The organism is Candidatus Eisenbacteria bacterium (assembly GCA_026388185.1).
GTDB lineage: Bacteria > Eisenbacteria > RBG-16-71-46 > JAFGJU01 > JAFGJU01 > JAPLKG01.
The window spans coordinates 1-57,671 of sequence record JAPLKG010000006.1; the positions used below are offsets into that span (position 1 = coordinate 1).

Below are 57,671 nucleotides of genomic sequence, written 5' to 3' on the forward strand. Positions count from 1 at the left end.
GGCGCGAGGAGTATAACATGTTTCGACCTCATAGCTCGCTCGGTGATTTGACGCCACGGCAGTTCGCCGAGCAGTTCGCTGTGAGCTCGCAAGGTCAGAAAACTCTACTTTTGGCTGGATCAGTTTCTGGGTAGGGCTCAAACCCAACGTCACAATGCTCGCGGAAGATCGCGCCGAGCAGCTGAAGCGCGATCCGGACAAGATCGTACAGGAATTGGACCATCGATTGCGAGCTGATCTTCGGAAGATCGGCGACTTCAGCCGAATTCATCCGCTGCCGGTCTCCGGCCAAGATGTGCCCGACGATTTGGACGCCCGGCTCGTCGTGCTCGGGATCGACCATCCCTACGGAAAGGAACCTGGATGTCCGGCCGAAACCGCGGCGAAGGCTATCCTCGAGTCGCGCGGCAACACACCGCGGCTCTATCGCAACACGCTCATCTTTCTTGCTGCTGACAAGACGCGACTGCAAGATCTAGATGAGGCGGTGAGACGTCACCTTGCGTGGGAGTCCATCTTGGCAGAGAGGGAGACGCTCGATCTCTCACCGCACCAGGTCAGGCAGGCTGAGGCCCAAAAGGGCACCGCCGACGCCGCAGTTGTGGCGCGTCTGCCGGAGACGTACCAGTGGCTCTTAGTGCCGGTGCAGACCTCACCGCAGAGTGCCGTCGAATGGCAGGCGCTTCGTCTTAAAGGGCAGGACGCGCTAGCCCCGCGCGCAAGCAGGAAACTGAAGAGCGACGACCTCTTAGTCACGGGTTTCGCAGCGACGCGTTTGCGGATGGAGCTTGATCGCGTGCCGCTTTGGAGAGGCGATGGCGTGGCGATCAGGCAACTAGTCGAAGATTTTGCTCGCTATATATATCTACCGCGTCTCCGTGATCCGTCAGTGCTCCTAGTCGCGATCCGTGATGGAGTCTCCCTGCTCACCTGGGAGAGCGACTCGTTTGCCTTTGCCGACAGCTTCGACGAAGCCGGGAGCCGCTACCGTGGGCTGCGCTGTGGACAGACCATCTCCCTGCCCGATGCCGATGCCCCTGGAATGCTCGTGAAGCCAGACGTAGCGAAACGTCAGCTCGACGCCGAGGGCAAGAAAGAACCCACTTCTGTGACGCCGACTGGCCCTGACGGCAGGGGCGTAGGACCGACACCTGCGGGGTCGGACGTCGGCCCAGACGGGAGGCCTGTGCGGCCTGCGGTGCAACCGAAGCGATTCCATGGTACGGTGATCCTTGACCCGACCCGTGTGGGCCGCGATGCAAGTCGCGTTGCAGACGAAGTCATCGCCCATCTATCGGGCCTCGTAGGCGCGAAGGTGACGGTCACTCTCGAGGTCGCCGCCGAGATTCCTTCGGGCGCGCCGGATCACGTAGTGCGGACGGTTACAGAGAACTGTCGGACGCTCAAGTTCTCAAGCCAGGGGTTCGAGAAGGAATAATCGATGCTTGGGGGGAACTCCTTATCTTGAACTGAGCCCACGGTAGGCCGTTGCAAAGGTTCTTTTGGCAAGAAAGTGGTAAGATGTGACGTCAGCGCGGAGCACGGTTCGCACCAACCCGGTCTTGCAGGTTGGGCGCTCGTTAGGTTGACTCTCACAAGCTTCCCTACGCCCGCCGGGCTTTAACTTCGCAGGTGTGAATGCGGTGCGCAGTGGTGGGAACGGAGTTCACACTCGTGTTGCTGTAGGGAAGCCGAAGTCTCGCGCTCGCTATGTTTATCTGATTACCTGGGCGGAGCGTCACGGCGCATCTTGATATACACCAGGCGAAGACTGCTCTAATCCCCAGCAAATGATGCAACTAAGACGAAGCGTTTTTGGAATGAGACTGTGATATACTGCAGGGTGCTGTCAGTGTAATATGTTACACAGTTCTGTAAAGTACATGTTAGCTGCCGAGGAGGGTAACTCGAACATATGGTTTACATTGCACCAGCATTCAAATTGGCTGCCTACAATTGCCCCTACTGTGGCGCGTATTCTCACATCTTCTGGCTTCAGCTTCACACCGGTGGCTATGGTTCCAGGCAAACGCCGGTATACAGTGCCAAATGTACCCATTGCGATAGGTTCACGTACTGGATCGCAGACGAGGTGGCCCCAGACACGGCGCCTACCTCTGGACGCATGATAGAGCCCAGAGCGGTCCAGGCACCAATGCCACATCCCGAGATGCCTGAAGATGTGCTCGCCGATTATCAGGAAGCGAGGAGCATCAGTGGGGACTCACCCCGCGGAGCCGCCGCCCTCGTCCGGCTCTCGATTCAAAAGCTATGCGTTCATCTCGGCGAGAAGGGTGAGAACATAGACCAGGATATCGCGCATATGGTCGCCAAGGATCTACCAACCGAGATTCAGCAAGCCCTAGATATCGTCCGCGTCGTCGGCAACAATGCAGTTCATCCTGGAGAGATTAGCCAGGATGACGTGGCAGAAGTGGCGTCAACGCTGTTCCAACTGGTGAACCAGATCGTTGAGGAGCGCATCTCTCGCCCCAAGAGGATAAGAGGTCTATTCGAAAGTCTCCCTGAGCGTGCCAGAGATCACATAGAGAAACGGGATGGGAAGCATAAGTAGTCACTTGCACAACCGGTATATCGGCAGCTAACCACTGGCTTGAGATGGACGGATGCTTCGGCGTCACGGCTCTTGCAGTAGCAAGCGCCACACCGTTAGGTTTCCCCGATTGTTAGGAGGATCATGAGGATGGACCAGACGACACGAGACCGCATCAAGGCGAACCTGTTCCCGATGGCGCACCCCTCGGTGGAACCTTGGGATGGATTCCGATGGCACATAGGTCAGAATGGCGTGTGCGATACGGACAGAGAGCACTCGTCACAGGCTCTCGCCATTGACGTCTTCGGAACACTGGCGTTGCTTGACAGTCGAGACCGTATCTTCAATGCCCTTCTGCGGAGCTTCGATCTCGAGTCCTCCGGTCATTGGACTGTGGAGCTCGAGTGGCCGGTCCCGAATACTCTGCTGGGGGAGCCCAGGGAGACTCAGGTGGACGCCGTTGCTCGGAGCGAGCGCTTCCTGGTCTTCATGGAATGCAAGTTCTCGGAGAGCGAGCCCGGGCGCTGCTCTCAGCCCGAGCCGCTCTCGGATGGCGCACACAAGGGACTACGGCAGTGCAGTGGGAACTACGAGCTTCAGGTCAATCCAGTGAACGACAAGTCTGCCTGGTGTCCTTTGACCGCGAAGGGTATCAAGTACTGGGAGCACATTCCCGGGTTATTCGGTATCAGCTCCACTGAAGTGCACGCGCCTTGTCCATTCGCGGATTCGCGCTACCAGTGGATGCGGAACATCGTCGCGTGCTGGGCGCAGTCCCGGATCGAGAAGACACAACCGGTCTTCCTTGTCGTATACGCTGATGTGCCAGAGGGACCGCAGCTCCCAGCTGCCAGACTAGTGCGGTCGGAGTCGTGGGCGCTCTTCAAGCGCTCGATAAAGCCCAATACCGTCGTCCGTGAGTTGTCATACCTCGACCTGATTGATTGTGCGCTCGCGCTTCACGGGCCAGATTCCTCGACCTTGCGCGAACTCCGGGGTTGGGTCGAGGCGAAGGTGCGGAAGATAGCAGGGTCAACCTAACTCCTATGAGGCCTCCCGCTGGCAAGAGGTAGAGTTTGGCCACGATCGGGCTCCTCAAGCCCTTACGTGTCCAGTTCCATTTGACGGGCAACAGCAAAACGGCCAAAACCTCGCCAATCTAAGACTCCAGCACAAAAATGTAAGTCCCCGAAACTTGTTAAGTCTCAGGGACTTACCCGTTGGTAGCGGAGGCTGGATTTGAACCAGCGACCTTTGGGTTGTGAAAACCCAAGAGCGGCACATAATCGATTGTATGATAACGAGTTATTTATGGCTGCTAACAGTCTGCTAACATTGCTTCTGGGAGCGATGCAAGACGTAAGGTGAGGCCTTGTGTTTGTTTCAAATAGAATGTTGACAAAATCATTTGTGTCTAATATAGTTCGCGTTGTTAGATACAAAAATTGTCGCCTCAACTAGAATCCGACGGGAGGTAACTATGGCTACTCCCTTTGTTCCGAAACGGCTACCTCTGAAAGACATCGACTGGGAATATCTTGTCTCAACAGTAGCTGAGGCAAACTCTGCTCTAGCTCGTTACGATGGACTTCTAGAGGGTATGCCCAACCCTCGATTGCTCCTGTCACCGATGATGACACAAGAGGCAGTGTTGTCGTCCAAGATTGAGGGAACGCAGGCAACCCTGGAGGAGGTGCTCCGGTTCGAAGCGAAACCGAATGCTACTGAACGACAAGAGGACATTCGTGAGATCCTGAACTATCGAAGAGCGATGTCGTTCGCCGAGGGGGAGCTCAAGACTCGGCCGTTGTGTTTGAATCTCATCAAAGGCATGCATGAAGTGCTACTCGACGGAGTCCGTGGTCGAGACAAGAGCAGAGGGGAGTTTAGGACGATCCAAAACTGGGTGGGGAAGCCAAGCACACCGATGAGCGAGGCATCATATGTGCCTCCGGAGCCGAACAAGGTCCTCGAGTACATGTCAAACTTGGAAAAGTATTGCCATTACCACGAAAAAGACAGGCTCGTTCAGGCATCTATCATTCATGCCCAGTTTGAACTGATTCATCCTTTCTTGGATGGTAATGGGAGAATTGGCCGGATTCTTATTCCAGTCTTTCTATGCGAGAAGGGAGTCCTGAAGAGTCCGACGTTTTACATCAGCGCTTTTCTCGAGTCCACGCGTGAAGAGTACTACACAAGACTACTAGCGATTTCTCATAAGGGCGACTGGAAGAGCTGGATTGAGTACTTCTTGCGTGCAGTAGCAGTTCAGGCAAAAGCTGACAGTCAGAAAGCCAGTGACATAATGTCACTGTACAACAACATGAAAACGACCATTGCCGAAGCGACACGTTCGCGTTTTGCTATTCAAGCGTTGGACTTCCTGTTCGACCGGCCGATATTCAACGGCAGCTTCTTTGCATCCAAGTCTCTGATTCCAAGAGGCAGCGCGGCCATAGTGCTGAACAAACTACTTCGAGCGAAGGTGATCGAACGGCTTGAGGAGTGGAAGGGGCGAACTCCCGCCGTGTACATTTTCCCGAGCCTACTCGACATCGTCAAGATCCGAGAGGGGTCCGCTGACAAGTAAGCAAGTAAAAGATGATCGGACAAGAAAAGTCTACTTTATTAACGTGTGCTGCAACTGCAGCAAAGAGTGCCGTGCCTGCGCTGGCGGTTTGCTTTCGTTACTTGCTAGTTTCTATTATCTCTCATACATTTGTTCGAGATATTCCAGTAGGTTACAAGTGCTGGCTTGGTATGAACTCGTGAATCTCGCATGAAGCCCTGATAGTTGTGAGCCCGCCCTATGAATTAAGCACTTGTAATTCAATGCGTTCTGATGCTTTGCTGACATTTTGCCAATTCATTCTTTGCCAATAGGGGCTCATCTCCTCGTACAAGGAGCACGCTGTATTGGCCGCATGGATGTTCTCGCGTGGATTCTAGCCAATGTTCGAAAAAGGAAGGGACAGTCGGCCCACTTGACACCTGTTTCGATATATGCTATAGTTTCATCGGAACGGTGAAACAGCAAATTGGTCGAAACAGTGCGTTGTTCCACTCCATTTGGAGGTTTATCGGAATGGTAAGACAGTCCAATTCGACGAAACCAGAGAGTGACCTGGTAGCAGAAATATCCCAACGCCTTCAGGAAGCGCTTGAGGCAGTGCCGGTTCTCGAGATCGTGCGAATCGATCCACAAATTCCTCTCGCCTACGGGCAGAGGCCTGATCTAGTCGTCGACATTCGCACCCCTAGAGGACCACAACGTCTCTTAGTGGAGATCAAGTCAGACGGGATTCCGAGAACGTTGAGGAGGGCGGCAGAGGCCCTTAAGGGGCGGCTCAGAAACGTGGAGGGCGCGTACGGGCTCTTGGCAGCACCGTATATCTCAGATCGTGGTCGTCGTGTATGCCGGGAGAATGGGATCGGGTGCTTTGATCTTGCTGGTAACATTTTCCTTTCTTTTGATCAGGTGTTCATCGAGAGAAGTGGTAAGCAAAATCCCACGCCTGCGCGGCGACTACAGAGATCTCTGTTCGCACCCCGCTCGTCGCGGGCGCTGCGAGTTCTTCTTAATAACCCTAATCAACGATGGTACGTGAGAGACCTGGCTGCCGAAGCTGGGATCAGTCTAGCACTAGCATCGAGAGTAAAGCAGCTTCTGCGCGACCAGGACCTTCTGGGCGAGGACCTTCGTTCCTTCTGGCTCTCGAAACCCGAAGACCTTCTTATGGACTGGTCAAAGGCTTACAGTTACGAGAAGAACGAGGTGTACTACTTCTACTCAATGCTACCCATTCCGGAGTTGGAAGAACGCCTGGCTACGGAGTGCGAGCGGACGACTATTCTGTATGGTCTGGCTCTGTTCTCCGGTGCGAACCGGGTTGCCCCCTTTGTGCGTTACAACCGTGCCTTTGCGTTCGTTGAGGGCAGACTCGGAGAGATTGTGGAGGCGCTGGACCTGAAGCAAGTTTCTTCGGGAGCCAACGTAGTGCTGCTGCGTCCGTATGACGAAGGGGTCTTCTATGGAGTACGGGAAGTCGGAGGCGCGAAGGTTGTGTCGGACTTCCAACTCTATCTTGACTTGAAGAGTTACAAAACCAGTGGTGCAGAGGCAGCGAACTTCCTCTTCGAAAGGTGGATAAAACCGCGATGGAACCTAGGACCAAGTCAGACTACGCGACCAGAGCTGTAGAGGCGGCCTTCTCGGTGCTCCTCGAACTGTTCGGAATCCTCGGTGAGTTTCGAGAGTACGTCGCAGTGGTTGGAGGTTGGGTAACGCCTCTGATCTTCAGAAATGCAGAGACGGCGCCGGTAGGTACTCTTGATATCGACATCGCGATAGACTTCGCACGCGTCTCTCAAGATACCTATAAGACATTTCTCGAGACCCTTGGGTCACGAGATTACAGACAGCATCCTGAGCAACCATTCCGTTTTTTCAAGACCGTCACGCTTGGAAACGATCCACCCGTTGAAGTAGAAGTGGATCTTCTGGCGGGAGAGTATGGGGGGACGGGTAGCGGACACCGCACGCAGCAGGTCCAGGACGCGAGAGCCCGCAAGGCTCGCGGTGCTGATCTCGTGTTCGACCACTACGTGGAGGTCTCCGTCGAGGGGCGTCTGCCTAATGGTGCAGTCGACAGAGTAAGTATCAGAGTTGCCGATGTGGTGGCCTTTCTCGTAATGAAGGGGATGACCCTCCATGGGCGACGCAAAGACAAAGATTGTTATGATATCTTCTATTGTGCAGCCAACTACCCCGGTGGCATCGAAGCACTCGCCAAAGTTTTTAGGCCTTTCATGGAAAACTCCCTGGTTGCAGAGGGACTGGCAAAGATACGCTCGAGATTTCTGTCACCGCTGCATGTAGGATCAGTTGCCGTTGCCGACTTCCTAGAGATCTCTGATCCTGAGGAGTGCGATATCGTCACGCGCGACGCGTACGAGCGTGTAAATGCCCTGCTTGATCGCCTCAACATAGAGCCGTGGCAAGGCTGATGCGAAGCAAGCTTTGTTTATAGCAGAATAGTAGCAAGATTAGTTGCGTCTAATAATTGGGCAAATCCTAGATACAAACTGCCTGGTTGGCGATCTGACTGACGTTGCTACTGTAGCGTTGTCCAAGCGCCAGTCCAGGGATGGAAGGAGGTGAGAAAAATGGCACAAGGCTCAATTGTGAAGCGAGGGGAAGTGTACTACATCGTCTATCGCGTCGGAGGAAAGGCAGAAGTGGAAGAGGATCAGATCGGGCAGGAGGGACGCGGAAGAGGTTCTTGTAGCACAAAAACGTAAGTCCCCGAAACTTGTTAAGCCTCAGGGACTTACTCGTTGGTAGCGGGGGCTGGATTTGAACCAGCGACCTTTGGGTTATGAGCCCAACGAGCTACCAGACTGCTCCACCCCGCGATATTCTTGTCAACCTCTTATTGCCGACCTAAAGATACATTCAATTTGTGGCGTTGTCAAGACGATTCGGTGCGTCTTCCTGCACGTCGTTGAATCTGTAGACGAGCTCGCCTTTTCTCACCATGCCGAGTTCGTCGCGCAGGGCTTTCTCCAGAAGAAATGGGTTATTCTGATACAGCTTTGCGGTTTCGCTCAGCTTGGCCTTTTCTTTGAGAAGCAAAGCGGTCTCGGTGTCGAGTCGTCTGAGTTCGCTTTTCGTTTGCCCCATTTTTATGAGGCCGTGTTCGCTCGCGACTACCTGGTATGCGAGCCAGACGCTTAGAGCCGCCAGGGCAATACGTATGAGCGCCTTTCTGCCTTTTGGCTCCGGCTTTCGGTATCTCTCGAGTCTGTGTCGCTTGAGTCTGCTTGCTACGTCATCCATATTGTGATTCGTCTACCGCTTCCGCGCGGTCTTTCCCTTTGCCACAAGTTGGGAGCGCACTGCCGCACCCCTGAGGGCCTTCGCTCCCGCATATTCCGCCGCTTCGCCAAGCTCTTCCTCGATTCGAAGGAGCTCGTTGTACTTGGCGATTCTCTCGCTTCGAGAGAGCGATCCGGTCTTGATCAAGCCCGCGTTTGTGGCGACCGCGAGATGAGCGATGAATGTGTCTTCGGTTTCGCCGGAGCGGTGGGAGATCACGGTGCCGAACGAGGCACGCTTGGCAGTCTCTATCGTGTCTAGTGTTTCCGTGACGGTGCCGATTTGGTTCACCTTGATGAGGATCGCGTTCGCGGTCTTCTCTTCAATCCCCCGGCACAGGCGCTTCACATTTGTGACAAAGACGTCGTCTCCGACGATGAGAATCTTCTGGCCGAGTTTGCTCGTGAGGAGTTTCCAGCCTTCCCAGTCGTCCTGGGAGAGTCCGTCCTCGATCGAGACTATCGGATACTTGGAAACGAGGCGGCCGTAGTATTCGACAAGCTCTTCCGCGCTCTTCTGAGGTTTCTTCTCGGCTTGAAGCACGTACTTTCCTCTTTTGTAGAATTCGCTCGCTGCGGCGTCTATCGCGAGGAAGACTTGTTCGCCGGGTCTGTATCCGGCCTTCTCTATCGCCTGCATCATGAGTGACAACGGTTCTTCGTTGGATTTGACGTTCGGAGCGAATCCGCCTTCGTCGCCGACCGTAGTCACAGAACCATTTGCGCTCAGAATCTTCTTCAGGTTGTGAAAGATCTCCGAACCTATCCTCAGGGCTTCGGCAAAGGTGGGAGCGCCTGCCGGTACAAGCATGTACTCCTGTATGTCGGCGTTGTTGTCGGCGTGGGCGCCTCCATTCACGACGTTCATCATGGGGACGGGCAACGTTCTTGCGTTGACGCCGCCCAAGTAGTTGTAGAGCGCGGCGCCGCTGGATTCGGCCGCGGCGTAGGCAACGGCCATGGAGACTGCGACGATGGCGTTCGCTCCGAGATTGGTTTTGTTATCGGTTCCGTCCAGCTCGATGAGGAGCCGGTCCACGGCCGGCTGGTTGAAAGCGTCTTCGCCCTCGAGCTCCGGCGCGATTTTCTCGTTCACGTTGGCGACGGCTTTTGTGACACCCTTGCCCAGGTATCGAGTCTTGTCGCCGTCTCTGAGTTCGAGCGCTTCGTATGTTCCCGTTGACGCCCCAGAGGGAGCGCGGCCGGTTCCCATGGAACCATCACACAAAACTACATCAACCTCGACAGTCGGATTGCCTCGCGAGTCGAGGATTTCTCTCGCCATCACATATTCAATGCAACTCATCAGTGCCTCCGGTAGGGTTTTCTTCAACCGTCACGTATCTGGCGCATCTAATCGGTGGTTCTGTCTGCACACCACAGTATGCGCGTGCGGCATTGGAGTCGGAAGAGCCGGCGCCTTTGCGCTACCCGCAAAGCTATGGGAGGAAGGCTCAAGTGTCAAGGTCAAAAACCTCTGCCAGCTTGACCTTGCGCTCTCTTGGCAGTATTGTGCTAAAGGGAAGCATCCAACACAGTGAAACCCAGAGGAGCCATGCGGCAGCCGCCGAAAGACCGACGTAATCTGAAAGATCGCTCCAGACCAATGGACCGGCTTGGGCAGAAGGATCGCCCCAGAGGGGCAAAGCGCTCCAAGCCCGAAGACGCGTTTCGCGAAGCACGATGTGGGTCTGGTCTCGATCCGAGGACTCGTTCCAACGGCGGGCGCATCGCCAACCTCGAGCCGACCGCGAACCTCAAGCGCACCCCCGAGTCCGAAAACAGTCTCAAAGAAGACGCGGAGCTTATCTGGAGTGCCCTGAGGGGCAAGGAAAGCGCGTTCGCCAAGCTCCTCAAGAAATACAGGCGACCGGTCTATTCGCTGGCGCTCAAGATGCTCGGCCAGGAAGAGGACGCGGAAGACACCGCCCAGGAGGCCTTCATAAGGGCCTTCCAATCGCTCGACACTTGCGATCCCGAGAGACCGTTCCAGCGGTGGATCTACAGGATTACGTACAACCTGTGCGTTGACAGGTACAGACGAAAAAAGCCGTTCGCGATCTCGCTCGATCAGACCGTGGGCGAAGACGAGCTGCAGATGGAACTTGTGGATTCCGCGCCCGCACCCGACGAGGTGCTCGGGATGCGGGACGAACACAGGAAGGTGGTCGAGCTTCTCTACTCTCTGCCGCCCCGTTACAGGGTGGTCGTGGTGCTGCGACACCAGGAAGAGCTTTCGTATGAAGCGATCGCCGAGATTCTCGGCCTCCCGCTCGGGACGGTCAAGGCGAGGATGCACAGGGCTCACAACATGCTGAGGAAGAAGCTGAAGCGGAGGGAGACATGAGAGCGGGGGGTAATGTCCCCAGGCATTTGCCGGGCCGAAGGACCTCACCGGCTTCCCTGAACTTGTTGAAACTTTTGGGGCTATGTACTACGTATTAGCAATTGGATGGTGTCCTGGAATCCCGGCGGTCCGGCATGGCCGTTCGGCTTGCTGCCAGGTTCCAGGCACCGGCAGAATTCGATGATATTGAAGGAGTTAGAGGCCGGGGCCTCTTCCAACTGGAGCCCGTTCCAATTTGAGGTGAGGGAGCGATGAAGAAGGACAGACATAACAAATCCTGTGAGGAGATGTCCCGCCTCTACGCTGCCCGCGAGATGAGTCCGGCGGAGGCGTTGGACTTCGAAGCGCATCTCACTGAATGCGAAAGCTGCAAGAACCTTCTCACAGAATGGAAGGGGCTCTTCTCACTTCTTTTCGAACCAATCCACGACGTCAGACATCTTGAACCGAGCCGCGCTTTTGACAGACCCATCATGGCGTTTGTGAAAGGGCTTGTCAGAGAGCGCGAGCAGACTCTACGCGAGCGCGCATCGGTGGACGATCGCGCCGCACTTGCCCACCAACACGCGGACGCCGTCGTGCGCCGCCGCGCAATTTGGGTTGGCGTGGCTGCGATGGCGGCAGTGCTCGCCATCTTCTCCGACATGTTGAGCACCTTCGCGCCGGTTGGTCCGCAACCGGCAAGGCCTTACGTTCTGGCAATTGCATGGCTCGTTGATGTATTCCACACGAGTTTTGATTGGCTTGTGTTTTCCTTCATGAGAGGTATCAAGATCGGTGAGATCTTCGTTCGAGTATTGGAGGCGCTACGGCCGATTTGGAATTGTCTGGGTGTTGCGGCAAGGCAAGTTGACCCGCAACTAGTTGTCGCGGAGATTCTGCTGTTCATGCTGAGCCTGGTGCTCTTGAAGGGGCTTCTGGGCACGGCGCCGAAAGGAAGATGTACAAATGTCGGGATCATTCTCTAACATCGTAGGATTCGTGAAGGCTGCGGGGGCCTCGCGCGCGACGAAGGTCACGCTGGCCGCCGTTACAGTGCTTGCCGCGTCCATTCTGCTTTTGTCCTCTCCGGTGCAGGCGCTGAATGGAGGGCAATCTCTTTCTTTCGATGCAAGGATTGCCATCGATGCCGGGGCCGCGCTTCGCGCAGTTCCCACGCTTCACGCAATGTGGTCGTTCGGCGCGAAGCTCGGTATCGACGACGGAGTCGCGCACGCTGGAGGCGTGTCCATCGACGTATCTGCTTCCACAGACGCGGGGGCCGCAGTCGAATTGAGGCTTTCGGCGGACACCGATTCCGGGGCAGAGGTCCTCAAGATTGCCGCGGGCGAAGACACCGTCAACCTCGGAGAGAAGGCGGTTCCCCTCGGTGAGCTCAAAGATAAGCCCGAGCTGACCAAGGACGCGTCCGAGGCAGACCGCGAGTCGAAGGACGAGGGTAGCCTGGGTCTCAAGATCGAGAAGCGCAAATCCCCCAACATCAATATCACTATCGGTGACGAGAATTACGGAGACGGCAAAGACATCGTCAAGTTCGGTGAGGATATCGAGGTAGCCGAGGGTGACACGATAGACGGCGACGTTGTTGCCATCGGAGGCGGCATCAACGTTGACGGCACCGTCACGGGTGACTGTGTATCCGTCGGCGGGTCCATCAATCTCGGGTCCAAAGGTGTGATCGAGGGAGACGGGGTGAGCGTTGGAGGAAGCATCAACCGAGAGCCAGGTTCGGTGCTCCAGGGTGACGAGGTCGTTACCGGCGGCCACATCCCGAAATGGTTGTTCAGAGGAGGATGGCCCAAGTACGGGAAGGCCGGGCTCAAGTTTGCCGAACTTGCGTTTGCAGTGGGCAAGGCCCTGCTCATACTTTTCATCGTCTGGCTTATCGCTCTCATCGCTCGCAACCGAGTCAAGGTGACTTCCGAACGGGCGAAGTCCAGCTTGTTGAAGTCGTTCGGGATCGGGTTACTCGTCGTCATACTCTTGCCGATTGCGATGGTCTTGCTTTGCATAACTATCATAGGGATTCCTGTGGCAATACTGTTGCCCTTTGTGATTGTCCTGGCGGGTTTCTTCGGCTATACGGCAGTCGGGCTGGCCCTCGGATACAGGATTTTTGGGGGGGAATCACGCGGGAGGTCTGTGGTTACCGCCGCTGTCTTGGGCGTGCTGCTCATGGAGGCGATTCCGCTCGCTGGAAAGCTGATTGGCCTGCCTGGAGGGATTCTCTGGGGTCTCTCGATTCCTGTCAGGATCATAGGATATGCGATCATGGTTTGTGCATTCCTGATAGGACTCGGGGCGACTCTGCTCTCGAAGTTCGGTCAGGTGCCGAAGGCCCCGACTCAGGCCGCAGTGGTGCCTCCGGGTCCTGGTGCATCGATCGTGGGCACGGCCGGCCCTGTGCCGCAGGCTCCGAGTGTGCCAGGCTACGGTGCGCCGCCCAGCGGTTCAGCGGGCTAGGAGTAGTGCGGCCCGCTCGGTTACAGTAGAGAAAACCCGCTCCATTGCGGGTTTTCTCTATTTTGGCGCGTCCATGTCTTTCTACGTGCTAACGGCTTGTCTTTGAAGCAGTTCACGCCAAGCCCGCCGGCGTAAACGGCCATCCACCGCTGGGGCAAATTTCCCGGAGCCCTCAACTTGCCCTTTGGCGTCGTCTTCGATCGACACTCTCTGTTAGCCTCAAATCCCTCGATTCGAGTCTGCACAGCTCTCTAATCTTCTGAGTTTCAGCGCGTTACGGTGGCGACCTTCGTGGGTGATTTTCCGCGGGTGATTTTTCCCACACGCTCCTTCCGGCCCGGAACGTGGCACGTGGCTTGCGACAGCTAGTGGGTGAGGAATCGCAGAACCCTTTGGTTGTCTCTTGGTTTTGTTTCAGTATTGTCGGGCAGGGTTGATTTGAGATGATAAGAGAAGACAGAAATAGATTCACAGGATTCGCAGCCAGTCCGATCAATTGGAGATCCCACCAGAGCACAGGCGGCAATTGGCCGAGCCGTTTGTCAGATCGACGAGGCCTTCAGGGCGCAAGCGCCGTGAGCGAGGACCAGCACTGTTTGGGAGTCCGACACGCAGGAAGCCTTTCACACTTCCTCAGCCGTGCACCAGTTGTGTGCCGGGCTCTCCCCGCAGTGCGATTGGGCTGCCGCCCGCGCGCAATGGCTTTCCTTTTGCCCTCGCTCCTCTCGTTGCCCTTCGCGTTTGTTCTTTGCCTCGCGTTGATGCTCGGCTCTTGTCCTTCGCTTGTCGCGTCCGCCGAGGCGTCGCCGGTTCTCCACGACGTCCAGGATGTTCTCGCACACTACACCGGGCAGCTCGACGGCAAGCTTTATTTCAGCTCGCCTCAGGGTCAGAGCTGGGAGTTCATCACTGACATCAGCGATTCTGAAATAACGAACAAGGGTGACGGTTCGTTTCACCCTTTCAGCAGCGATTTGGTCGAGAAGGCCCTCGCTCAAGTTTCGTACTCGCTGGACGAGATTCCGTTCGACGTTTTCATCCTGCCTTATCCGAGAAGGGGAGTCGTTGAGTCTTCGGCAAGCTCGGGTGCAATGTTTCTTTCTCCGGGCGTCCTCAATTGCTCTGCGGAGCTCGTCCATTTTACGGTCACCCACGAGATGGGTCACATAGTTCACAGACACTTCATGCCTGACGAAAGCGGTGAACTGTGGCAAGAATATCGCGATCTCCGCCGGATTAACGATGCGTCTGTCTACAATGCAGACGCGATTCACAAGAATCGTCCGCACGAGATCTTTGCAGAGGACTTCCGTTTCCTGTTTGGAAGCGCCCTCGCGAATTACAGTGGAACCATAGAGAACGGCAACCTTCCTCTTCCGACAGAGGTTGCCGGCTTGAGAGACTTCATGCTTTCGTTGGTTGGTGGAAACGTCGGGACTGGTGGGGGAGTCGCCTCCCTCGCTCTCAATAGTTTTCCGAATCCCTTCAATCCCGTCCTCAACGTGAGTTTCAGCGTCGGCCTTCCGTCTACTGAACTGCCGCAGAGTCTGGCGGGGGTGGCGACGTCTTCCGCGGGGTCGAGCGCGTCACCGCAGCGCCTGATCTTGAGGATATATGACGTGGGCGGCAGGCTCGTACGAACGCTTCTGGACGAGGGACTCTCGCCGGGAAGCTATTCCGCATTCTGGGCCGGCACCGATGAGCAAGGGAATTCAGTTTCGTCTGGAGTCTATTTCCTGAGGCTCGAGGCCGGTCAGCAGGCCGTCACGAAGAAAGTCATCCTCTCGCGCTAGTCAGCGAGCTTTTCAGCCGAAGTGAGATCGGCCAGCAGGAAAGGCTGGCTTCTTGCGGAGACCGCTTCGTCACCGAACCCCGAGAGTCCCACGATCACGTCGAAAAGATAGCCGGGCACCGCGGTGATTCCTCTTCTTCCCTCGGGCTTTCCGTCGCTCAACCACGACTCAACCTGATCAATGTCCTCGGCCGAGACCGGTCTCATGGTTGCCTTGATTACGACGTAGTGAGTGGCAGTCGGGTCGATCGCATCGACGCTTCCGGCCTTCGCCATGGCATGAACGCAGAGGGAGCGTTCCACGTGCCCGATGTCAAGAAGGGAGGCGCTGCTGCCGTTCTTGGTCTGTATGCGGTAGCCGTCCTCCCACGGATCGTATCTTATCTTGTAGGAGAGAGTGTTGACTTGCGTGAGTTTGTCCATCCACAGTCTTCTCTTTTTCCAGAGCTGAATTTCGTAGGTCAGTGTTGCCGGCAGGCCGCGCGTCAGGGTCTCCACCATCCGTGTCGAGAAAAAACCTTGGGCGTTGAAAGTCACCGTGAGAAATCCGGAGTCTTTCTGGAGTTTCTCTACGACCAGAGTCGGTCCGGGCGCAGAGAAACAGATCGAGCCGGCGAAGCTTAGCGCGAGGGCGAGAAAAATAGAGAGTCTCATAGAAGTCACGGCGCTGCCTTCTTGTTCGCGATCCGCTAGAACGTTCGCAGGTCTCCACGTCCCAGAGACCCTGGAACGCTCGTTGCCCACTCCTTCGGGCCGCGCTAGAACGTTCGTTCCAACCTGAGCGTCCAGACCACGTCGGAGCCTTCCTCTCGCGGGCTCTTGGCCGCAAACACCCTCACTCCCTCGCCCAGGCCGACCCCTATTCCGACGTCCAGGTCGAGGCTCTGGTCCTTCAGGGCGTCGCGGCCGAGCCAGGCCTTGCCGACGTCCGTAATCATAATGAACTGAAATCTCTTCACCACGTCTATCGCATATTCTGCGTTGAAGAGAATCATGTGATCGCCACGGAACTCTTTGTAGTCGTGAGCGGCCAGCGTGCCGATTCCACCCACGCAGAATTCTTTCTGGAAGGGAAGGGTGCCCGACGGCGTGGCGCCGAGCTTCAGTCTGCACGACAGGTATTGACCAGGGTTCAGGTTGAGATAAGTCCTCAGGTCGGCGGCGAGCCTCGTGTATTCCATGCACGGTTCGTCCTGGTGACGCCCGCTCTCGTACTCGAGTCTGTGCCAGTGTTCGGTCGGCCCCGCCTGTTCGTCTTGTCTCGAGTCAAGTTCGTATTGCGCGGCGACGGTCGCCCATTTACCTTCGTCTACGGCCGGATTCTCCCTGAACTGCCTCGAGTGTCTGTAGAAGAGGCCCTTTGATATCGCGTCAACCGAGCCGTAGGTGTCCTCGGCGTACTGAACCTTGACACTGTTCCAGCGTGAGAATCTCTGCTTGACGAAGACCGCGGCTCCCTCCCGCTCGAAGTAATCTCTGTAGTCCTTCTTCAAGAACAGGGACGAGAGGGAATTCTCGACGTCTCCCGTCAGCTCTTTGTCGAAGCTGTCGGTGACGAGATAAACTGACGCGCCGAAGGAGAAGCTCTTCGGCGAAAAGAGCGGTTGTTCGAAATCGAGTTTGTATCGCCACTTCTTGCTTGCAAATGCGTAGCCTTCGAGCAAGTGGATTCGCGGGTAGAGTCTTTCCGGATCGCTGAATTCCTCGTTCATGAAGAGCGACAGACCGTCCACCCTGTCGTAGGACAGCGATGGGCTCACGGAGAACTCTCCTTCAGTGTCTTTCTTGTCCAAGGATAATTCTTTGAGGTTCTTGCCGAAGCGAATCTCGATGTTGGGTCCTTCCTTGAGTTGAACTTCCTCTTCCGCTTTCTGTTCGGCCTCCGGCGCTACAAGGTCGGGAACGTATATTGTGTCGATCCCGGCGGCCTCCGAGGGAACTTCTGTGTCAGCCGCGACAGCGATGGCAGACAGCGCGTCGGCCCCGCCCCGTGATTGGAGGGCTGACTCAGAACGATCAGCCGCGACAGCGATGGTGCCGGCACTCATCGCAATTGCAAACGTGACGGCGGCCACAATTGCAGAAGCAGGGCAACGTAGCAATTGCTTCATGTGTTTCACCTCCGCGCGGCAAAGCTAAGGACGGTCGCTTCAGTCGTCTGCGATCCTCTTTTCTATGCCCAGTCTCTTCATCTTCTTGTGGAGCGTGACTCTGTCTATTCCGAGCGTTCTTGCAGCTTCGCTCACGTTCCACGAGGTTCGTTTGAGGGCGCTTCGTATTGCCTGTTCCTCGGCAGTCGCGAGAGACGCCCTCAAGTCCCGCTGTTCCCCAGCCGCGTGCAAATCCGCAAGCGACCCGCTCGCACGCGGCGCGGCCGGGCTCGCGGGGTGAGTTCGCGCGCTCGCATTCCGCCCCAGGTTCTCCGTCAAGTCGGGGCAACGTGCGAGGAATTCCTCCCGCGTGATGAGGGACTGGTCGCTCATGATGACTATTCTTTCCATGAGGTTCTTGAGCTGCCTCACGTTTCCCGGCCAGGGGTACTCCTTGAGAAGTTCAAGGGCGTCCGGCGCGAGCTTCTTCTCTTCCTTTGTGTTCTCGAGCGAGGACTTGCGGAGAAAGTGCTGCGCAAGAAGCAGTACGTCGTTTCCTCTTTCCCTGAGCGCAGGGACTTCGAGCATCAAGACGTTGAGTCTGTGGTAGAGATCTTCCCTGAAGCTGCCACGCCGGATTTCCTCTTTCAAGTCGCGATTCGTGGCCGCGATTATCCTCACGTCGAACTTGATCGTCTTTGTGCCGCCGACTCTCTCGAACTCGGCGAATTCGGCCGCCCTCAAGAACTTGGCTTGAGCCTCCAGCGACATGTCGGCCACTTCGTCCATGAAGAGCGTGCCGCCGTCCGCGAGTTCGAGCTTTCCCTTCTTCGACTGCATCGCGCCGGTGAAGGCCCCCTTCTCGAAACCGAAAAGCTCGCTCTCGACCAGGTCCTTCGGAATGGCGGCGCAGTTGATCTTGACGAAAGGAAAATCCCTCCTCGCACTCAACTCGTGTATGGCTCTCGCCACGAGTTCCTTGCCGGAGCCGTTTTCGCCCGTGACGAGCACCTTGCTCTCCGAAGCGGCGACCTTGCGGAGTTCTTGCCCGAGTCTCTGCATCGGCTCGCTCTCGCCGATCATCGTGAAGTCTTCGCGCTCCGCCCTCAGCAGTTCGTCGCGATGCGCTCTTATTCTGGCGGCTTCCAGGGCGTTCCTGATGGAGACGATGAGTCTCTCCGGCGCGAGAGGTTTCTCGAAGAAGTCGTAGGCGCCGAGCTTGAGCGCGGTGAAGGCGGTTTCGTAGCTTCCCTGGCCGGTCATTACGATTGCGGGTAGTTCAGGAAATTCTGGCCCCACGGTTTTCAAGAATTCGAGTCCGCTCATGCCGGGTAGGAAGACGTCGACGATCGCGAGGTTCACGTTGTTTTGCCGGAGCGAACGGAGGCCGGCCTCGGCGCTCGATTCCGTGAGGACGGCGAAACCTTCGTCCTCGAGCATCCCTCGAAGCGAGCGTAGAATTTCCGCCTCGTCATCCACTATGAGAATCACGTCTTTTCTTTTGTCTTGGTGCTTGTCCACCTTCAGAGCCTCAGTTCTCTGCCGGGCAGGTGAAGTTGAGTTTCCTGCCCGCGCCGGACCACGCGTAGTGCTTCAAACGGGCATCGACTGCCGCCCGTTCTGCCAACGACCAGTGACGGAGAAAACCACAAAGTGCCGCGTCTTGGCTATTGTACCGAAAGTAGAGCAGCCGTCAAGGGGTGGAGTCTGATACCACGGCTGGCGAGGCGGAGGTCGCGCCGGGCCTGTCAATGATCTTGTCGGAGAGAGACTCGTCGCAGACCCTGCGGACGTAGACCGTCCGGACTTCGGGGTAAGCAAAGAACACCTGGTCGGCAAGAAACAGATTCTCTCTTTCCATGAGGCTCGTCACGCGCGGTTCTTTGCACCTCGAAGCAAGCGCCACTCCATCGATTTGTTTCCCGGTGGCAGTGGCGTACTCCAGATAGACGAGAGGACCGTCTTTCTCCATTCCGACTACTCTCGAGAGGAGTCCTGGTGACGAGTTCTCGGTCGCCGCGAGCCGAGGGACGAGCATCATTTTCATGGAAGAATCCAGTATTTGCTTCAGCGAGCCCGTTATCGACAAGGCCGTGAGGTCGAGAGTTTTTCTCAGCACTTCCGGGCCTTCAGGCCAAGTGTTGGCGCCGAGCGCGAGGTAGAAGACTTTCATCCTGTGGTTAATTCCCAGTAGAAGAGAAGGTCCCTCGTCACCCAGGATGCTCACGTCCTCCATGCTTCCTTGCCAGGCGGAAGGGCAAAGCCAGAGCTTGTAGAACGGATGGTAGTCAAAGCCGTTGGGATGATGGACGACCACCGAGCCGTCTTCGATTCTTATCAGGACTGCCTCCGACGGACCCGTCCATTTTCGGGGGACCTGTCTGCGCTTTATGCTTGCCACGCTCCATGTCTGCGGAAGAACCTTCTCGAGCGAAGCCACTATCTCCTCGAGTCCGAAGTCGATTGCAGATAGTTGGGACACTCGAGGCGATTGGCCTGAGGCTAGAGGAGGGGCAGAGGCAGAGGTAACGAGGAGAGGGGCGTCGGAGTCTTCAACAATGGAACTAGGGTCGGGAGCCGCGGTCGGGCTCGAGACGGAACTAGGGTCGGGAGAAGGCGCGACCTCAGCCGGAAGCTCATTCGCGAGAGCCCAGGCGACAAGCGAAAGCACCAGGATTGACGAACCTGTCAGAAGGAGGCAGAGTTTCTTGAGGCCCATTCTACGATGCAACTCCATTGGTCCGAATTGTCTCGGGCCGTCCGCCGCCCGATGTCGTCTGGAAGAGTCCGACGTCATGCCGAGCTCAGTCGCGGAATCTTGCGCTGCGCCGGCAAGACGATTCTCACAAGCGTGCCCCTTGTTTCCTGGCTTTGAATGAAGACCTTTCCGCCGTGCTGCGAGACGATCTTGCTCACCACTGCAAGGCCCAGGCCCGTTCCTCCCTTCTTAGTCGTGAAGTGAGGCGTCATGACCTTGCCGATGATGGTTTCTGGAATCCCGGGACCCGTGTCTCTGAATGCAATCTCTATATATTCTTTGGCTCCCGCGTTTGATGACGCTCCACCATTTGGCGACGCGCAGGAGTTCGAATTTACCTCAGACTCGTTTGCCCGTTTGGACGAGATCCAGAGGGTGCCGCCTTCAGGCATTGCCTCCGCCGCGTTCTTGACCACGTTGAGGACAGCCATTCTTATCTGCTGAGCGTCGGCAGGAACGGCCGGCAGGGAAGCGTCGAGCGACAAGTCTATCCTGAGAAAAGATGTTCCCTCCTGCGTCGATCGGTAGAGTTCCGCGACTTCACTGATGATCCCGTTGACGTCTATCGGAGCGAATACAGGGTCGGGCAGCTTCGCAAAGTCCGAGAACGCCGTCGCGAGTCTCTCCAAAGAACTCACCTCTCCGAGTATCGAATCCAGACTGTCTGAAAATCTTCGCCTGTTTTCTTCGTTCAACTGCTCCAGACACGTGTGCAGGCGATGGAGAGAGAGTTTGATGGGCGTCAGAGGATTTCTTATTTCGTGCGCTGCGTAGCGGGCGACGTCCTGCCACGCCGCTATTCTCTCCGCGCGGGCAAGTTGTTCCTTGTACGCCCTCAGATCCCGAGTCATCTGGTTGAAGGAATCCACGAGATACCCTATTTCTCCCCCGGCCTTCACGACCACTTTCTCGTCGAGATCCCCGGCTGCGACCCGTTTCATTCCTTCGGTGAGCCCGAGGATGGGCTTACTGAGCTGTCGAGCCAGGAACGCGGCGGTAATGAGAGACACGATTGCGGCCACGGCGAAGAGGATCGCCGCGGTCACCCACACGTACTCCTTCTCCACGCGTCTGTAAATCTCGAGCTGCCCGTAGTGCACCAGTCCGTCCGTCACTTCGCTGACGTTTGCGAAGAAATCTTCGCCGAGCCAGTAGCCGATGACGAGGACGACGCCGTCGCTTTTCTCTCCCGCCGTCGCGGTCTGCGCGCTCCCCGCGTCTACGCTGGTCCTGCGCGCTCCCGCCGCACCAGCCGCGTCCGGGATCCTGACCGGGAGGGCCACGTAGCCGGCTTCGCTGCGCATGGCGTCGTTGCTTTCGACAGCCCGCCTCACGAGCTCATCCGAGAAAGCTCCCGGCGAGGGCACGGCAGTGTCGGCCACCTGTGCTCTCAGGCGCCACGAGTTGTCCTCTTCTTCGTACACTTGCAGAAAATCAACCGCAAGGGGCTCGAGCTCGCCGGCCAGAAGGCGCTCCGCTTCGTTCCATCGTCGAGCCCTGAGAAGCAGCACAAGGCGCGTGTCGCCGGTCAACCGAGGCGAGAGCGAGCGCAAGTCCGCCTCGTACTTGCTCAAGGATTTCCTCGCAAGCACAAGAGAACTCTCTAGAGCTCTCTTCATACCCGGGCTCTGCCGAGCGTCTATGCTCTGACTGAGCCTTCTCGAGGCAACGATAGTAAGCCCGAGAAAGGGTAACAGCGAAGTGAGAATGAAGAGCAACGTGAGTCTTTCACGAAAACTTGGGGGACGTCCGAAGATAGTAGTCTACCTCTCTGAAATCAGAGCCCGGCCTAGGGCAGGCACAAGGCTCTTGGCCCCCGGAATGGTAACCCCTACCCCGGCGCACTATAATTATACCGCAAGATCGGGGGGTAGTTCAAGAAAAAGATGAAACGGCAGCCTAACTCGTGCCCCAAGGCCGATGTGCGCGGCGGCCGCGCGTGTGAGGCGCTACTTACCGGCCTGCGCGCCTAACTGCCCACAGGCGGCCATGATGTCGCTTCCCTTGCTCTTCCTCAAGGTGACCGCAGGCGCACGCGGGTAGAGTATCTGCATGAAATTCCGAACGGCTTCCTCTGAGGGCTTGACGAATCTGGCGCCCGGCGAGTCGTTGAATTCAATGAGATTGATCTTCGATGGTAGCGAGGATGCGATGGCGGCGAGACGCTTGGCGTCGGCGGGTTTGTCGTTCACACCTCCGATGAGAACGTATTCGAGTGTGACGCGCCTGCCTGACTTTTGAGCAAAGTACTCCACGGCGGCGAGTACGTCTTTCATTCGATAGGCCGTTGCCGCCGGTACAAGCTTGGCCCTGAGTTCGTCGGTCGTGGCGTTGAGAGACAGGGCCAGCCCCACTCCCAGCTCTTCTTTCGCGAGCCTCCTTATTCGGTCCGGAATTCCGCAAGTGGAAACGGTGATCCGCCTGCCGCCGACGGCCAGCCCGTCCGGGTGTTCCATTATTCGAATTGCCTTCACCGTGCCGTCGTAGTTGTCGAGCGGCTCTCCCATTCCCATGAAGACGACGTTGAAGGCGTGCGGGGCCGACTCGGCCACGGAGCGGAGGAAGAGGATCTGTCCGAGGATTTCGGAGGCGCTCAGGTCTCTCTTCAGTCCCATTCTGCCCGTCACGCAGAAAGCGCAGTGAAAACGGCACCCCACTTGAGAGGAGATGCAGAAAGTGTCTTTGTTTCGCATGCCGATGAGCACGCACTCGATTTTCATGCGGTCGGCAAGTGAGAGGAGGTACTTAAACACCTTGGCCTTCTCCGAGGAGATGCACTTGACAAGCCGAGGCATTTCTATGACAAACTCGGCGGCTAGGGCCTTGCGAAGGTCTCTTGAGAGATTGTGCATGGAATCGAACTCGAAGGCGCCCTTTGCGTAGACCCACCCGAAAATCTGCCTCGCCCTATACCTCTGTTCTCCCACGACGGGTTCGACGAGCTTCGTCAATTCATCGAGTTGGAGCCCGAGAACGTTCGGGCGACGGTCGGCTTTGCTCACTGGCATGATCGAAATCCTCCAAGATTGCACTGCATGATAACTTGTTGAAGCTCGGGCGTCAAGAGGAGCTTCATATTCCACATATGCGGATATATGCATATTCTTGTTGACAAGTTGCGTCGCCGGTGACATACAGGATCTGTGGGGTGAAACAGTAGTGCGGCAGCTTCGCTGCGCGCGACGGGGGTCGGCTCCGGGGCCGACAAATTCCCACAACGGCGGAAAGGGAGGAGCAGTTGAAGGTTTCCTCGCGAGACGCGGTCAGGGTTTTCAGGGCCCTTTCGGACGTCACCAGGGTGGAAATAGTCCAACTCCTTGGAAAGGCGCCGAAGAATGTGACCGAGTTGACGTCCCTTGTCGGAGTCTCTCAACCCAAGGTCTCGAGGCATCTGAAAATCTTGAGAGACGCAGGGCTTCTGAAAGATCTGCGACGGGGAAAGTGGGTCTGGTATGAGCTTGCCGCGCCTGGAAGCGGCGACGCGGCGAATGCCGCCTTTTCCATCATCGACTCGCTTCTCTCCGGCAAGGAGCCCGCAAGCTCACGGCCGGGAGCCCGAGCGCCGGAAGCCCGAAGACCGGGACTACAAGCAGCAGGACCGCAAGTCCGGCCTCGAGCGCGGGAGACAGCTCGTGCGGCGACGGCAAGAGTATCCGGAGGTCGCGTAACTGGTGAGCCTGGTTCGAGAACGCCGGCGCGTCGTGAGCCCAAACCTTCTCGAAAGGCTGGGCCGCATGTCGAGAAGGGGAGCCCGCAACAGAAAGAGATGGAGGATTTTCTCCTATGAGCGACGGCTGAGATGCCGGGGGGGATGCAGGCCGCGAGAGTCGGGCCTCGCTGACCGCCTGAGTTTGGCCTAGACAACACGATTGGAGTCCGATGGAGGAAACGGTGGGTTCAATCCAGCGAGTGGGAGGTTTCGACATAGGCACCAACTCAGTGCGCATTCTTGTTGCCGACATTGACAGTTTCAGCCGAGTAGTGGCCAGTTTCAGGCTGGGTTTCGCGGTGCGGCTTGGAGAGGGGCTCTCTTCAACGGGCAGAGTGTCCGAGGTCGCGCTCGAAAGAACCTGCAGAGTGCTTGGCAAGTCTACACTTCTTGCACGAAGGCTCGGCACTTCGAGAATCCTGACCGGAGCCACGCACGCCCTGCGCGTTGCCGCGAACTCCGCCGACGTTGTCGGCGCCCTCGAAGAAGCCGGCGGCCTGCCCATAAACGTCCTCACGCCTGAAGAAGAAGCGTACTACGTCTACACGGGCGCTCTTTCCGACAGTTTCTCCTACAAGTCTCCAAGCGCGATGGCGGGCAGAGCGTCTGAAGTCGGTGGCGCCGCGGGCGGCTCGTTCTCCCTTCGTCGTGAAGATCGCGCCGAAGAGGTGAGTGGGTGTGGTTTCGTGATTGACGTCGGCGGGGGGAGCACTGCTCTCATCAAGGGGACCGACACCGGTACGATTCGCTCCTCCACGCTGCCTCTCGGCTGCGTGACACTGACCGAGGAATTCCTCAAGCATGACCCACCTACGCCGGATGAGCTCCAGGCTCTCGAAGACCACGTGGTGACCGAGCTATCGAAGGCCCGGCCGTCCGTGCTTCCCGAGGCAGAAGACTGCGTCACCGGAGTCGGCGGAGCAGCGACGTCGATCGCCGCGATCTCACTCGGGCTCCCGTACTACGACTCAAGGCGGGTCGAGGGGCACATCCTCGCCGGAGAAGAGATCGAGCGCTGCGCTCAAAGACTCTCCAAGTTGACACTCGAGGAGAGGGAAGAGATCGAAGCGCTCGGAAGCGGAAGAGCGGAAATCGCCGTGGCCGGGGCCTTCGTTCTTTCCCTCGTCGCTCGTCATCTCAACGTGAAACGCCTCACGATTTCCACTAGGGGACTTCGCTACGGCCTGGCGTTGGAGGCCGCAGCCCATCCTGCAGGCTGAGCCGCATCACGAAAGCCTGCCAGCCTCTACGAGAGATCTGGACGCAATTTAGTTTGCAGACATTCGCCCTCTTGTTATAGAATCTTATGGCCTTTTCCGTGAGACGACGTTCCGAGAATCACACGACTGAGTCGAATTTCCTGTCGGTCAGGAGGGAGGAGTAACCATGTACACTGCTCTTAAGGAATCGCTTCGTACCGAGCTCCAAAAGATTCGTGACGCGGGTCTTTACAAAGAAGAGCGCATCATCATGACCCCGCAAGGGGCCGACATCAGAGTGAAAGACGGCGAAGTGACTAACTTCTGCGCTAATAATTACCTCGGTCTCGCAAACCATCCGCGCCTTATCAAGGCCGCGAAGGAAGCGCTTGATAAGCGAGGATACGGAATGTCCTCCGTGCGCTTCATATGCGGGACGCAAGACATCCACAAGGAGCTCGAGAGTCAAATTTCCTCGTTCCTTCATACGGACGACACGATACTTTACTCCTCCTGCTTTGACGCCAACGGCGGGCTCTTCGAGACTCTGCTGGGCGAGGATTGCGCGGTGATAAGCGACGCGCTCAACCACGCGAGCATCATCGACGGCATCAGGCTGTGCAAGGCGGAGAGATTGCGCTTCGTGCACAACGACATGAGCGACCTGGAGAAGTATCTGAAGGACACGCAGAAGAACAGGCTGAGACTGGTCGCGACAGACGGCGTCTTCAGCATGGACGGCGACATCGCGAAGCTGGACGAGATATGCGTTCTGGCAGACAAGTACGACGCCCTCGTGATGGTTGACGACTCCCACGCCACGGGCTTCGTCGGCAAGACCGGCAGGGGAAGCCCGGAGCACCGCGGCGTCATGGACAAAGTCGACATCGTCACAAGCACGATGGGCAAGGCGCTCGGCGGTGCCTCTGGCGGCTTCACGAGCGGCCGGAAGGAAATAGTCGAAATCCTGAGACAGCGTTCTCGGCCCTATCTGTTCTCCAACACGCTGCCTCCAGTCATTGCCTACACGGCCATCGAAGCGTTCAAGATGCTGAAGGAAACCACGGAGCTGAGGGACAGGCTCGAGAAGAACACGATGTATTTCCGCAAGGAGATGACGGGCAGAGGCTTCCAGATAAGGCCCGGCGTGCATCCCATTATCCCGATCATGCTCGGCGACGAAAAACTCGCCCACGACTACGCGCGCGACCTTCTGAAGGAGGGGATATACGTGATCGGGTTCAGCTATCCCGTGGTGCCGCGCGGAGAGGCCAGAATAAGGGTTCAGATTTCTGCCGCCCACACGGAGCAGCATTTGGACAAGGCCATCGCCGCCTTTACGAAGATTGGCAAGAAGTACGGCGTGGTGAAGTAGTGCCGTGGAGGTAGACAATGAGAAAAACGCTTTTCAAGAATGAGCCTCTTACCGATTTCTCGGTTCCTGCGAACAAGAAAAAGATGCAAGAGGCCGTTGAGAGCGTTAAGGCTCATCTGGGCAAAGAGTATCCTTCGATTGTCGGCAACCAGAAGCTCTTTCTGACCGGAAAGTTCACTTCGTTCAACCCCTCTCAGAAAGACCAGGTAGTCGGCGTATTTCAGAAGGCAGACGAAACGCACGCCGACATGGCAGTGAAGGTGGCCGCGGAGACGTTCGGGGGGTGGAGTCTGGTGCAGCCTGCCAAGAGGGCAGACTACCTGTTCAAGGCCGCTTCGATAATGCGAAAGAGGCGACTCGAGCTGGCCGCATGGATGGTGTTTGAGGTGGGTAAGTCGTGGGTCGAGGCGGACGGGGACGTTGCCGAGGCAATCGACTTCCTGGAGTTCTATGGGAGAGAGATGCTTCGCTACGCAGGGCGCCAGCCTCTCACGAAGTACCCCGGCGAGAAGAACGACCTGAAGTACATACCGCTCGGAGTGGGCATCGTGATCCCGCCCTGGAATTTCCCGCTCGCAATCCTTGTGGGTATGACGTCGGCCGCCATCGTGTGCGGAAACACGGTCGTCCTGAAACCCTCCAGCGATTCGCCGACCATTGCGGCTAAGTTTGTCGAGATAATGGAGGAAGTGAAGCTTCCCCACGGAGTCCTCAATTTTCTTCCCGGCAGCGGCGGCATAATCGGCAATGCGCTCGTGGGACATCGAAAGACCAGGTTCATCGCGTTTACCGGATCCAAGGAAGTCGGGCTTGGCATAGTGGAACTCGCGGCTCACCATCAGCGAGGTCAGATATGGATAAAAAGGGTCATCGCCGAGATGGGCGGCAAGGATTCCATAGTCGTTGACTCGGGCTGCGACCTGGAAGCTGCGGCTGCGGGCGTGGCGGCTGCGGCGTTCGGTTTCCAGGGCCAGAAGTGCTCTGCCTGCTCGAGAGCAATCGTGGTGAAGAGCGTCTACCAGAAGTTCATCGACAAGCTCGTGCCCAAGGTGAAGGCCTTCAAAGTGGGCCCTGTCGCCAACCATGAGAACACGATGGGACCGGTCATAAACCAGGCCGCCATGGATTCCATCATGAAGTACATCGAGATAGGAAGCAGCGAAGGGCGGCTTGTCACCGGCGGTTCTTCTCTGGGTGGCAATGGGTTCTTCATCGAGCCGACGGTCATCAAGGACGTGCACCCGAAGGCCAGGATTTCGCAGGAAGAAATTTTCGGGCCGGTGCTCGCCATAATCAAGGCCGACGACTATGATGACGCCATCGCCATAGCGAATGACACCGAATATGGTCTCACCGGCGCAGTGTACACGAAGAGCAAAGGCAGAATAGAGAAGGCAAAGGACTTTTTCCACGTAGGGAATCTTTACATCAACAGGAAGTGCACCGGAGCGTTAGTGGGTGTCCACCCCTTCGGAGGTTTCAACATGAGTGGGACCGATTCGAAGGCAGGTGGAAGGGATTACTTGATGCTCTTCACGCAGGCGAAGGCGATCAGCGAGAAGATAATAAAGTAGCCCCCGGGCTGTAAGGCAGAACAGGCACCTACTTGGCAGGACGTTGGGCACGGCGCGAAAATGAAGTCACGCCGTGCCCAACTATTTTGCAGACGTCACGTGTCCAGGAATCGCCCGCGCTGCGGCGCAGGTCACAACGTCAAGGCTCCACCTCAGTTACTTCGGGCAGATCGTCCATTATCAGCATCGGCCCGTCGCAAGACCTGAGGAGCGAGAGGCCCTGTGTTTCTTCGCCCGCCGAGAGCCCCAACAGGGTCTGGAAAATCGACTTCCTCGGTCTGTTGACGTACACGACTTCCACGTCGCCCTTGAGGCCGGCGAGCTTCTTCGCTTCCTGGATCGCTTCCTCGACGCCGCCCAGCTTGTCCACCAGGCCGATTGAGAGAGCCCTCCTTCCGGTGTAGACGTGGCCTCCTCCGATCTTGCGCACGTCCTCTGGCTTGAGCCCTCTGCCGGAGGCCACTTTCTCGACGAAGTAATCGTAGAATCGATCCACCATGTTTAACATCATGCTCATTTCTTCATCGCTCATGTGCCTTGACGTAGAGTACATGTCGATGTGCTCGCCGCGCTTGAAGGTCTCCAGGTTTATGCCGAGTTTCTCGTACGTGCCGCTCAGTATGGGCTTGAGGCCGGTAGCGCCTATGCTCCCCGTCAGTGTGAGCGGGTCGGCGATTATCTTGTTGGAGTTCATCGCAATCCAATATCCACCCGAACCGGCCACGTAACCCATCGAGGAAACGACGGGTTTCTTCTTCTTGGTCTTCTCTATCGCGTTCCAGATCGCGTCCGAGGCATAACCGTCACCGCCGGGGCTATCTATACGCCAGACTACGGCTTTGATGCTCTTGTCCTTCTCGACTCTCGAGAGCATCTTGGTCATTGTCTCGTGACCCATGAAGTTGCCCTCCATGAAGTCGCTTCCGTTCTTGCCTGGCAGAATGGCTCCCATCGCGAACACGACGGCCACCTTCTTCGGCTGGCCCCAATCGTATCTCCGATGCGTGAGCTTGGAGAGCTTCAAGTGTTGGTCCACCTTCGCGTCCGCCATCTTGGACACGAGGCTGTCGGCGGCATCATAGAAGCCGATTTCGTCGACGAGCCCCTCCGCCTTCGCGTCCACCGGCATGATGATACTCCCGTCAGCAAGCGCCCTCAGCTTCTCCTTGTCCATGCCTCGGTCTTCGGAGACGGCGGAGAGCCACTCGTTGTAGACGTCGTCCATTATCTCGTCGATCTGCTGTTTGTATCCCTCGGGCAGCTTGTCCTCGGTAAAGTTGGCGTAGGCGCTCTTGTACGCGCACTCTCTGCAGGGGAATCGTTCAAACTCTATGCCGAGCTTCGCCAGGAAGTTCTTGTAGAGAAGCATGGTCCTGCCGAAGCCGAACGGCCCTATCGTTCCGGCAAAGGGGGTGACGATCTTGTCGGCGGAGGCCGCGAGGTAGTAATCGCTGAAGTCTCCGTTTCCGTCAAGGAATGCGACGACCGTCTTGCCTTCGTCCCTGCAACGCTTGACCTCGTCCCTCATCTCCTCGATCACCGCAAAATTGCTGATTCCTCTTATGTTGAGAAGAATCCCCTTGACCCACTTCTCTTTTCTGGCTCGTCTGAGCTCCTCGAGTACGGGGAACGCGTTGCTGTACTTCGCGCCCAGCGTGAATAGCCCCTCGCTCGATTGATCCCTCAGGTTTCCCTGGACGTTCAGCTTGATGACCTTGGAAGCGGGCTTGACCACCGAGCGCTGTAGCTCGGTCGAGCTGGAGACGTAGTAACTTGACCTGTCCGGACCGTCCTCCTCACTCTGCCCCGAGTAACCCAGGGAGTTACGGAGGAAGTTGAATCCGACGCCGAATCTCACGTCTCCGCGGCCGTCTACGTCCCTATAGCCGGCGTTCAGGATCAGGCCGTCGATGGGTTCCAGTTCCACGCCGTAGCGAAGGGCGAGATCTGCAACGTCCGTGTGTTCGTCGAATTCCGTATCCAGCGTGAAGGTGAGCCTGTTTCCTAGAGATCCCATTCCGGGTAGGGGTCTTATCCCCGCGCCGACTTCATAGAATCGTGAGAGAACATCGTCTCCGTAGTGAGGCTGATTGATGTTGCTGAGCTTTGCCCCCAACGAGAAGTGCCCGCACGGCCTCACAAGTAGAGCCGTACCATAAGAAAACGCCTTCGAATTCCTCTCGTCCTCCATCCTCTGCCAGTTCCCGAAGAAACCCAGTCTCGCAAAGGACGATACTGAAAATCCCACGCCCGTCAAGAACGCTTCTTGCTTCGGCTTTGTGTCCCAGTCGCCGGAGTGTACGTATCCGAAGGAGAGAGCCTTGAGCTGAATTGAGAAGCTACTCAGCCTTTGCCGGCTGTTCTCCAACGTGCCGCCGTAAAATGTCCCGACGCCGCTGCGTAGCCCAATGGCAGCCGGGTTGGTAAAGACGGACTGAGGCCCGTCGCTTGTGGCCATACTTGCGCCGTCGGGAGTCCAGGCGAGGACACTCCAGACCGGCGACAGGTCCGACGGTGTCGGAGACGCTGCCGACGAGCTGCCGGGGCCGAAGAGCAGGGCGGCCAGCAGAACAGCCCCCGGTAGCAGTTTCAGAGAAGACCGTAACGACTTCATCGAACCCTCCTTCTGGGATACGTTTGTGACCAGTCCCATAACGTGGCCGGTCCTACGATCTGTTCCGTTGATCTATTCCGTCGTGCGTCCAATCGTCTGTCTTGGCGTACGTTCTATGATACGCTACTGGAGTGCGACGGGGTGCAAATTCTTGAGCAACCGGGCGGTTTTGCGTTGACTTTGGCCTGTTTGTGCCTTATAATGTCTGTGGACGAGCAACGGGGTTGGCACTTTGTCTTCAGGTCGGCCTCCTTGCTTTCAAATCATGTTCGTGCCTTGGAACATTCTGGGGTAGGGGTTGGATCCTATCCAAAGGTTTTCTGTGTCCTGCAGATCACCTAGAGGCGGTTCTCTCTTTCCTTAGAGCGTCCGTGGAAAAAGGAGCTGGTCACTGATGATTCATCGCAGAACGGGTGTGGCGGTGTTGGCTTTCCTGGCTCTCATCTTCATGATCACTTCTTGTGCCGATTCCGTGGCGGCGTCTTCGTTCGTAAGGCATGAGTCTTGGGCCAAGCACGAGCTGACTTCACCTCACCGTTTCAGCGGGTTAGTATTCTCTCCCACCGGCGACCCGGACGAGATCGCCACTGCCATCTGTCCCGGCGGGAAAGGGCTGACCGGAGAGACCGGCGATCTGATTGATGCGCAGCCCGCCGAGAATGGCTGGCTGAGCGGCCGTGTCGCGGTGCGCAGTGCGATATTGCGCTACCTTGTGCGCTGCTTTCAGGTCGTGAGGTAAAGGATCACTGATACGTCCTTTTGAATTGGAGAGCGTTCTTCATTCGGAGGCCCATTTAGATGGAAAACGACTCTCGCAGTGATAAGGGCTTATGTCCTGACGAACTGCACCCGATCTCGATTGTAGAGAAGGATGAAGAGATCGGAAATATACATTTCGACGCGTCTAACTTCTCGGGCGCTCTTGACTACTTTGCCAAGGCGAGGGGGTCCGCGCTCGAGCTTTCTCTCAATACAAAAGCAGCCTACCTAGACCTCAAGATTGCTTCCTGCTACAAGGCGAAAGGTGATCACGGCCGCGCGATCGAGTACGCGGTGCTCGCCAAGGAGACTTTCCGCAAGGAGAATGACCTGCTTGGTTTGGGCAGAGCATACTGCTTGGACGGGATGCTTCACGCCGAGATTGGCCGCTACGGGAAGGGGCGGAGGCTTTGTGAGACCGGTCAGAGATTGTTGAAAGGGACCGGTGAGTTCCTCGAGCTGGGCAAGGTCCAGAACTGGCTCGGCTTCATTCATACCCGGCTCGGAAACATTCCCAAAGCAAGAGAGTATTTTGAAGGGGCGCTCGTTGCCTTCCGTAGCGTTCAGAACGACGACGGGATTTCCCAGGCCTTGAACAATCTCGGCATCCTGCACAAGAATCTGTCCGAATGGCGCGAGGCAGCAGGATTTTTTGAAAAAGCTCTGGCAATAAGCGTAAAAAGCGGCAATTTCGCGCGCATGGCCACCTATTCTCTGAACCTGGGCATTGTGCATTTCAGGCTCGGCGAGTGGGGACTTGCGCTGCGGGAGTTCTCCAGAAGCCTTGAGATCTGCACGCAGATCGGAAACAGGGCAGGAGCCGCGCGAACCAGACTGGCCGCGGCGAACGTCAGCCTGCGCAAGAGAGAATGGGCCGGCGCCGAGGCCTCGTACCGTGACGTACTTGCGACAAGCCGAGAGCTTGGGTGCAAACGCGAAGAGGTCCTCGCGCTGGAATTCCTGGGAGAACTGGAACTCACCAAGGGCAATTCGGATAACGCTCTCGAACTCTTGAAGGAAGCCGAGGCCCTGGCACTCGAGATTGCACCGAGGGGAGACCTCGTCATGGAGGTGGCCAGGCGTGCCGCGGAAGCCCACCTTTCCCGCGGTGAGATTGATGACGCACTCGCTGCTGCTGAGAGGGCCGCTGACATCGCTCGCTCCGTGGGTGATCGTTGCGAGGAAGCTCTAGCAAGGCGAGTGACCGGAGTCGCACTGTGGCATAAGGGCGAGTGGGAAAAGGGACGGCAGATCATAGAAGACGTTCTCTCGACGCTCACGAGCGTTGGTGAGAGGTTTGAAGTCGCAAGAACTCTTCTCATTTCAGGAAAGGCGATTGTCTCTGAACTCCCCGGTGGCGGTGTGAGCGGAGAGCTGTCCGACAAGGCGGTCTCATTCCTGCGGCAGGCCATGGGAGTTTTCTTGAGTTTTGAAGTGAAGGGTTGGGCGGCCCTCGCGATAGTTGAATTGGCTCGATTTTATCTCACGAAGGCCGTGCCCGACGAATCGCTCAATCACATAGACGAGGCCGAGAGGCTCTTGAGCGACGTGGAGGAGCCCGAAATCCACGCTGCTCTCGCCGGTGTGAGGGCGGCGCTTGAACAAGCTTTCGTCAGTTCCACTCTTTCGTCCTCCAGCGAATTCAAGATACTCGAAGAGCTGGGCAAGCTCCTCGGTGGCGACGAGGACCCCGAAAGAACGCTGGACGAACTCATGCAGTTGATCCTGGCGCGTTCCGACGCCGACCGGGGTCTCATTGCTTTTGTAGCGGACGGAGCGGAGCCTCATATCTGGGCGGTCAAGAGGCTGTCCTCGAAGGAAGCTCTCGGCATCATCGGCTCTCTGAGGGAGGCTCTACCGGCTGAAATGGCCGGTTCGCCTCGCGTCGTCACAAGCATCCGCTCGGACAAGATACTGTCACAGCTTCCGGCGCTCGAGCGCGTTCAGAGCTTTGCGCTCGTGCCCCTCAACCTGCCCTCGGGCCAGAAGGGAATCGTCTACGCGGATAGACTCGTGGGCAATCGCCTTGGTGCCTTCAAGCAGAGGGAGCTAAATCTCCTCGCCGTCATGTCCGGCATCGCCACGCTTGCTGCGGTCGAGGCCGAAAGGGTCGTGCGGATGAGGGAAAGCGCGGCTCGGAGGCAAAGGCTCGATTTCACGCGCTCCTTCGACGGAATAGTGACGCAGAACAAAGAGATGCTCGAGATACTCAGCCTCGTCGAGAAAGTCGGATCGAGCTCCGCCACCATTCTTATACTGGGAGAGACAGGGACGGGGAAGGCCCTGGTCGCCGAAGCCATACATAGCTGTAGCCCACGGAAGGACAAGCCGTTCGTTCCGATAAGCTGCTCCTCAATACCCGACTCGCTCCTTGAAAGCGAGCTTTTCGGCCACGTGCAGGGTGCCTTCACGGGCGCCATTCGCGACAAGAGAGGGCTTTTTGAAGAAGCTGAAACGGGCACCGTATTTCTGGATGAGGTCGCCAAGACGACGAAGAGCATACAGGCCAAGCTCCTTCATTTCCTGGACAAGAAGGAAATCCGGGCCGTGGGCTCGACGAAGTGGAAGCGTGTGGACGGCCGCATCATATGTGCCACAAACACCGACCTCAAGGTGATGATAAGAGAGGGCGAATTCCTCGAGGATCTCTACTACCGCCTCAGTGACATCACGATTTCGGTGCCGTCTTTGAGGGAAAGAAGAGATGACATCCCTCTCCTTATCGAGCATTTCCTCAAAGCTTCCGGCGCGCAAGACAACAAGCCCGTGCGAAGCGTCACCAGGGGAGCGATGCAGCTACTCATGGACTACGATTGGCCCGGCAACGTGCGGGAACTTGAAAAAACGGTGAAGAGAATGCTCGTTCTGGCTCCTCCGGTTGGCGAGCTTGGTTCCGAGTTGCTACCCCCCGAAATCAGGGAGCAAAAGATTGACGCGGTCGGGACCGGGGCGCTCAAGACCGAGGTGGAGAGAACGGAGCGCAGAGTCATTTCGGAAGCCCTCGAGAAACACGGTTGGAACAAGGCGCGCGCTGCAAAGTTCCTCAACATCAGCTATCCGACCCTCCTCAAGAAAATCGTAGAGCTCGACCTTGACCGCAGACATCACTCGAAGACTACCAACAGGGGCTAAACAACCTTTCTCAATTGCCTTTTTCCGTGTAAAGAAGATTTATACTCGTAATTGATTGCCGGTTAAGGCATTAGAGACGCTCCGGTGGAGACTATAAAGTCTCTTTACATTGAGCCGATCTTCACTTCGCTGCGAGCCTGGCGACCAAGTTTCCAGAGTCGGCTAACCGATTCCATTACAACTGATTACCCATGGTAACTTAATGCTCCATTTGTTGAGAACTTGGCACATTCAGTGCTCTTATAATGGAGCGTGGGGCTTCCGAAAGTGCGCCTGGGTTGGTCGGTGTCGGCCTGCGGAACCTGTAGACTTGAGCCCCGGCCTCAATAAATGACAGTGTGAAGCAAGGCTACCGGCTAACCCGGGGCACGCACTGAAGGCAGAGAGTCCAGAGCCCTCTGCAAATTTCTTGACAATTGGGCTGGGTGTGCTATCATAGAGTCAGATCTAAAATATCGTGAGTACTGGGAAGCGGCTCCCTTCTAATAGCAAGTGACCTCGTTCAAATGCCTGCTGGTGATTGCTTCCACAAAAGCCGCTTCCCATCTTCTTTTCCCCCCGGTTTTTTGATCCCCTCGCTTGACACGGCTCTGCTGCGAGCGTAGCGCGGCCTCGGCGTGTGGCGTTACAGCCACAGTTGTACCCTGTAGCAGCGTTGCATCGCCGTCGGAGGCCGGATCGATCTTGCCGAATCAACGACCCCCCTTTGGGCCGCCGCAGATAAGCGAGCGCGCAACTGGTTTTGTCTTGTCCTGTTATGCGGCGCCGGCGTGTGGTGGCATCGGTTGTGCAAACAGCTCCCGCGACCAAGCCCGTTAGTGGCACACCGCTTGCATAGGTGTGCTGATGGAGGTGAAAGAGATGAGAAGTAGCGCGCGTTGCCTGGCATTCAAGATGAGCTACGTGACACTCATGGTGGCTGCTCTTGCCGTTCTCTTCGCGGCGGGATGTATGGACGAAGACAACGATGTCTACGTGGATCGCACTCCTCCGAGGGCGCCGCAAGGAGTGTTCACCGTCACCGGAGATGGACAGGTGGACATCTATTGGCTGGCGAACCGCGAGTCCGACCTCGGCGGCTATAGGATCTACTGGAACGACGAGGCAGCAGGTTACTACGAATACGTGACCACCACTTCCGGCACGCATTTTACCGACACGGACGTGACAAACGGCAACACCTACTACTACGCCGTATCGGCGTTCGACAGGGACGGGAACGAGAGCGATCTCAGCTACGAGACTGTCTCGGACACGCCGAGACCGGAAGGGTTTGATCTTGCTCTGTATGATTTTTCGGGACCCAATGCCGCGTTGAGCGGATACGTCTTCAGCGACGAGACAAGACAGTTGTATTCCCTGGCCGCGACACCCGCAACGGACATTTACTACGGCTACGTTGGCGAAGAGTGCGTGATGTTCACGTGGAATCCCGACCCCGAGTGGCCTCTGACCGACATACAGGACGGTGGCTACAGACCGCTCGCCGAACTTGATGACGCGCCTCCGGGGGGGTGGGCAGAGAGTGGTTGGGTCGTGCTCACCGAGGGACACAGCTACTTTGTGTGGACCAGAGACAACCACTACGCCAAGTTCTACGTGAAGAGTGTTCGGCCGGAATATGTCATCATGGACTGGGCCTACCAAGTGGACGCCGGAAATCCTGAACTTGCGAAAGAGAAACTGGCCAGACGCAGTGGCGACCTGGAACCCGGCACTCCGATTGAGCCGGTCGAATGAGGAGGTGTAGCGAAATGAGGGATCGCACCAGCAAAGACGGGACGAGTCTCACCGACCGCGTGGTACCGGGGCGCAAACTCGGGGACCTGTCGTTGTTCTCACTCTTGATTGCCGTCGCCGCGCTACCATTTCTTGCGGGTTGCATCGCCTACCTGCACACGAGCCTTCCCATCGTCATAGAGACGGGAGGGCACCACGGATACTACGGCGACCGCGGGTACAGTGCGAGGCCTCACCCGCAATACTATTGCTACGATTGTCACGGCTACACGTACTTTGATCCCTACTACGACTATTGTGTCCAGTATGGTTTTAGATTCAGATGGAGTGATTATCCGTCTGCCGGGAGATACTACAGACAACACTATCCGGTCATCGTGCAGAAGACGCCTCACTTCGGTGAGTACAAGTACAAGCCTGATTACAGGACGAGTTCGAAGTACGAGAGGCCTCCCGACTACGAGGCCTTGAAGAAATCGGAAGGGAGGACTTTCTACGAGGGAAGAAAGACTGCCGGCGAGAAGTCTATTGGCGGGAAGTCTTCTGCCTCGAAGGCGACGCAGGGAAAGAAGTCGTCAGGGAAGTCGTCCGTCGGAAAATAGCGGTTGCAGTTCCGTGAAGATCGGAACGCACAAAAGTGCACTGTACGCTCGCATCGAGAGGAGTGATCGGGAATGAAGCTGAAGATGTCGATGTTGCTCGCGAGTGTCCTCGCAGTGGTGAGCATGACTTCCTCGAGCCTTGCCATACAGCCGGCGGGCAGCCATGACGAGAGGGGTGGGGAGAGCGAGACCTACATGGAGAGGGAGTCTTATCGGCAATCTCCGCTCGTGATAGACGTCTGGACCGACCGGGGAGAAGGCGGGGTCTACTACGCGGGTGAGAGAATCCGGGTCTTTTTCAGGGCGTCGAGGGACTGCTACGTCACCATCTACAACGTCGATACGCAGGGCTACGTTCACCTGCTCTATCCGGCCGGATCCTTTGACGAGCATTTCGCGGCGGCCGGGGTGACCTACAGGGTGCCTTCTCGTCGCTCACCGTACGACCTCGTGATAGACGGACCGACCGGGATCGAGTACGTTGAGGCCGTTGCCTCCGTCGAACCGTTTCGCGCCAGGCCGCCGTGGTATCTGGATCCCGAATACGGTGAATGGCAGGACAGCCCTTGGAGCCTTTATGGGTCGGATTACGAAGACCACGCAGAGGACTACGACTACTACGTTGAGAGAGGTATCGTGCGGGGAGACCCGTTCCTTGCCATACAGAGCATAAATCGGCAAATGATCCCCGCGGACTATCCGTCGTCGTACTACGCCACCACTTACACTTCGTTCTACGTGGACAGAAGGGTTCAGTACCCTCGATACCTTTGCTACGACTGCCACCAGGGCCATTCTGGATTCGATCCTTACAGGGCGGGATGTGTGGTCTTTGACATTCGAGTCGACAGGACCTGGGTCTATTCTCCCAGAATCGTGCTTAGAGATTACAGACCCAAGTACTACTACGGGTTGAGAGAGACGGCCCCCGTGAGATACAAAGGTGAGCGCCACTTCTGGTCTTCCAAGGATGGGCTAATGACACTGAGGCGGCAGTTCTCCATTTCGAAGCCGAAGTTTGAGTCGGGTACGGCGGGGTCCGCGCCGCGCGCGGAGGAACGCTGGAAGGAACTGCCGGGTCCCTCGGCTCTAAAGAAGTGGAAGGCAGGCAAAGAACCCTCCGTTTCCGGCAAGACGGTAGAACTCAAGAAGCGGCTTGAATCCGAAGGCTTGTCGAGACCAAAGCAGGTCGAGGAAAAACAGAAGGAATATCAGCAATCACGCGGAACGAAGCAAGTACAGAAGCAAGTACAGAAGCAAGGACAAAAGCAAGAGCAGGGGCAAAGACAGGAGCAAGAACAGAAGCAAAAACAGAGACAGGAACAGGAGCAGGGACAGAGCAAGAAGCGAAAGTGAAGATAGAGGGCAGCAGTCCAGAGCCGTCCCGGCAGGGACAGAGTCGTTACACGAAAGGATTGCTGCCCTTGTTTCTTATGGAATTTGCCTGGGTTCAGAGTGTAGAATATCGTGTCGATATAGAGATTGCGGCCTGAAGGGCATCGAACCTCGGCAACCAAAACGGAGATTGCTTGACGGAGTCCTATTCTTCTTCCAACCGGTTAACCTGCGCCTGCCTCCTCGGACTTGTGCTGCTGGCTCACTTTCTGTTTGTGCCCGAGAGCGCCGCTTCGTCGAGTCGGGCCTCCGGGCCTCAGATTGCCGTTCCAACACCCGCATTTGTGCCCGGCTATCCCTTCAAGAAGGGGCCGGTCAACGTTCCCGAAAGACACAGATTCGAGCCTAGATCGCTTCTGCGGGAACACGGTCTGGAGGGCGCTAATCTTTTCAGTGTGAACGCGATTCCCGCCTCTCCGGACACGATCACGAAGAAGGTCCTCGCAATACTGGTCGATTTTTCGGATCAACCGTTCATTCACGAGAGACTCTTCGTGGAGAGGCACCTTTTCTTCTTCAAGCAATACTACTCAATCGTTTCCGGCGGCAGGCTACAACTCGAGCCCGTTGCCTCGGACAGCGTTTTCACGATGCCGTCACCCATGACCGAGTACGGCGCGGATGACGACCTGGGCCTGAGGCTTGTTCAGCTCGCACAAGACGCAGTGGAAGCCGCGGACAGTCTGATAGACTTCACCCTCTACGACGAGGTAATGATCATCCACGCCGGCCTGGCACAAGAGGCTGACATTCTGGGCGACAGCCCCGAGCTCATATGGTCCGCCAGTCTGGGGCCGGCCGAATTCGAGTACTACCTCCCTGACTCTCTGGGTCGCGTCGGCATCGCCACTAACGATACGCTGCCCGACGGTCGGCACAAGTACATACAAAACATAGCCGTGCTCCCGGAGGACGAATCTCAGGACGGCTACATGTTCAGCCCACTCGGGGTCTATGTTCACGAGTTCGGTCACTGCCTGGGCTTGCCGGACCTTTATGACACGGGGCCGTCCGGCAGTTCCGCTTCACAGGGAATAGGAAACTGGGGTGTGATGGGCACGGGCCTGTGGAATGCGAACGGCTATTCTCCTGCCGAACCTTGCGCGTGGAGCAAAGCCATACTCGGTTGGCGGCCCGTGCGTATCGTGTCTCGCTGCGACACGTGCGAGCTGTCCTATTCTGAAGGTGCCAATCAGTCGGGCGAGCTTGTCCTTGTTCCCATCGGCGGGAGGGAATACTTCCTCATAGAAAACAGGCTTCAAGATCCCAACGGCAACGGCACGTTCGACTTTGACGACACGGACCACGACATGGTCTTTGACACGTATGAAGATTCCTATTCGGGCGCCGAGTTTGACTATTTCCTGCCGGGCCTGGGCACTGGTTCCGGTCTTCTGATATGGCACGTCGACGAGCAGCAAATCGAGGCAGGGATGCCTTACAACACGGTCAATGCCGACAGGTTCCACAAGGGAGTCAGCCTGGAGGAGGCGGACGGAGTGGAGGACTTGAGCCAGCCACTCTACTCTGCTGAGAGTTACGGCAGCGCGTTCGACAGCTTCAGGGAAGGGAACAACACGAGCTTCACACCTTCCAGTCTTCCCAACAGCGACGGGAATTACGGCGGGAAGAGCTGGGTTTTCATCGAGGATATCGGTGCCGCCGGTCAGTCGATGAGCTTCAGTGTGGAGATCGGCAAGAGACAGAGCAACTGGCCCGTCTCCACACTCGCCGCATTCGGAGCCAATCATCCGAACGCGGCCGATCTTGACGGCGACGGCAGTCCCGAACTCGTGGCTTGCGATGAGGACGGCAATCTTTACGTGCTTAGAGGAGACGGCACGACATATCTCGGTTCGGGGTCCGGTCCCTTGAAGACACTGGGAGAGAGAGTCCTTTCGTCTCCCGTCTTGGGCGACATAGACGGTGATGGACTCAATGAAATCGTTGTCGTCGCGGCGAGCGGAACCGTCTTTGCGTGGAACGGCGAGGACGGGAGTGAAGTCAGGGATGGTGACGATAACCCGGCGACGGACGGAGTGCTGGCACAGGTTACGCCGGTCGGCCGGACGGACGCAATCCTGAGCCGATGGAATGATGAGGGCCGGGACGCGCTCATTTTCGGTGGTTGCTTCGCGGACACGGCATTCGAACCTCCCCTTGCGGATTCCCTGTATCCGCTCCACGTCGTACTTGCGAAACCCGACTCCGTCGAGACCTTCACCTGGCTTTTCCCTGGCCCCACCTTCAGAGCACCCGTTGCCTGCGACCTTGACGGAGACGGAACGGAAGAGATTCTTGTCACGACGGGGTCCGGCGACGGCCGAGGGAGGTTAAATCTGATCGACGACCCCGGCGTCGTCTCGAGTGACCCACAGTTATGTGACTGCGAGCTCGGCGGAGACTCGGTCGAGTTCGTAGAGATAGTCGCGGGCGACCTCGACCTCGACACAACAATGGACATCGCGGGTGCCGACACGAGAGGTAGACTCCATCTGATGCACGTCTCGGTTCCGTCCGGGGAGTGGACCGAGCTCGCAGGTTGGCCCGTGGATCTCGTCGCCCGTGATTCGCTGGATCTCGTCGGCGAAGACACCAGCAGGGCCGCCTCAATATCGATAGGGGAAATCGACAACGACGGTCGCCTCGAAGTGCTTGCCACCTTCGGCAGCAGAGCATACGCGGTCAACTACAACGGGACCGTGCTTACCGGCTGGCCCCCGCTTCTTCCGGTCAGGGAAATCGGCGAAGGGAAACCGCATGGGCCGTTGTGCGCGGACGTTACTCAGGATCACAGGGCCGACTACGTGGGCGCGCTCTCCGACGGGAGACTCGCTTGCGTGCAGGCCGACGCCACGATTCCGGCTGGCTGGCCCCTCATGGCAGGTTCCTCGTTCGGCGCCTCACCTCTCCTGGCGGACGTGGATGGGGACGGGCTCGTGGAGCTCGTCTGCGTGCGGGACCTGGGTGTCGAGACGTTCGCCTCGGGACAGGAGGGCGGAGCGCTTTCATACCAGGTCGCATCGGCTGCTTCTATTCGAGCGGACGCGACCGGTTCGGATCAGGTGAACGGGACTCTCTCAGGTCAGATCGATGTGTGGGAGCTCGGGGTGCCGTTTGAACAGGCGCTCGCATTCTGGCCCTCTTACAGGAGGGACGGGGCTCACAGCGGTGTAGTTCCGAATTCTCTTTCACTGCCCCCCGCAGCGGCACGGACCGTAAGCAAACTGTTCGCCGCGCCCAATCCCGCGAGGGGAGCGTCGGTCACACTCCACTACACGCTCTCCGAAGCAGTTGACAGATTGAGAGTTGGAATCTATGATTTGGCAGGACGGTGCGTGTATTCAGCCTCTCCCGGCGCCTTTGCCGCAAGCGACAACTGGCATACCGTGCAGATCGGCGGTTTCCCGCCCGGTGTGTACTTATGTTGCGTGGAAGCAACCAAGCGGAACGGAGCGAACGAGAGGGTTTTTGCGAAACTGGCTGTCTTGAGGTGACACGGAATGTGAGCGCCTCTGAAGGACCACGGTCGCGGGTGGTCACGTTGACGTAGATTACGGGAGGTTAAGCCAATGCTAACGACAAGAAGTTGCTCGAGGCTGTTGATTACTGCCATCATGCTTCTCGCGATCGGGAGCACAACGTGGCTCGTTTCAACCGCGGACTGCGACGAGGTCACGGGGCTTAGCTTCCTGAAGATCGGCGTCGGGGCACGAGCCGCCGCCATGGGTTCCGCGCAGGTTGCCGTTGCGGCTGACGCCACGTCGCTCTACTGGAATCCTGCCGGTCTCGCATTTGTCGACGGTTGGAACTTGCACGTAAGCCACAACGAATGGCTCCAGGACATGAGGTACGAGTATCTGGCCGCCGCAAAGAGGTGGGGACGCCACGGGCTCGGGCTCAGTTTTTCCGGCCTCTACATGGATGAACTCGACCGATACGACGAGACCGGCCGCTACCTCGGAGGTTTTGGTTTCTACGACATCGCCGTGACCGGGGGATGGGGAATGACCGTGAAACCTGGAGTCTACGTCGGCTCTTCGGTCAGAATGCTGGTTGAGCAGATCGACGACGTGACCGCGAGGGGTTTCGCAATGGACTTCGGGGCAAGATACGAGACACCCGTCCCGAACCTTTCGCTCGGTGCAGGGATATTCAACGTCGGCCCGAAGATGAAATTCGACGTCGAGGAGTTCGACATTCCTCGGACCATCAGCTGCGGTGCGGCATACACTCTTCCGCTGGCACAGTGGAGCGGCAGCCTGCTCATGGCAGCCGATCTCGTTTCGTACAGAGGGGAAGACGTCAAGACGCACGTGGGCGCAGAATATAATTTCAGAAATCTTGCCTCGGTGGCGGTTGGGTACAAGTTCGGTTACGACGTTGAAGGATTCTCTGCTGGGGTAGGCGTGTCGAGGGGTTCACTCTCTCTGGGCTACGCTTACTCGGCCGTGGGATCCGAGCTCGGCGACGCGCACAGAGTCTCGCTGAGCTACACTCTGCGTTGACGCTCGGCGCACCCGCGGACGGTTCCGCCGGCGAATCCACGCGCAGACGGGGCAGATGACGCAGAAGACGGGTAAGCGATCCGAGCTTCCGCTACCATCGCAGCGGCCACGCCATTCTTCTGACCTGTCCTCCCTCCATCACAAGGTAGGAAAGGCTCTCTATCCAATCGCCCACGATGAAGAACTTTCTTCCTCCGTGTTCTCTTTCGTACGGCAGGTGCACGTGACCCATCACCACCAGGTCGAGTCCCCTCTCAAATTTCTTCAGTGCGACCTCGCGAAAGAGTTTTTCGGCGATGAGCTTCATCTCGGCCACGGAGGTCTTCCTCCCGAGACGCGAACACGCCAGGGCGAAGGGGACGGCGACGTCCGGATGGATCAGTCTGTACAGAGCCACGTTGATCTTGGATCTGAGAATCTTCTTGAGAATCTTGTATCCTACGTCGCCGGTCGCCAGCCCGTCGCCGTGAGACAGAAACACGCGTTTGCCCTGGATTTCGCACTCGATAGAATCGGCGCAGACAGTCGCGCCGAGTTCTCTCTCCAGAAAGTTCCCCATCCAGAAGTCGTGGTTTCCTGCGAGGAAGACGATCGGACACCCGGCGCCTTTGAGCTCGTAGAGCTTTGCAAGGACTTCGATGTGAATCTTGGGCACACCGTGTTTGAACTCGAACCAGAAGTCGAAGAGATCACCCAGGACATACAGCGACGCCCCGTCGCGCGCCACTTCGTCAAGCAGGCAGAGCAGAGCAGGGACCGTGCGCTTCTCGAGTTCTTCGTTCGCCCCGAGATGTGCGTCGGCAACGAAGTATACTTTGTTCGTCATTGCTGCAGCACTTGCGGTCGTCATCGGCGGTAGTATAGCAGAGTGTGGAGACGTTGACAAACAGAGGAGTTCTTCCGTCGGGCGCGGGTTCGACGCTTGTGGCGCCGTTTCAGTGCTTGACACGTACCCGCAGAGCATCTAAGCTCCAAAATGGTTGATCCCGTCTCTTGGGGAAGGAGGGTCACAAATGTCTTCACTCTGGGAGAGAATCAGAAAAGGCGTCACAGAATTCTATACGTCGACCGCAGAAAAGACCGACGAACTGGCGAAGGTGAGTGTAAGGCAGCTCGACATAGTCGGTGTGAGAAGAAACATCGGCCACGAGATGGCAGATCTGGGTGGCCGGGTCTATCACATGATTGTTGAGGAAAACAACAACGACATCGCCCAGGATCCCGAGGTCAAGCAGCACATCGATTCCGTAAAAAGACTCGATGTGTTCCTGAAAGAAAAAGAGCAGGAAATAGAAAGCATCAAGAAGGCCGCCCGCGAGAAGAGGAGAGGTTCCTGTTGAAGAGACGGGACATTACGGTACTCGTCGTGCCTCACGGAAACTCCAAGATCAGGAGCTACAGGATTCCCGTTGTCTGGGTCAAGCCCCTCCTGATACTCGTTCCCGCGGCGCTCATATTTTGCTTTTTCCTGGTGGGAAGCTCGCTCAATTTGATGTCCGTCGGGCATTCGTTGCGCGGTTCACGAAACGAAAGCCTCACTCTCCGCGGCAAACTCGAGGCGATTTCGAGCGCCGTTGAAGAGCTGCGCGGCACGTTGTCGAGGAACCTCGAGTTCGAAAAGAGAGCGCGCGTGCTCGCGGATCTCGGACCCATCGACGAAGACGTGCGTCTGATGGGCGTGGGCGGCCCCGAGCCGGCCGTTCTCGAGCCGTCTTCCGCGTCTGACCGCGTTCTTGCAGAGGACGTTAAGACGACAGAAATGGAGCTCGACGAGCTCATCAGGCAGACCCGGCTCCAGACCGAAAGCCTCACCGAGGTGGTCACGAAGTTTGAAGAACGCCGGGACCTCTGGAATCACACTCCCTCCATCTGTCCCGTGCCCGGCGGTTTCATGTCCAGCGGGTTCGGTGCGAGGATCGACCCGTTTACGGGCTCGAGATCCTTTCACGAGGGGGTGGACATTTGTGCGCCGAGAGGCACGCAGGTTCTTGCGACCGCGGACGGAACAGTCAGATTCGCGAGCAGGCACGCCGGCTACGGGCTGATGCTCGGTATTGATCACGGTAATGGAATCACTACGTGGTACGCGCACGTCGACGGCATCAACGTGGCGAACGGTCAGTCGGTGAGAAGAAATCAGATCGTCGCCACGGTCGGAACTTCAGGACGCGTAACGGCCCCACACGTTCATTACGAAGTGCACACCAATCTGAAGCCGGTGGACCCATTGCGGTACATATTGCCGGCAAACGCGGTGGTGGACTAGGGGCGTGACACACCCGGTCGCCGCTCGCCTGCTTTCCGCGGAATCGTCCGCCGCTCATCTTGCCGTAACGCGCGGGAGGGCTCGCCCCCTGTGATAATCGTGAGTGCGTGTCTCGCCGGTGTTGCCTGTAGATACGATGGGAAGAGCTGCCCGGACGAGGGCGTGATTTCTCTCGTGAAGGCGGGCCGGGCGCTGCCGGTCTGCCCGGAGCAGCTTGGCGGCCTGTGTACTCCGAGGGAACCCGCCGAAATACAACACGGGGATGGAGCGGACGTTCTCGCGGGGAGGACGATCGTGCTTGACAGAGCCGGTCGAGATGTCACCGGTCATTTCATGAAGGGCGCGACCGAGGTGTTGCGGCTTGCGAAACTGGTTGCGGCCACCGAAGCAATCGTGAGGGCCGAGAGCCCGTCTTGCGGCAGCGGGAAGATAAGCTCGCGAGGAGAGCTGGTGCCCGGAGACGGGGTGACGGTTTCCCTCTTGAAACAACATGGCATCAACGTAAGTGCGAGATGAGGGTGAAGTAGTGAAGATCCGTCGTTCGACATCTCGGCGTCCCGTGCGATTCGAATTCCGGTTTGTCTTGTTTCTCGCGGCGATCCTTTTCTTTCTCTTTCCGGCCGAGGCTCACTCCGGTCTCACGGTGAGCAGCATCAGGCATTGGATCGCTCCGGACCACACTCGGATAGTGATCGACCTCTCTGGAAAGCCGAAGTTCAGGTACGGACGTCTCTCGAATCCTGCCAGAATTGTGATTGACCTGGCGGACACCAAGTTTGCCTCCTCGGTTCGGGAGCTCCAAGTTTCGAACGGCCTTGTCGAGAAAGTCAGAATCAACCCTCTTCCCAAGCGTACGGCCCAGATTGTGGTTGATCTGGTCAAGGAGACCGAGTTCAGCGTCTTCTATCTGAAGAAGGCCGCGGGCAGGCCGCATCGCATCGTCGTCGACGTCAAGAACCCGGTCGAGGTCCAAGTGAAGACGGAGGCGAAAGAGACGCTCGGGAAGCTCAAGGAAAAGACTGTCCGCATCGTGGTCATTGATCCCGGCCACGGAGGCGAAGATCCGGGAGCCGTCGGGCCGCGCGGCATTAAGGAGAAGGACGTCTGTCTCAAGATTGCGCGCGACTTGAAGACGAACATCGACCAGATGGACGGTATGAAGGCGTTTCTTACGCGGACGGGCGATTACTTTGTTCCCCTGAGAAAACGTACTCAGATTGCAAAGGGGCTTGGCGCCGACGTCTTCATCAGTCTTCACGCAAACGCTTCTCGCAGCAAGCGAGCCTACGGAACCGAGGTCTTCTTTCTTTCCGCCTCCGGTGCCACCGATGAAGCCGCGAGAGAGGTGGCGATTCGGGAAAACGAGGCGGACCTGGCCGGCGGCATCGCGCCCGAAGCCGAAGACGACATTGTCTCGATCCTGACGGACCTGAAGCAGTCGAACACGCTTGTGAGAAGCTCAGAGCTGGCCGAGAAGATCATGGACTCTCTGGGACGCCATCACAAACTAGTGACACGAGGAGTGAAACAGGCCCGATTCACGGTCCTGAAGTCCGCCGACTTTCCGTCTGTTCTTGCGGAGATCGCCTTCATTTCGAATGCCAGCGAGGCGACGCTCCTGAAGTCGGACGAGTTCCACGACGACGTTGCCACTTTGCTTGCGGGCGCCCTCAGAGACTACTGCATGGTGTACGCCTCTCTGGGTTCGCCGTCCGGTACGGTGACGGAGTAAACTCCCTGCGAACGTGAGAGAGTGCGCACCATCGTGGAAGGGTGACGGCACTCCGCGAGGATGACTTGAGCAGTTTGGCAGCGTTCGACAGATGGCTTTTCCACCTGATCAATCAAAGGACCGCCAACCCCATTTGTGATGTTGTGATGCCGGTCATCACGAACGGGGCATTCTTAATCGTCCCGCTCGCGGTGCTGTGGCCTTTTCTCTTTTGGAAGGCCGGGAGGAGAGGCCGGATAGTCGCGCTTCTGACTCTCGTTGTCATTGCGGCCAGTGACCAGCTTTCCGCGCACGTCTTGAAACCGATTTTCTCGAGAACGAGGCCTCCCTACGCACTCGAATCGTTCAGGCTTCTCGTTGACACGACGCGTTCGTTTTCTTTTCCCTCGGCGCATGCCTCCAACGTCTTCGGCGTGGCTTCCTTCGTGTCCAGTTTCTACCCGCGAACGAAGATCGCACTTTATGTCGCTGCCGCTCTGGTGGCCTACTCGAGAGTGTACGTGGGCGTGCATTTTCCTTCCGACGTTATTGGTGGAGCCGCACTGGGGCTGGTGCTCGGGCTTTGCGGCGCCCTCGCTGCCAGGCGTCTTCTTCGTCTGGAGCGATGATTCGAGTCGGGTCGATCGCCCGTCCGGCGGGCTTTCTCCATCCGAGCGTCTCCGCTCCTCGCGGTGCGTCCTCGTATCGCATGAGCGGCTTTTCCTTGCGCCTCCCGGCTCAAGCTGCTATATTTCCGCCACACGCTGGAACTTGCTCCGGTAGCCTGGGTATCTATCCCAAAGAAAAACTATACCCGGCTGGGTGGCCGATGTCGGACGGAGTCACTTTCTGTTCCTGTAAGAAGGGGGAGCCGTGGAAAAAGTCAGCCTCATAGCAGCTTTCGGTGCCGGTCTTGTCTCTTTCGTCTCTCCCTGTGTCCTTCCTCTTGTTCCCGGCTACATATCCTTTGTCTCGGGAGTCTCGCTCGAAACCTTGCGCGAAGAAGGGCGCGCGGCGGGAGCGCTGCGAAGGGTCGTTCTCAACTGTCTTTTGTTCATACTCGGATTCTCCGTGGTTTTCGTGGGCCTCGGCGCCTCGGCAACCCTCGTCGGGCAGTTCCTGATCGACAAGGCCGCCGTCCTGTCCAAAGTGGCGGGTGTGGTCGTGATCGTCTTCGGTCTCTTCATCGCGGGCGTGTTGAAGATACCCTTTCTACAATTCGAGAAGCGATTCCACGCGCGGACGAAACCGCTCGGACTGTCCGGCTCGTTTCTGATCGGCCTGGCATTCGCGTTCGGCTGGACACCGTGCATAGGACCGATTCTGGGTGCAATACTTGCCTACGCCGGCACCCAGGAAACCGTGAGAGAAGGCATATATCTGCTCTCGGCCTATTCGCTGGGACTGGGTCTTCCGTTTCTTGTGACCGGACTTGCGATGAACACGTTTCTAGGTTTCTCGAAGCGCGTCAGGCCATACTTCAAGACAATCGAAGTTGTGAGTGGGATTCTGTTGGTCGTTGTGGGCATTTTGATTCTGACCGGCAGCCTGCAAAGACTGGCGATGCTGTTTTCGTTCGGCGAGTGAGCGGAGGGTGGGGCGGCGAACTGAATGAGGGGCACCGTTATAGACGGGAGACTTGCGGTCATGACAAAGATCTTGGTGATGGTCTCTTCATTGCTTCTTTTTCTTTCCTGCTCGGTGGGAAACGCTCCGAGAGAAGGAAGGGTTGCGCCGGACTTCGAGCTTTCCTCACTCGAAGGTCAGAAGATCAGCCTGTCGCAGTTTCGGGGCAAGATCGTGATACTCGACTTCTGGGCGACGTGGTGCAAGCCCTGCAGGTTGGAGCTGCCACACTTCGTGGCGCTGTACGAGGAGTTCGGAAACGACGCGCTTCAGATAATAGGGGTGTCGCTCGACCAGGTGGGAAGTGACGAAGTGGCCTCCTTCGTGAAGGAATGGAAGATTCCCTACGTCATCGTCATGGGAAACGGCGAAGTGACCAAGAGCTACGGGGGCATAAAGGGTATTCCCACCACCTTTGTGATTGACAAGCGGGGCAACGTCTACCGAAAATACGTCGGTTACAGAGACAAGGAAGTATTCGAACGGGACATACGCGCTCTCTTGGACAAAGCGTAGAACCGGATTCGATCACACACAACTGGCGGGGGTAGAACATGAAACTCCAACTCAAGCGAATCGCAAAGAATATAAAGGAGCCGTGGGCGCCGCAGGAGGTTGCGACGGTCGACGGCCACCACGCGTACCTCTGTCTGTTCAAAGGTGACTTCATCATGCACAGGCATCCGGGCGACGAACTGTTTCTGTGTATCGACGGAGAATTCGAAATAGAGACTCCCGACGGCACGTTCGTGGTGAAAGAAGGAGAGAGTTTCTTGGTAAAGAAAGGTATGCCTCACAAGACGAGGGCACGGAAGAAGGCGCTCCTTCTCATGTTTGAACGGGTCGGTCTTCAGAAGCAGCCCGTCCGGCCTCCCACCAAGTAGTACATGCAGGCTCACTCGACGGAGATGCCGCGCCGAGAGGGGACAAAAACCTTGACACGCTTGTCGAGCGGTTTGTATACTCCGCAGGTCTTTTGACTTTCAATTCCCTGTCACAGCGAGACGTGAGCCAGAGAATTTCTGCTTTTCCCTGAGTTTGATGAAAAGAGAGACTGAGTTTTCTCATTCCCACCGCGGGATTCACTCGTGAACGATTTTGACCTTCTGGTCATCGGCGCCGGCCCCGCAGGCTACGTCGGGGCGATACGCGCCGCACAACTCGGGGCAAAAGTCTGTCTCGTCGAACGAGCGGACGTGGGCGGAGTCTGTCTCAACAGGGGCTGCATTCCGACCAAGACGCTCACGGGTCTTGCCGAGCTCCTCGAAAAGACCAGGACGTTCCAGAAGCTCGGGATACGAATCGAGGGAAACGTTGTCCCCGACCTGGCTCGTGCCGTGCAGAGGAAGCGAGAGATTGTCTCATCACTGGTGAGAGGAATCCGAACGCTGCTGGCGGCGAACGGCGTGACGCTCGTGAGCGGGGAGGCCAGCTTCGCCGACCAGAGAACAGTCGAGGTGAGACAAGCCGGTGCCACGCGGGAGCTCAGCGCAAACAAGATCCTCATCGCGACCGGTTCGGAGGCAAGCGAGCTTCCGAATCTTCCTTTCGACGGTTCCGCGATCATCTCGAGCAGCGAGGCGCTGGAACTGGAGGAAGTCCCTCGGAGCGTGCTTGTCGTAGGAGCCGGTGCGATAGGCTGCGAGTTCGCCTTCATCTTTAGCGCGCTGGGTAGCGCCGTGACGGTCGTTGAGATCATGGACAGGGTTCTTCCCCTCGAAGATTGCGATGTTTCCGCCGTCATCGAAAGGGAATTCAAGAAACGAAGAGTGACTTTGGTGACATCTGACAGCGTGGCGTCATCTTTCAAGAGCGACTCGGGTGTCAGATGCACTTTCAAGAATGGCAAGGAGATCGAGGTAGCAAAGGTGCTGGTCTCCGTCGGCCGCCGTCTCAACACCGGCGGATTGCGTCTCGAGAACGCCGGCGTCGGGCGTGGAGAGAAAAACGAAGTGGCGGTCAATGAGGCCATGGAGACGAACGTTGCCGGCATCTATGCGGCAGGTGACGTTGCCGGGAGGAAGATGTACGCTCATTCCGCCTCCAGGGAGGCAATAGTCGCTGTCTCCAATGCCGCGGGGCAGAAAAAGGCCATGGATTATTCCGCCGTGCCTTCCTGCGTTTTCACCAGGCCTCAGGTGGCGAGCGTGGGGATGACGGAGAAGGGAGCAACCGACAAGGGACTTGAGGTCAAGGTGGGGGTTTTCAATCTGAGAGGGCTGGGCATGGCGCACGTTCTTGACGAAACAAGCGGTATGGTGAAAATTGTGGCAGACGCCAAGACTGACGAGGTGCTTGGGGTACACATCGTGGGGGCGCACGCCTGCGAACTCATCCACGAGGGTGTCGTGGCAGTCGCCAACAAGCTCACCGCAACTGCGCTCGGCGAGACGATTCACGCTCATCCGACTCTCTCCGAAGCTGTGATGGAGGCAGCCGAAGCCGTGCACGGGCTCTCGATTCATTCCTCGGGGTGATACGCGGCACGAGCGGCTGCGCGAGCAAGCGAGCGTTTGACATGAGTATGTTTGCAAGGATTTTTCGGGAAAATGTCGGCATCAAGATTGCCGCGATAGTGCTTTCACTCCTCGTATTTTCCTACGTGAGAGCGCAGAAGGAAGGCGAGCTGACCTCCAGAGTGTCCGTCGAGCTGAAGGGCATTCCTGACTCGCTCGCGTGGACCGGAGAGGTGCCGAGCCAGGTGTCAGTCACGTTCAGCGGGAAGTTGAGAAACCTGATCGAGCTGAGGATTGCTCCACTTCGCATTCCCGTTGACCTTTCCCAGGCGGGGCCGGGGCGTTTTCAGCGCACGCTGTCCGCCGCCGACGTGCCGCTGCCCGAAGTTTCAGGCGTCGTCGTGACACACTTCGCCGGGCCTGAGCGAATAGACATAGTGATAGAAAAGAGAATTTCGAAGGCGGTGCGCGTGATTCCCGTTCTGGTCGGGGACCTTGCGGAGGGTCTTGGTCTGACGGCGCAGCCCGTTGCACTTCCTGAGAGCGTGTCCGTGAACGGTGCAGCAAGCGTGGTGGCTTCTACTGACTCTCTTCTCACCGCGCCGATCGACGTCTCTCAGAAAAGACAGTCTTTCTCTACCAAGGTGAGGCTCGACCTTCAAGGCAAGGCTCTCAAGTGTGACGCGCAGGTGGTGGAGGTCTACGTCGAAGTCGGCGCCGAGAGCCTCGGTGTGGTTGGAGAGGTTCCAGAACCCGGTTCGCAGCGTTGACGACGAAGAAGTGTCGTGGCCGGAAGTGTGTGATGAGAGTGCACGCGAAAAAAGTCCTTGACCACAGTTGCACGTGTAAGACAATGCCATCGGGGAAAAGTTGGAGGGCCGTCGCAGACAAAAGAATCGAGAGGAGCCCCACCAAGATCGTTCTACCTTCTGCCTCTGCTCTTCATTAAGGGCACGCCCGCGCGCGAACAAGGCTGAGCGTGAGGGAAGGAAAGTAACGAAGCAGGCAGGGACCTAACTCCGCTCCTCTCACATACATTATACCATGCCGTAAGGCCCGGAGTCAACGCTATTAGCCGGGGGGCGTGAAGCCCGGACCGAGTCGTCAACAGAAGTTGCAGCATCGTAAAGGAGGACAGGGCAGAAATGGAGATGAAGGACAACAACTCGAAGCCTTCTTCTATCGGCAATGCCGTTATCGGCAGTGCCGGAGCCAGGACGTTGACAGACTCACCAGCCATCAGCGCAATGCCGGAACCTCAAGTCGTCGAGATTCCGGACAAGAGAGCGAGAATGGCTGTCGTTCCCTCGCGCATTTTCTTCACGAAGGGAGTAGGAACGCACCGTGAGGAACTTCAGTCGTTCGAGCTGGCCCTCAGGGACGCCGGCATTGAGAAACTGAACCTCGTGCGCGTTTCCAGCATCTATCCACCCAATTGCAGGATAGTCCCAAGGAACGAGGGTCTCAAGGAGATAGTCCCGGGCATGATTGCGTATTGCGTCATGAGCAGCCTGAGCAGCAACGAGCCCCACAGGCTTATTGCGTCATCCATAGGTTGCGCCGTTCCCGCCGACAAGAGCGCCTACGGTTATCTCAGCGAACATCATGCCTTCGGACAAACCGACGAAGTGGCCGGAGAGTACGCCGAAGACCTCGCTGCCTCCATGCTCGCCACCACACTCGGAATAGAGTTCGACGAAAACAAGAACTGGGACGAGAAAAAGGAAGTGTTCAAGATAAGCGACCTTATCGTTAAGACGACGCACATTGCCCAATCCACAATCATTACCAAGTGTTGTTCAACAGTCATTGCGGCCGCAGTGTTCCTAGATTAGTAAGTTGATACTTGCCGTAACCGGGGGTGAGTTCATGCCAAAAGCCAAGACCTTGTGGTGCCCGTTCTACAGAGGGCTGTGCGAAGATGGTTGGGTGGAGGTGCCGACGCCGGAAGGCGATTCGACGCGGGTGGTCTGCGCCTGCTATCACGAAGCCGAGAAAAGGTGCAAGCTGGTAATGATGGAATACGACCTGTTCAACATCGCGAGGGCACTCGACGTGATGACAAACAAGTGAGGAGATCGTTAGGCGGCTAACGAGTGTAGTTCCCCACGAAGTCTGAATATCCGAAGCCTGCCCAAATGGTCGGTTCAAAGTCTATGTTGTCAAAATCATAGTGGTGGAGACCCCTGTGCTCGAAGGGGTCAGCTCGCCATGCACCATAAGCTGCCATGCCGGCCCCGAATTCCACGTGCCACTCCGGATTCACTCTCACTCTGAGACCTGCCAAAACTCCGTCGTTGGCTTCCAGTATGAAACTCACTTTTTCGTCGATCTGAGCCTCATACCCGAGCAGCAGAAACAACGGAAATATCTTCACTCCGACCGTGAGATCGCTGTTGTCGCCCGTCGGCAGGCCCCAGACGGCGTACGCGTACGCGAAGCTGAGCAGCGGGTCTACTCCCATCGCCATCGGATAGGAGTCGGAAGTGTCGAAGACGTACTTCAAACCGTGAAGTCCCACCTCGAGTTTTTCGGCGGGCGAGTATTCTATGTACGGAAGACCCACAATAAAGCTGGTTTGAGCGATGGTCCGAGGCTTGGGTACGGTGAAGTACCAACTCGGAGCACCTGTTGCGCTACCCAGGGCGAATGAATCGGCCGAAACGGCGAAGAGATGCGCAACGGCCAGGAACATCAAGCTCCCCATCGCGAAGAGCCTTCTCGCTGAAAATGGCTTCGCCGGCAACAACATCACGAGTAACCTCCTCTTCGATCGGTCGTAGAAAAAGCGCCCAGGCCTGCCGGAAGAATCTCGCCAACGGCGACCAGGCGCATCCTATTCTGCACCAGCATGTTTGTCAAGGCAAAGAAACGCAACGGCCCCGGCCTTTCGACCGGGGCCTGGTTCATGCTTAGAGAAGAGGGGGTGGCCCAACGACTGGAGTGAGTTCCTAGGGTGTGGACGATGGCACTTTGTCATCCGCTGCGCTGTAGTCAACTCCCCTCTTCCCAACCTCTATGTCTGGAGAGCCGTCCGCGACCCTCCGTGTATGTGCAATCGCAAGCGGCGTGCCAGAACGGCCCGGCGCGAGCAAACTCAAGAGACGCCATAACTTTTTCACAGTAACGACGTTACGCGGCTCGACGATGCCGACCCGGATGGAGGCATGCGACCGCAGCCTCTGGAGTTGGCGACTTGCACACCATCATCTTGCAGAATGGAAGACGCGCGGGGCACAGACGCCCGGAGCTTAAGGCATTCAGGTTGGGCAACGAGACCGCGGTTGCACTCCTGCACAGAGTGGGCCGAGGTCGGGTTCCAGGAAGCGCGGCCTTTCACCTGCAAAAAAAAGCTTGACAACAAGTTGCCACGTGGATAAGTTACCCTCGCTCAGGCGTCCGAACTGTCAGTACTCTTCTTTGCCAGGGCCTGTTAACGCACGTATGTAGAATTTTTGATGGACAAGCCACTCTCTCTGGAAGGAGGTTTCGACGTGACAAAAGCGGAACTCGTTGACGAGATTGCCGAGAGGACAGGTCTTACAAAGAAAGACGTCGCCGACACCGTAGATGAATTCCTCAATGCCGTGTCAAGGGCGCTCGCCGGTGGTAAGCACATTGAGATTCGTGGGTTCGGGACTTTCAAGGTGAAAGACAGGAAGGCCAGAATTGCGCGAAATCCAAGAACGGGTGACTCCGTGCCAGTTCCTCCGAGGAAGGTGCCGGTGTTCAAGGTGTCAAAGGAACTGAAGGATATGGTCGCTCAGGGTTAGCCCTCAAGCCCGGCTAGCCCTGCTGCTTCAGTCTCTACTGCCCCTCAGCACCAGCAGTCTCAATAGCTGTACCGCAGCCATTGCAGCAGCAGCAAGATAGGTAAGGGCTGCTGCGTTCAGCACCTTCCTTCCGCCAGCCAGGTCACGCGGATCTACTATGCCCGCGTGCTCGAGTTCACCGAGTGCACGCTTGCTGGCGTTGAGCTCGACAGGAAGCGTCACTACCTGGAAGAGCACCGCCACGGAAAAGAAAAGGATGCCCACGTCCATCAGTCTCCCCGATCTGAAGATGAATCCTGCCAAGAAGAGCGGAAACGCCAGCATCGTTCCGACATTTGCAACGGGGAAGAGACCGTGCCTGATCCTGAGAGGGGCGTAGCCCGTTCCGTCCTGGATTGCGTGGCCCGCCTCGTGGGCGGCTATGCCGACTGCCGCAACTGAAGTTCCCCTGTAAACCGGCTCCGAGAGCCTGAGGACCCTCTTTCGCGGATCGTAGTGGTCCGAGAGCGTGCCGCTTCCCATCTCGACTTCGACGTCGTCCAGATTGTTGCGGGAAAGTATCGCGCGAGCGACCTCCAGTCCAGTTCGGCCCGAGGCAGAAGGAACGCGAAGGTATTGTTTGTACGTGGCACTGACCTTGTACTGAGCGTACAAGGCAAAAGCAAGAGCCGGTATGAGAAACACAAAAGTCGGATCCAAGAAGAACATTGCCTTACCCCCTTGAGTAACCCCTTGCAGTCGAGTCCGGTAGCAGTAGCTCAATCAGAACGCGCAAGATTTCAGCTCTGCTTCCCTGACTCTAGCAATCCGGTCTCTCCGTGTCAAGGAGGAGTGCCGCCTGCCCTCACGCGTGACCCTATCTTTTTGATTCTGCGGCTCTTACTTGACAGGAACTCCCCACTGTTCTAACCTGACACGCTGAACGGCTGAACGAGTATGCCAGGGAACGGAAGAGCCTTCGATGGCAGGGGCTGGTCAAATGACGGAGACCAAGGGAAAGCTGTATCTTGTGGCGACCCCAATCGGCAACATGGAGGACATCTCCATCAGGGCGTTGCGGACGCTCCGCGGGGCGGCTTTCATCGCGGCCGAAGATACGAGACACTCACGAAAGCTCCTAGCGCGCTACAAGATAAGGCGATCTCTCCTGAGCTACCACGATTTCAACAAGGCGAAGGTGGCTCCGCAGATAATAAAAAGAATCGCGTCGGGCGAGGACGTGGCGCTGGTATCTGATGCGGGCAGCCCGGGCATTTCCGATCCCGGGTTCCTGCTCGTCAAGCTCGCGATAGCTGAGGGCATCGACGTGGTCCCGATACCCGGCGCCTCATCTGTGATCTGTGCGCTTCAGATCTCCGGGCTTGCCACTCACAGCTTCGCCTTCGAAGGATTTCTCCCCAGAAAGAAGGGGAAGAGGCGGGCGAGGCTCGAGAGCCTCAAGCCTGAGGAGCGAACGATGATTTTCTTCGAATCGCCCAATCGGTTGCGTACGACCGTGCCAGAGATGCTCGAGGTTCTGGGTGACAGGAAAATCGCCATTTGTAGAGAACTAACCAAGCTTTTCGAAGAGGTTATCAGGACAACGCTTTTCCGAGCGAACGAGCTGCTTGCGAAAAGAACGATCAAAGGTGAGGTCGTGCTTGTCGTGGAAGGTAACGCGGCCGCTGAGGCCAGAAGGGCCAGTGCCACTCCGGCAGAATGAGCGCGCCTCGATGAAAGTGTCCTGAAAACGGGAGGACATTGTCCACAAGATGACTGGTCTTCTAAAGAAAAAAGGTAGACTCCTCATCGAGCCTATCGCGAAGATGCTGATCAAATTGGGCCTCACCGCGACGGCGCTCACGTTGCTCGGGTTTGCGGCCGCAGCGATCGCCGGTCTGCTTTTCGCTCTCGGCCACGTCCGCCTTGCTGCAATTGCGGTGTTGGTCTCGGGACTACTTGATAGCGCTGACGGAACCGTGGCAAGACTCTCGAGTCGAGTGACGCGGGCCGGCGCCTTTACGGACTCGGCAGTTGACAGATACTGCGAGGCTGTCATATTTTTCGGACTCCTGATACACTACCTGCGCAGGGACGTTTTTTCTTTGGTCCTCCTCACGTTTGTGGCCATGAGCGGCGCCTTCATGGTGAGTTACATGAGGGCGAGGCTGGAAGGATTGGGGAAAGAATGCCGTGTGGGTTTGCTTGAGCGAGAGGATCGTGTTATTGTACTTGCCGTCGGCGGGTTGGTGGGTGAGATCGGCATTCAGGTCGCACTGTGGGTGCTGGCAGTATTTTCTCACTACACCGCGCTCCAGAGAGTGAGGTACGCCACAAGGTCTCTCGGGGATTCGGAACCTCTTGCTACCGACTCTTCCGGGAAGGACGATTCGATTCGTGATTGAGACACAGACCTCAAGGTCTGGTCACTGAGTTAACGGAGGCACAAATGTCCAAAGTCAGAGTGGCCATCGTAGGTGTTGGGAATTGCGCTTCTTCCTTCATTCAGGGTGTTCACTACTATCGGAACGCCAAGGAGAACGAACTGATTCCTGGAATCATGCACGCCAATCTTGGTGGCTACCACATAAGGGACATTGAATTCAGCGCCGCCATAGACATTGACAAGAACAAGGTGGGGAAAGACCTGAGCGAGGCCATCTTCACCTGGCCCAACAATACTTACAAGTTCCAGGAAGTGCCGAAGGTAGGCGTGACTGTCCGGCGCGGCATGACGCACGACGGATTGGGCAAGTACCTTTCGAAGATAATTCAGAAAGCGCCTGGCTCGACCGCGGACATCGTGGCTCTTCTGAAGGACACGAAGACCGACGTGGTCATCAACTATCTGCCCGTGGGCAGTGAAGAGGCCACAAAATGGTACGTGGAGCAGGTTCTCGAGGCCGGCTGCGGTTTCGTCAACGCGATACCCGTCTTCATCGCGAGGGAACGCTACTGGCAGAAGCGGTTCGAGAAGAGAGGGCTCCCCGTGATAGGCGACGACATAAAGTCGCAGGTCGGAGCAACAATAGTGCACAGGGTCCTCACCCGACTTTTTAGAGACAGAGGGGTCAAGCTTGACAGGACCCTGCAACTGAACGTCGGGGGCAACACGGATTTCCTCAACATGCTCGAACGTTCGAGGCTCGAGTCTAAGAAAATCTCAAAGACCGGTGCAGTGACCTCGATGCTGGACTACGACATTGGTGCCAAGAACGTCCACATTGGTCCCAGCGACTACGTCGAATGGCTCGACGACAGAAAGTGGGCTTACATCAGGCTCGAGGGCACAACGTTCGGGGACGTTCCTCTCAATCTGGAACTCAAGCTGGAGGTTTGGGACTCTCCAAACTCGGCCGGCGTCAT

49 protein-coding genes, 1 tRNA gene and 1 pseudogene (1 of these 51 running past the window's edge) are annotated in these 57,671 nt (G+C 57.2%); 38 read left to right on the forward strand and 13 right to left on the reverse strand.

The window, feature by feature from the left end; all coding sequences use genetic code 11:
• Positions 1 to 139 precede the first annotated feature (139 nt).
• The 7 genes and pseudogenes from NTX17_02365 (at position 140) to NTX17_02395 (ending at position 7,861) form a co-directional block, all read left to right on the forward strand.
• Positions 140 to 1,438: pseudogene (locus tag NTX17_02365) on the forward strand (AAA+ family ATPase).
• A gap of 477 nt (positions 1,439 to 1,915) precedes the next feature.
• Complete coding sequence (locus tag NTX17_02370; GenBank protein MCX5800217.1) at positions 1,916 to 2,575, forward strand: DUF4145 domain-containing protein; 660 nt, start codon at positions 1,916 to 1,918, stop codon at positions 2,573 to 2,575.
• Positions 2,576 to 2,704: 129 nt separating this feature from the next.
• Positions 2,705 to 3,598, forward strand: coding sequence for a hypothetical protein (locus tag NTX17_02375; protein ID MCX5800218.1), 894 nt, complete (start codon positions 2,705 to 2,707; stop codon positions 3,596 to 3,598).
• 439 nt (positions 3,599 to 4,037) lie between these two features.
• The gene (locus NTX17_02380) at positions 4,038 to 5,150 is read left to right on the forward strand and encodes a Fic family protein (protein MCX5800219.1); all 1,113 of its coding nucleotides are present in this window, start codon (positions 4,038 to 4,040) and stop codon (positions 5,148 to 5,150) included.
• 495 nt (positions 5,151 to 5,645) lie between these two features.
• A complete protein-coding gene (locus tag NTX17_02385; GenBank protein ID MCX5800220.1) occupies positions 5,646 to 6,761 on the forward strand; it encodes a hypothetical protein in 1,116 nt (371 codons plus the stop codon).
• The gene (locus tag NTX17_02390) at positions 6,719 to 7,567 is read left to right on the forward strand and encodes a hypothetical protein (protein ID MCX5800221.1); all 849 of its coding nucleotides are present in this window, start codon (positions 6,719 to 6,721) and stop codon (positions 7,565 to 7,567) included. The genes NTX17_02385 and NTX17_02390 overlap by 43 nt, the downstream gene beginning before the upstream one ends.
• Before the next feature lie 159 nt (positions 7,568 to 7,726).
• Positions 7,727 to 7,861, forward strand: coding sequence for a hypothetical protein (locus NTX17_02395; GenBank protein MCX5800222.1), 135 nt, complete (start codon positions 7,727 to 7,729; stop codon positions 7,859 to 7,861).
• Positions 7,862 to 7,898: 37 nt separating this feature from the next.
• Here the strand turns inward: NTX17_02395 and NTX17_02400 are convergent.
• The 3 genes from NTX17_02400 to eno all read right to left on the reverse strand — a co-directional run bounded on the left by NTX17_02400 (position 7,899) and on the right by eno (position 9,743).
• Positions 7,899 to 7,975, reverse strand: a tRNA-Met gene (locus NTX17_02400).
• Between the two features lie 40 nt (positions 7,976 to 8,015).
• Entirely contained in the window at positions 8,016 to 8,399 is a 384-nt protein-coding gene (locus tag NTX17_02405) for a septum formation initiator family protein (protein ID MCX5800223.1), read from the reverse strand.
• Positions 8,400 to 8,411: 12 nt separating this feature from the next.
• Positions 8,412 to 9,743 (reverse strand): phosphopyruvate hydratase, encoded by a 1,332-nt coding sequence (eno, locus tag NTX17_02410; protein ID MCX5800224.1) that lies wholly within the window; start codon positions 9,741 to 9,743, stop codon positions 8,412 to 8,414.
• A 300-nt stretch (positions 9,744 to 10,043) separates the two neighbouring features.
• Between eno and NTX17_02415 the strand changes: the two genes are divergently transcribed.
• The 4 genes from NTX17_02415 (at position 10,044) to NTX17_02430 (ending at position 15,040) form a co-directional block, all read left to right on the forward strand.
• A complete protein-coding gene (locus NTX17_02415) occupies positions 10,044 to 10,784 on the forward strand; it encodes a sigma-70 family RNA polymerase sigma factor (GenBank protein MCX5800225.1) in 741 nt (246 codons plus the stop codon).
• Positions 10,785 to 11,035: 251 nt separating this feature from the next.
• Positions 11,036 to 11,752: a zf-HC2 domain-containing protein gene (locus NTX17_02420; GenBank protein MCX5800226.1), complete on the forward strand. Its 717-nt coding sequence runs from the start codon at positions 11,036 to 11,038 to the stop codon at positions 11,750 to 11,752.
• Complete coding sequence (locus NTX17_02425; GenBank protein ID MCX5800227.1) at positions 11,733 to 13,247, forward strand: hypothetical protein; 1,515 nt, start codon at positions 11,733 to 11,735, stop codon at positions 13,245 to 13,247. The genes NTX17_02420 and NTX17_02425 overlap by 20 nt, the downstream gene beginning before the upstream one ends.
• Positions 13,248 to 13,945: 698 nt before the next feature.
• Complete coding sequence (locus tag NTX17_02430; protein ID MCX5800228.1) at positions 13,946 to 15,040, forward strand: T9SS type A sorting domain-containing protein; 1,095 nt, start codon at positions 13,946 to 13,948, stop codon at positions 15,038 to 15,040.
• Here NTX17_02430 and NTX17_02435 read toward each other — a convergent pair.
• From NTX17_02435 to rlmN, 6 genes are all read right to left on the reverse strand, one after another.
• Positions 15,037 to 15,693, reverse strand: a complete 657-nt coding sequence (locus NTX17_02435; GenBank protein ID MCX5800229.1) for a DUF4390 domain-containing protein — start codon at positions 15,691 to 15,693, stop codon at positions 15,037 to 15,039. The two genes, NTX17_02430 and NTX17_02435, sit on opposite strands and share 4 nt — an antisense overlap.
• A 104-nt stretch (positions 15,694 to 15,797) precedes the next feature.
• Positions 15,798 to 17,150, reverse strand: coding sequence for a BamA/TamA family outer membrane protein (locus tag NTX17_02440; protein MCX5800230.1), 1,353 nt, complete (start codon positions 17,148 to 17,150; stop codon positions 15,798 to 15,800).
• A gap of 39 nt (positions 17,151 to 17,189) precedes the next feature.
• Positions 17,190 to 18,650 (reverse strand): sigma-54 dependent transcriptional regulator, encoded by a 1,461-nt coding sequence (locus NTX17_02445; GenBank protein ID MCX5800231.1) that lies wholly within the window; start codon positions 18,648 to 18,650, stop codon positions 17,190 to 17,192.
• Positions 18,651 to 18,822: 172 nt separating this feature from the next.
• Positions 18,823 to 19,848 (reverse strand): hypothetical protein, encoded by a 1,026-nt coding sequence (locus tag NTX17_02450; protein MCX5800232.1) that lies wholly within the window; start codon positions 19,846 to 19,848, stop codon positions 18,823 to 18,825.
• Between the two features lie 74 nt (positions 19,849 to 19,922).
• Positions 19,923 to 21,506, reverse strand: a complete 1,584-nt coding sequence (locus tag NTX17_02455) for an ATP-binding protein (protein MCX5800233.1) — start codon at positions 21,504 to 21,506, stop codon at positions 19,923 to 19,925.
• A 330-nt stretch (positions 21,507 to 21,836) separates the two neighbouring features.
• Positions 21,837 to 22,895 (reverse strand): 23S rRNA (adenine(2503)-C(2))-methyltransferase RlmN, encoded by a 1,059-nt coding sequence (rlmN, locus tag NTX17_02460; GenBank protein ID MCX5800234.1) that lies wholly within the window; start codon positions 22,893 to 22,895, stop codon positions 21,837 to 21,839.
• A gap of 230 nt (positions 22,896 to 23,125) precedes the next feature.
• Between rlmN and NTX17_02465 the strand changes: the two genes are divergently transcribed.
• The 4 genes from NTX17_02465 to pruA all read left to right on the forward strand — a co-directional run bounded on the left by NTX17_02465 (position 23,126) and on the right by pruA (position 27,744).
• A complete protein-coding gene (locus tag NTX17_02465; protein MCX5800235.1) occupies positions 23,126 to 23,674 on the forward strand; it encodes a metalloregulator ArsR/SmtB family transcription factor in 549 nt (182 codons plus the stop codon).
• Positions 23,675 to 23,778: 104 nt separating this feature from the next.
• The gene (locus NTX17_02470; GenBank protein MCX5800236.1) at positions 23,779 to 24,816 is read left to right on the forward strand and encodes a hypothetical protein; all 1,038 of its coding nucleotides are present in this window, start codon (positions 23,779 to 23,781) and stop codon (positions 24,814 to 24,816) included.
• 166 nt (positions 24,817 to 24,982) lie between these two features.
• Positions 24,983 to 26,170, forward strand: coding sequence for a glycine C-acetyltransferase (gene kbl, locus NTX17_02475; protein MCX5800237.1), 1,188 nt, complete (start codon positions 24,983 to 24,985; stop codon positions 26,168 to 26,170).
• 17 nt (positions 26,171 to 26,187) lie between these two features.
• A complete protein-coding gene (gene pruA, locus NTX17_02480) occupies positions 26,188 to 27,744 on the forward strand; it encodes an L-glutamate gamma-semialdehyde dehydrogenase (protein MCX5800238.1) in 1,557 nt (518 codons plus the stop codon).
• 139 nt (positions 27,745 to 27,883) lie between these two features.
• Here pruA and sppA read toward each other — a convergent pair whose 3' ends face one another.
• The gene (sppA, locus tag NTX17_02485) at positions 27,884 to 30,358 is read right to left on the reverse strand and encodes a signal peptide peptidase SppA (protein MCX5800239.1); all 2,475 of its coding nucleotides are present in this window, start codon (positions 30,356 to 30,358) and stop codon (positions 27,884 to 27,886) included.
• A gap of 394 nt (positions 30,359 to 30,752) precedes the next feature.
• On the opposite strand from sppA, the gene NTX17_02490 reads away from it, so the two are divergent.
• The 7 genes from NTX17_02490 (at position 30,753) to NTX17_02520 (ending at position 42,494) form a co-directional block, all read left to right on the forward strand.
• Positions 30,753 to 31,097 (forward strand): hypothetical protein, encoded by a 345-nt coding sequence (locus NTX17_02490; protein ID MCX5800240.1) that lies wholly within the window; start codon positions 30,753 to 30,755, stop codon positions 31,095 to 31,097.
• Between the two features lie 59 nt (positions 31,098 to 31,156).
• Positions 31,157 to 34,249, forward strand: coding sequence for a sigma 54-interacting transcriptional regulator (locus NTX17_02495; protein ID MCX5800241.1), 3,093 nt, complete (start codon positions 31,157 to 31,159; stop codon positions 34,247 to 34,249).
• Positions 34,250 to 35,110: 861 nt separating this feature from the next.
• Positions 35,111 to 35,989, forward strand: coding sequence for a fibronectin type III domain-containing protein (locus NTX17_02500; GenBank protein ID MCX5800242.1), 879 nt, complete (start codon positions 35,111 to 35,113; stop codon positions 35,987 to 35,989).
• Positions 35,990 to 36,003: 14 nt separating this feature from the next.
• Entirely contained in the window at positions 36,004 to 36,591 is a 588-nt protein-coding gene (locus NTX17_02505) for a hypothetical protein (protein ID MCX5800243.1), read from the forward strand.
• Between the two features lie 72 nt (positions 36,592 to 36,663).
• Complete coding sequence (locus tag NTX17_02510; GenBank protein ID MCX5800244.1) at positions 36,664 to 37,947, forward strand: DUF4384 domain-containing protein; 1,284 nt, start codon at positions 36,664 to 36,666, stop codon at positions 37,945 to 37,947.
• 173 nt (positions 37,948 to 38,120) lie between these two features.
• On the forward strand, positions 38,121 to 41,483 hold the full coding sequence (locus NTX17_02515; GenBank protein MCX5800245.1) for a M6 family metalloprotease domain-containing protein: 3,363 nt from the start codon (positions 38,121 to 38,123) through the stop codon (positions 41,481 to 41,483).
• A gap of 75 nt (positions 41,484 to 41,558) precedes the next feature.
• Positions 41,559 to 42,494, forward strand: coding sequence for a PorV/PorQ family protein (locus NTX17_02520; protein MCX5800246.1), 936 nt, complete (start codon positions 41,559 to 41,561; stop codon positions 42,492 to 42,494).
• Positions 42,495 to 42,585: 91 nt separating this feature from the next.
• Here NTX17_02520 and NTX17_02525 read toward each other — a convergent pair whose 3' ends face one another.
• Positions 42,586 to 43,320 carry a UDP-2,3-diacylglucosamine diphosphatase gene (locus tag NTX17_02525; protein MCX5800247.1) on the reverse strand — a complete coding sequence of 245 codons (735 nt, stop codon included), beginning with the start codon at positions 43,318 to 43,320 and terminating at the stop codon, positions 42,586 to 42,588.
• Between the two features lie 187 nt (positions 43,321 to 43,507).
• On the opposite strand from NTX17_02525, the gene NTX17_02530 reads away from it, so the two are divergent.
• The 12 genes from NTX17_02530 (at position 43,508) to NTX17_02585 (ending at position 52,626) form a co-directional block, all read left to right on the forward strand.
• On the forward strand, positions 43,508 to 43,834 hold the full coding sequence (locus tag NTX17_02530; GenBank protein ID MCX5800248.1) for a hypothetical protein: 327 nt from the start codon (positions 43,508 to 43,510) through the stop codon (positions 43,832 to 43,834).
• Positions 43,831 to 44,760 (forward strand): M23 family metallopeptidase, encoded by a 930-nt coding sequence (locus NTX17_02535; GenBank protein ID MCX5800249.1) that lies wholly within the window; start codon positions 43,831 to 43,833, stop codon positions 44,758 to 44,760. Before NTX17_02530 ends, NTX17_02535 begins: the two co-directional genes overlap by 4 nt.
• A 90-nt stretch (positions 44,761 to 44,850) precedes the next feature.
• Positions 44,851 to 45,276, forward strand: coding sequence for a DUF523 domain-containing protein (locus NTX17_02540; protein ID MCX5800250.1), 426 nt, complete (start codon positions 44,851 to 44,853; stop codon positions 45,274 to 45,276).
• Between the two features lie 127 nt (positions 45,277 to 45,403).
• Positions 45,404 to 46,492 (forward strand): N-acetylmuramoyl-L-alanine amidase, encoded by a 1,089-nt coding sequence (locus tag NTX17_02545; protein MCX5800251.1) that lies wholly within the window; start codon positions 45,404 to 45,406, stop codon positions 46,490 to 46,492.
• A gap of 65 nt (positions 46,493 to 46,557) precedes the next feature.
• Entirely contained in the window at positions 46,558 to 47,100 is a 543-nt protein-coding gene (locus NTX17_02550) for a phosphatase PAP2 family protein (protein MCX5800252.1), read from the forward strand.
• A 244-nt stretch (positions 47,101 to 47,344) separates the two neighbouring features.
• Positions 47,345 to 48,058, forward strand: coding sequence for a cytochrome c biogenesis protein CcdA (locus NTX17_02555; protein MCX5800253.1), 714 nt, complete (start codon positions 47,345 to 47,347; stop codon positions 48,056 to 48,058).
• 60 nt (positions 48,059 to 48,118) lie between these two features.
• Positions 48,119 to 48,613 (forward strand): TlpA disulfide reductase family protein, encoded by a 495-nt coding sequence (locus NTX17_02560; protein MCX5800254.1) that lies wholly within the window; start codon positions 48,119 to 48,121, stop codon positions 48,611 to 48,613.
• A gap of 38 nt (positions 48,614 to 48,651) precedes the next feature.
• Positions 48,652 to 48,981, forward strand: coding sequence for a cupin domain-containing protein (locus NTX17_02565; GenBank protein ID MCX5800255.1), 330 nt, complete (start codon positions 48,652 to 48,654; stop codon positions 48,979 to 48,981).
• Between the two features lie 204 nt (positions 48,982 to 49,185).
• Positions 49,186 to 50,574 carry a dihydrolipoyl dehydrogenase gene (lpdA, locus tag NTX17_02570; protein ID MCX5800256.1) on the forward strand — a complete coding sequence of 463 codons (1,389 nt, stop codon included), beginning with the start codon at positions 49,186 to 49,188 and terminating at the stop codon, positions 50,572 to 50,574.
• A gap of 41 nt (positions 50,575 to 50,615) precedes the next feature.
• Positions 50,616 to 51,323, forward strand: coding sequence for a CdaR family protein (locus NTX17_02575; GenBank protein ID MCX5800257.1), 708 nt, complete (start codon positions 50,616 to 50,618; stop codon positions 51,321 to 51,323).
• A 522-nt stretch (positions 51,324 to 51,845) separates the two neighbouring features.
• Positions 51,846 to 52,388, forward strand: coding sequence for an arginine decarboxylase, pyruvoyl-dependent (locus NTX17_02580; GenBank protein MCX5800258.1), 543 nt, complete (start codon positions 51,846 to 51,848; stop codon positions 52,386 to 52,388).
• Positions 52,389 to 52,422: 34 nt separating this feature from the next.
• Complete coding sequence (locus tag NTX17_02585; GenBank protein ID MCX5800259.1) at positions 52,423 to 52,626, forward strand: hypothetical protein; 204 nt, start codon at positions 52,423 to 52,425, stop codon at positions 52,624 to 52,626.
• A gap of 16 nt (positions 52,627 to 52,642) precedes the next feature.
• On the opposite strand, the gene NTX17_02590 is transcribed toward NTX17_02585, so the two are convergent.
• Positions 52,643 to 53,308, reverse strand: a complete 666-nt coding sequence (locus NTX17_02590) for a hypothetical protein (protein ID MCX5800260.1) — start codon at positions 53,306 to 53,308, stop codon at positions 52,643 to 52,645.
• Between the two features lie 703 nt (positions 53,309 to 54,011).
• Here NTX17_02590 and NTX17_02595 point away from each other — a divergent pair.
• Complete coding sequence (locus NTX17_02595) at positions 54,012 to 54,326, forward strand: integration host factor subunit beta (GenBank protein MCX5800261.1); 315 nt, start codon at positions 54,012 to 54,014, stop codon at positions 54,324 to 54,326.
• 27 nt (positions 54,327 to 54,353) lie between these two features.
• On the opposite strand, the gene NTX17_02600 is transcribed toward NTX17_02595, so the two are convergent.
• Positions 54,354 to 55,034 carry a zinc metallopeptidase gene (locus NTX17_02600; protein ID MCX5800262.1) on the reverse strand — a complete coding sequence of 227 codons (681 nt, stop codon included), beginning with the start codon at positions 55,032 to 55,034 and terminating at the stop codon, positions 54,354 to 54,356.
• 271 nt (positions 55,035 to 55,305) lie between these two features.
• On the opposite strand from NTX17_02600, the gene rsmI reads away from it, so the two are divergent.
• The 3 genes in view from rsmI to NTX17_02615 are tightly spaced (at most 49 nt apart) and all read left to right on the forward strand, a layout consistent with a single transcriptional unit that may run on beyond the window.
• The gene (gene rsmI, locus NTX17_02605; protein ID MCX5800263.1) at positions 55,306 to 56,028 is read left to right on the forward strand and encodes a 16S rRNA (cytidine(1402)-2'-O)-methyltransferase; all 723 of its coding nucleotides are present in this window, start codon (positions 55,306 to 55,308) and stop codon (positions 56,026 to 56,028) included.
• Between the two features lie 49 nt (positions 56,029 to 56,077).
• On the forward strand, positions 56,078 to 56,710 hold the full coding sequence (locus NTX17_02610) for a CDP-alcohol phosphatidyltransferase family protein (protein ID MCX5800264.1): 633 nt from the start codon (positions 56,078 to 56,080) through the stop codon (positions 56,708 to 56,710).
• A gap of 44 nt (positions 56,711 to 56,754) precedes the next feature.
• Positions 56,755 to 57,671 carry the 5' portion of an inositol-3-phosphate synthase gene (locus NTX17_02615; protein MCX5800265.1) on the forward strand. It continues 208 nt past the right edge of the window, so the window shows 917 of its 1,125 coding nt (coding positions 1-917); the start codon lies at positions 56,755 to 56,757; its stop codon lies off the right edge, out of view.

What these genes read in the sequence shown, in the direction of transcription:
- NTX17_02430 (MCX5800228.1), top strand. Translation starts at nt 13,946, where the DNA reads ATGGCTTTCCTTTTGCCCTCGCTCCTCTCGTTGCCCTTCGCGTTTGTT.
- NTX17_02415 (MCX5800225.1), top strand. Translation starts at nt 10,044, where the DNA reads ATGGACCGGCTTGGGCAGAAGGATCGCCCCAGAGGGGCAAAGCGCTCC.
- NTX17_02405 (MCX5800223.1), bottom strand. Translation starts at nt 8,399, where the DNA reads ATGGATGACGTAGCAAGCAGACTCAAGCGACACAGACTCGAGAGATAC.
- rlmN (MCX5800234.1), bottom strand. Translation starts at nt 22,895, where the DNA reads ATGCCAGTGAGCAAAGCCGACCGTCGCCCGAACGTTCTCGGGCTCCAA.
- eno (MCX5800224.1), bottom strand. Translation starts at nt 9,743, where the DNA reads ATGAGTTGCATTGAATATGTGATGGCGAGAGAAATCCTCGACTCGCGA.
- NTX17_02395 (MCX5800222.1), top strand. Translation starts at nt 7,727, where the DNA reads ATGGCACAAGGCTCAATTGTGAAGCGAGGGGAAGTGTACTACATCGTC.
- NTX17_02510 (MCX5800244.1), top strand. Translation starts at nt 36,664, where the DNA reads ATGAAGCTGAAGATGTCGATGTTGCTCGCGAGTGTCCTCGCAGTGGTG.
- NTX17_02370 (MCX5800217.1), top strand. Translation starts at nt 1,916, where the DNA reads ATGGTTTACATTGCACCAGCATTCAAATTGGCTGCCTACAATTGCCCC.
- NTX17_02450 (MCX5800232.1), bottom strand. Translation starts at nt 19,848, where the DNA reads ATGGGCCTCAAGAAACTCTGCCTCCTTCTGACAGGTTCGTCAATCCTG.
- NTX17_02420 (MCX5800226.1), top strand. Translation starts at nt 11,036, where the DNA reads ATGAAGAAGGACAGACATAACAAATCCTGTGAGGAGATGTCCCGCCTC.
- pruA (MCX5800238.1), top strand. Translation starts at nt 26,188, where the DNA reads ATGAGAAAAACGCTTTTCAAGAATGAGCCTCTTACCGATTTCTCGGTT.
- sppA (MCX5800239.1), bottom strand. Translation starts at nt 30,358, where the DNA reads ATGAAGTCGTTACGGTCTTCTCTGAAACTGCTACCGGGGGCTGTTCTG.
- NTX17_02530 (MCX5800248.1), top strand. Translation starts at nt 43,508, where the DNA reads ATGTCTTCACTCTGGGAGAGAATCAGAAAAGGCGTCACAGAATTCTAT.
- NTX17_02440 (MCX5800230.1), bottom strand. Translation starts at nt 17,150, where the DNA reads ATGAAGCAATTGCTACGTTGCCCTGCTTCTGCAATTGTGGCCGCCGTC.
- NTX17_02455 (MCX5800233.1), bottom strand. Translation starts at nt 21,506, where the DNA reads ATGAAGAGAGCTCTAGAGAGTTCTCTTGTGCTTGCGAGGAAATCCTTG.
- NTX17_02575 (MCX5800257.1), top strand. Translation starts at nt 50,616, where the DNA reads ATGAGTATGTTTGCAAGGATTTTTCGGGAAAATGTCGGCATCAAGATT.
- NTX17_02585 (MCX5800259.1), top strand. Translation starts at nt 52,423, where the DNA reads ATGCCAAAAGCCAAGACCTTGTGGTGCCCGTTCTACAGAGGGCTGTGC.
- NTX17_02385 (MCX5800220.1), top strand. Translation starts at nt 5,646, where the DNA reads ATGGTAAGACAGTCCAATTCGACGAAACCAGAGAGTGACCTGGTAGCA.
- NTX17_02560 (MCX5800254.1), top strand. Translation starts at nt 48,119, where the DNA reads ATGACAAAGATCTTGGTGATGGTCTCTTCATTGCTTCTTTTTCTTTCC.
- rsmI (MCX5800263.1), top strand. Translation starts at nt 55,306, where the DNA reads ATGACGGAGACCAAGGGAAAGCTGTATCTTGTGGCGACCCCAATCGGC.
- NTX17_02610 (MCX5800264.1), top strand. Translation starts at nt 56,078, where the DNA reads ATGACTGGTCTTCTAAAGAAAAAAGGTAGACTCCTCATCGAGCCTATC.
- NTX17_02495 (MCX5800241.1), top strand. Translation starts at nt 31,157, where the DNA reads ATGGAAAACGACTCTCGCAGTGATAAGGGCTTATGTCCTGACGAACTG.
- NTX17_02595 (MCX5800261.1), top strand. Translation starts at nt 54,012, where the DNA reads ATGGACAAGCCACTCTCTCTGGAAGGAGGTTTCGACGTGACAAAAGCG.
- NTX17_02580 (MCX5800258.1), top strand. Translation starts at nt 51,846, where the DNA reads ATGGCTGTCGTTCCCTCGCGCATTTTCTTCACGAAGGGAGTAGGAACG.
- kbl (MCX5800237.1), top strand. Translation starts at nt 24,983, where the DNA reads ATGTACACTGCTCTTAAGGAATCGCTTCGTACCGAGCTCCAAAAGATT.
- NTX17_02600 (MCX5800262.1), bottom strand. Translation starts at nt 55,034, where the DNA reads ATGTTCTTCTTGGATCCGACTTTTGTGTTTCTCATACCGGCTCTTGCT.
- NTX17_02525 (MCX5800247.1), bottom strand. Translation starts at nt 43,320, where the DNA reads ATGACGAACAAAGTATACTTCGTTGCCGACGCACATCTCGGGGCGAAC.
- NTX17_02500 (MCX5800242.1), top strand. Translation starts at nt 35,111, where the DNA reads ATGAGAAGTAGCGCGCGTTGCCTGGCATTCAAGATGAGCTACGTGACA.
- NTX17_02425 (MCX5800227.1), top strand. Translation starts at nt 11,733, where the DNA reads ATGTCGGGATCATTCTCTAACATCGTAGGATTCGTGAAGGCTGCGGGG.
- NTX17_02565 (MCX5800255.1), top strand. Translation starts at nt 48,652, where the DNA reads ATGAAACTCCAACTCAAGCGAATCGCAAAGAATATAAAGGAGCCGTGG.
- NTX17_02380 (MCX5800219.1), top strand. Translation starts at nt 4,038, where the DNA reads ATGGCTACTCCCTTTGTTCCGAAACGGCTACCTCTGAAAGACATCGAC.
- NTX17_02390 (MCX5800221.1), top strand. Translation starts at nt 6,719, where the DNA reads ATGGAACCTAGGACCAAGTCAGACTACGCGACCAGAGCTGTAGAGGCG.
- NTX17_02490 (MCX5800240.1), top strand. Translation starts at nt 30,753, where the DNA reads ATGATTCATCGCAGAACGGGTGTGGCGGTGTTGGCTTTCCTGGCTCTC.
- NTX17_02375 (MCX5800218.1), top strand. Translation starts at nt 2,705, where the DNA reads ATGGACCAGACGACACGAGACCGCATCAAGGCGAACCTGTTCCCGATG.
- NTX17_02520 (MCX5800246.1), top strand. Translation starts at nt 41,559, where the DNA reads ATGCTAACGACAAGAAGTTGCTCGAGGCTGTTGATTACTGCCATCATG.
- NTX17_02505 (MCX5800243.1), top strand. Translation starts at nt 36,004, where the DNA reads ATGAGGGATCGCACCAGCAAAGACGGGACGAGTCTCACCGACCGCGTG.
- NTX17_02435 (MCX5800229.1), bottom strand. Translation starts at nt 15,693, where the DNA reads ATGAGACTCTCTATTTTTCTCGCCCTCGCGCTAAGCTTCGCCGGCTCG.